Source organism: Bradyrhizobium ivorense (genome assembly GCF_900696085.1).
In the GTDB taxonomy this organism is placed as follows: domain Bacteria; phylum Pseudomonadota; class Alphaproteobacteria; order Rhizobiales; family Xanthobacteraceae; genus Bradyrhizobium; species Bradyrhizobium ivorense.
In genome coordinates this window covers 1,193,665-1,242,500 of the sequence record NZ_CAADFC020000004.1, presented here as the reverse complement: position 1 = coordinate 1,242,500, position 48,836 = coordinate 1,193,665, and the positions used below count along the sequence as shown (strand labels likewise).

The following is a 48,836-nucleotide window of genomic DNA, read 5'->3' as shown; positions in this document are numbered from 1 at the left end:
CTGAAGTCGCCGCCGCCCGCGGTCGAGAACAAGGGCAATATCGACCTCGTCACCAAGAGCTATGACAAGCTGATGGAAGAATTCGGCGGCAGCGACGAGAACTGATCGCTTCACCTCGCCCCGCGTGCGGGGAGAGGTCGCATCGCATCGAAGATGCGATGCGGGTGAGGGGGAGCCACCGCGAATCCAACTATCGCAATGTATGCGGAAGCGGCCCCTCACCCCAACCCTCTCCCCGTAAGAACGGGGAGAGGGAGCGCACCGAAACTGATGCGGCTATGTTCGCTCGAACAAATAGCCCCGGAGAAATTTCTCCGGGGCCTTTTTGCGTCTGATGTCGCGTTGCGGCTCAGGTCCGCGTCCGCATCCGCATCATGAAGGTGTCGAACGAGAGCTCGGCGACCTGCATCCAGGCCAGCGATTCGTTGCGATAGGCCGACAGGCTGGAATACATCTTGCCGAAATGCGGGTTGCTCTTGGAGAGATCGGCGTAGATCTCGTTGGCGGCGTTGTAGCAGGCCTCCAGCACTTCCTGCGGGAACGGCCGCAGCTGCGCGCCGGCGACGATCAATCGCTTCAGCGCCGGCGGATTGACCGCGTCGTATTTGCCGGTCACCCAGGTGAAGGTGTCCTCGGACGCCGCCTGGATCGCCGCCTGATAGTGTTTTGGCAGCGCGCTCCACTTGTCCATGTTCACCACATTGTGGCCCTGGCCGGTGCCTTCCCACCAGCCCGGGTAGTAGTAGAACTTGGCGACCTTCACGAAGCCGAGCTTCTCGTCGTCATACGGCCCGACCCACTCGGCGGCGTCGATGGTGCCTTTTTCCAGCGCCGGATAGATGTCGCCGCCCGCGATCTGCTGCGGCACGCCGCCGACCTTGGAGATGATGGTGCCGGCGAAGCCGCCGACGCGGAATTTCAGGCCCTGGAAATCCGCCATCGACTTGATCTCCTTCCGGAACCAGCCGCCCATCTGGGCGCCGGTCGAGCCGGTCGGAATGCCGATGCATTTGTATTCCTTGAGCAGATCGTTGAGCAGGTCGGTGCCGCCGCCCCATTGCAGCCAGGAAATATGCTGGCGCGTGTTGAGTCCGAACGGCAGCGACGTGCCGAAGGTGAATGCAGGGTTCTTGCCCCAGTAGTAGTAGAGCGCGGTGTTGCCGATCTCGACCGTGCCGTTGGAGACGGCGTCGAGCACCTGCAGGCCGGGGACGATCTCGCCGGCGGCGAAGGGCTGGATCTGGAACCGGTTGTCGGTGATCTCGGCGACGCGCTTGCAGAAAAACTCGCAGCCGCCATACAGCGTATCGAGCGCTTTCGGCCAGCTTGCCGCCAGCCGCCATCTCACTTCCGGCATCGACTGTGCGACTGCGGGCGCGGCCACTGCACTCGCGGCCAGGCCGACGCCGCCTACCTTCAAGAATTCACGACGCTTCATGCGATTCCCTCCAATGTTGCCGATGCTTCGACAAGGGAACGATCTTGATGTCGTCTTTCTTCGCCGATGAATCGACGTTGATATGTGAACGTCTCCGGTGGCCCTCGATGGGCTCTTGTTGGCGGAATTCCGAGTTGTCCGGTTCCGCGGGCAGGATGACGGTTTGCCGAAGGAAATCAAGCGCTGCGTTCGCCGTAGACGCGAATGAATGCCGGCACCGGTAGACTACGGCCCGCGCGGCAGCCAAGGTTACGACCAAGGCGGGCGGACCGCGACGATCTGCCAACAGGGCAGGCCAGCATGATGGGAGCTCAAGGACATGGCCAACAAGAAAGTCGTGGTTGCCGGGGCAACCGGCCTCGTCGGCAGTGCCGCTCTGCGACACTTCGGCCTAGACGAAAGTAGCGAACGGATCGCGCTGTCGCGGCGCAAGCCGCGCGATCTCTACGGCGCGCGCCACGTGCCGATCGACCTCACCAGCGCCGAGGATTGCCGCCGTGTGGTGGCCGAGCTCCGCGGCGCCACCCATCTGGTCTATGCGGCGCTCTATGAAGCGCCGAACCTGGTCGACGGCTGGCGCGACGCGCGGCAGATCGAAACCAACGATCTGATGCTGCGCAATCTGATGGGCGCGCTCGAGCCGGTCGCGCCGGAGCTGAAGCACGTCGCCTTGCTGCAGGGCACCAAGGCCTACGGGGTGCACGTCCGGCCGCTCACGGTGCCGGCGCGCGAGGGCCGCTCGGAAATGTACGAGCAGCCGAACTTTTACTGGGCGCAGGAGAATTTTCTGCGTGCCCTGCAGCAGGGCAAGTCCTGGCACTGGAGCATTCTGCGCCCGGTGCTGATCATCGGCGAAGCGATGGGCGGCGCGATGGACCTGATCCCGCCGCTCGGTGTCTATGCAGCAATGCTGCGCGAGCAGGGCCGGCCGCTCGATTATCCCGGCGGCGCCGCCCGCGTCGCGCAGGCGGTCGACGTCGACCTGTTGGCGCGCGCGATCGCCTGGTCCGGCGAGGCCGCGGCCGCGCGCAACGAAGTCTTCAACGTCACCAATGGCGACGTCTTCACCTGGGAAAACATCTGGCCGGCGATCGCGGACGCGCTGGAGATGAAGCCGGGGCAGCACGTGCCGCTGTCGCTGGCGCAGGAGTATCCAAAGTGGATCGCGCCGTGGGACGAGCTGCGCAAGAAGCACAATCTGATCGCGCCCGGCCTCGAAGAGTTCGTCGGCCTGTCGTTCCAGTACGCCGACTACAGCATGCGCTACGGCCAGACCGAGTCCGGGCCGCCCTCGATCGTCTCGACGGTCAAGATCAACCAGGCCGGCTTTACCGAGATGATGGATACCGAAGCGATGTTCCGCAAATGGTTCAAGCTGGCGAAGGCAAGGCGGCTGCTGCCGTAGCGATTGGAACGCTCGCTCTCTCGTCTCCCTCTCCCCGTTCTTCACGGGGAGAGGGCGGGGTGAGGGGCCTCCATCCGGCGAGCAGTTTGCCGATTGTCGAGCAGCGTGCCTCGCCCCTCACCCGGATCGCATCTGCGATGCGCTCCGACCTCTCCCCGCAAAGAGCGGGGAGAGGTGAAAAGGTCTTTCCTCCCCCTCTCCCCGTTCTTCACGGGGAGAGGGCGGGGTGAGGGGCCTCCATCCGGCGAGCATTTTGCCGATTGTCGAGCAGCGTGCCTCGCCCCTCACCCGGATCGCATCTGCGATGCGCTCCGACCTCTCCCCGCAAAGAGCGGGGAGAGGTGAAAAGGTCTTTCCTCTCCCTCTCCCCGTTCTTCACGGGGAGAGGGTTGGGGTGAGGGGCTTCCCTCCGGCGAGCAGTTTGCGATTTGTTGAGCAGTGCGCCTCGCCCCTCACCCGGATCGCTGACGCGATCCGACCTCTCCCCGCAAAGAGCGGGGAGAGGAGAAAAGCTCTCTCGTCTCCCTCTCCCCGTTCTTCACGGGGAGAGGGCGGGGTGAGGGGCTTCTATCCGGCGAGCATTTGCCGATTGTCGAGCAGCGTGCCTCGCCCCTCACCCGGATCGCTGACGCGATCCGACCTCTCCCCGCAAAGAGCGGGGAGAGGTGAAAAGGTCTTTCCTCTCCCTCTCCCCGCTCTTCGCGGGGAGAGGGTTGGGGTGAGGGGCTTCCCTCCGGCGAGCAGTTCGCGATTTGTTGAGCAGCGTGCCTCGCCCCTCACCCGGATCGCTGACGCGCTCCGACCTCTCCCCGCAAAGAGCGGGGAGAGGTGAAAAGCTCTCTCGTCTCCCTCTCCCCGTTCTTCACGGGGAGAGGGCGGGGTGAGGGGCTTCTATCCGGCGAGCATTTGCCGATTGTCGAGCAGCGTGCCTCGCCCCTCACCCGGATCGCTGACGCGATCTGACCTCTCCCCGCAAAGAGCGGGGAGAGGTGAAAGGTCTTTCTTCTCCCTCTCCCCGCTCTTCGCGGGGAGAGGGTTGGGGTGAGGGGCTTCCATCCGGCGAGTAGTTTTCGATTTGTTGGGCAGTGTGCCTTGCCCCTCACCCGGATCGCATCTTGCGATGCGATCCGACCTCTCCCCGCAAAGGGCGGGGAGAGGTGAAAAGAGCCGGCAACGCGAGAGCGTTACCGCGAAAACGCCGCCTCCATCGCCTTCCTTGTCTTGATCGTGTCGTTGCTCTCATCGACCTCGACGTCGCTCCAGCGCACCACCGCGCCGTGGGCGATGTCATTCTTCAGCTTGACGCGATGCGCGAGGCCGATCGGGAGTGCGCCGGCGGCGAGGCTGGCGGTGGCCGGCATCAACTTGCCCCACACCGTGTAGCCGCCTTCGCCGTCGAGCATCTCGCCGGCGCGCAGATTGCGTTTTGCCACCGCTGCGACGTCGCCGCGAAAGCCGCGCGGCTGGCCGGTTGGTTCGTTGCGCAGCGCCGCCGACAGGATCGAGATGTTCAGTTCGAGCCCGATCAGATGATAGGGCTTGTACATCGCCGCATAGCGGCCGGACGAATCGGTCTTGAGGCCGTATTGCCTGAAGCAGTCGGCGGCATAGTCGTTCGGCGCCTCCAGCACCACATAGACGCCCCAGCGCAGATCGCGAAACACCGGCCGGCCGTCGCGCTCCAGCGAGGACACCACCTCGACGATGCCGGATTTTTCCAGCACGCCGCCTTTTTCGCGCGGCCGCATCACATGCGGCAGGTCGTCGACGCCGCAGGGCGGAAACAACAGACCCTCCGAGGGCACATCGAGCGTGCAGGCGTTGGCAATCGCCGCCATCTCGATCGCGGATTTGGTGCCGTCGAGGAAGGAGTTGAACATCTGCGGATTCATGCCGGCGGACTGCGCTTCGCCGGCGGTGAGCCCGTAATGCTGCCAGACGCCCTCCGGCGTCACGTCGTGATAGGCCGGAAGATATTTCGTGCCCTTGCCGGCGGCGACGACGCGAAAGCCGGTCGCGCGCGCCCAGTCGACCATCTCCGCCGTCAACGCCGGCTGGTCGCCATAGGCGAGCGAATAGACCACGCCGGCCTTGCGCGCCTCTTCGGCGAGCAGCGGACCGGCCAGCACATCGGCCTCGACATTGACCATCACCACATGCTTGCCGGCCGCAATAGCCGCGCGCGCATGGCGGATGCCGACCGCGGGATTGCCGGTCGCTTCCACCACCACATCGAAGGCGCCGCCGGCAATGGCGCGCGCGCCGTCGTCGGTGAACGCGGTCGCCTTGATCCGTTCGTCGTCCCAGCCGACCGTGCGGCAGGCCTCGCGCGCGCGATCGCGGTCGAGGTCGACGATGACGCTCACCTCGAGGCCCGGCGTGTGCGGCACCTGCGACAGGAACATCGAGCCGAATTTTCCGGCGCCGATCAGCGCGACGTGGACCGGCTTGCCGGCGGCCGCGCGGGTTTGCAGGAGGTGATGCAGGTTCATGATGATTTCCAATCGGGAGTCGTTCCGGGCGGTCCGCAGGACCGAACCCGGAACCGCGAGATTCCGGGCTCGCGCTACGCGCGCCCCGGAATGACAGAAGTGACTACTCCGCCGCCTGGCGCGGCGCACGGGCGAGCCGCAGCAGCGCATCGTCGGCGACCGTCTGGATCGGCGTGAAGTCGCGGTGCGCGATGTAGTCCGGCCGGGTCGGGGTGCGGATGTAGTTCGAGACCGCGTTCAGGGTCAGATAGACGATCTTGCGCGGGTAGGGCGTGATGTTGCCGCTCGAGCCGTGCACCAGATTGCCGTGGAACATCAGCATGCCGCCGGGCTTGCCGGTCGGCGCGACGATGCCGCCCTGCTTGACGAGGCGCGTCACCGTCTCTTCGTCGAGTGTCCAGAGCGGGTAGGAGGTGGTTTCGAGGTCGTGCGAGGCCTTGAGGTCGCCGGCGGTCTGGCTCTGCGGCACCAGCATCAGCGGGCCGTTGATCGGCATCACCTCGTCGAGGAAGATCGCGATGTTCATCGCGCGCGGCTCCGGCATGCCGTCGTCGCGCTTCCAGGTGCCGTAATCCTGGTGCCACTGCCAGACGTCGCCGGTGAACGCCGCCTTCGCATTGATCTTGAACTGATGCATGTAGACCTTCTCGCCGAACAGCTGTTCGATCGGGTCGATCATGCGCGGATGGGCGCCGAGGACGCCGAACGCCTCGTTGTAGAGATGCGCGGCAAACGCCGTGCGCGGCGCGCCGCTCTTCTCGCGCCACACCTCGGGACGGTCCGCGTCGTAGATCGCGACCGCCTCGCGGGCGAGGAAATCGACCTCTTCCTGACTGAACAGCTCGGGCAGGAACAGCCAGCCTTCGCGATGGAAAAATTCAACCTGCTCCGGGGTCAGTTTCATGGTGCTTTCCTCCTGTTGTTTGTTGTTGTCTCCGTCATTCCGGGGCGCGCAGCGAACCCGGAATCTCGAGGTTCCGGGTCTGGTCCTTCGGACCATCCCGGAACGACGCAACTACGCCGCCACGTCGACGGCCCTCAATTTCTCCTCGGTCATCCGTCCCGCGGTCTGCGCATGCGCCAGTGCAGCGGCCTCCGCAGCCGATGCATTGCCCGCAAAAATATGCGCGGCGATGCTCTCGTGTTCGGTCCAGGCGCTGCCGCGATAGTCGAGCTCGGCGAGCACGGTCGCCATCGAGCGGCGCATGTGCGGCCATTGCGGCGCGATCATCTCCTCGATCGCGGAATTGCCGGCGAGGCGATAGATCGCGCTGTGGAAGTCGACGTCGAGTGCAATCAGGCGCGCCAGCGGCGTGCGGCCATCGATGCCACGGCCGGCGTCGAGCGCGGCCTCGAGCGCCGCGCGTCCCGCGGAGTCCTCCTGCACGCGCCCGGCCGCCAGCCGCGCCGCCAGCGCATCGATCGCGCCGCGCACCTCATAGAGCTCGCGGATGCGCCGCGGATCGAGCTGCGTCACCTCGAAGCCGCGTCGGCCGCTTTCGGCGACGAGGCCCTGCCGATGCAGCAAATGCAGCGCGTGCGACACCGGCTGCCGCGAGACGCCGAGTTTTTCCGCGAGTTCGTTCTGGGTGATGCGCTGGCCCGGCGGCAGCGTGCGGTCGATGATCGCCTCGAGCAGCCGCCCATAGACCTGGTCGATCAGGTTCGGAAGCGGGTCCAACGGGATCATGCCGGCGCCATCCAATTTGGAATACGGAATTCCGTGTTCGGATATGGAAGCTACTGCCCTCGCGACGAGCCGTCAAGGCCGGTTGGCGGGTGACTTAATTGTTTGAAAATACTGGATATTTTAGCTGCGGCACGCCCGACATGACCTCAGCCGCGGTCAAGACATCAATGCGAGCGGAGCAAGCGGCACCGCTCTCGCCAACCTGCAAGGGCGGAGGGAGCCTGAACGGCGTGCTCACCTCACGCGAGTCCCGAGCAAACCGTCCGAACAGTTTGAGCTCGTAAGGGACACTCATGCAGATGGGCTCCCTCCCCCCTTGCGGGGAGGGCTGGGGAGAGGGGTGGCCCCGGGTGCCGGTGCCAGACGTCGATCTCGGCAGCATCGGCGCCCGCACATTGAGAAGTACGCGCGGCTACTTCTGCTTGCCAAGATCCATCAGCATCCGCGTCATCAGATAGAGCCGCGGCACGATCGAGTTGGTGTCGATGTATTCGTCGCGGGCGTGATAGCCCCAGCCGGCGAGGCCAAAGCTTTCGACCACGATCGCCTTGCCGCTGCGGCCGGCATAGCCGGCGTCGGTGGCGCCGCCGGTCATCTCGGCGATGTCGAGGGTGCGATCGAGCTCGCGGTAGATCGCCTGCCCGTCCTTGGCGAGCGCGCGGCCGCGATCACTGGCCACGAAGGGCGGACGGCCCGCCACCACCTTCACCGTCACCTCGGTGTCCGGGATCAGTTTGTTCTTGATCTTCTCGTCGAGCGCGGCCTGCAGCTTCTGCACGCCGTCGGGAATGGTGAGACGGATGTCGGCGCCGGCGGTCGCCATGTCGGGGATCTGGTTGCGCACGGTGCCGGCCTTCGCAGTGGTCCAGTTCAGCTGCGTGCCCGGGATCGATTTCGCGACGTCCTGGGTCTGGAGCAATTGATGCGCGAGCTCGAGCAGCGCGTTGCGGCCGAGCTGCGGCGCGGCGCCGGCATGCGAGGCCTTGCCCTTCACGTCCATGGTGCCGGTCGCGGTGCCGCTCGCGCCGAGCAGCAGGCTCTCGTTCTTGGCGACCGGCGGCGCCACCGTCGGCTCGCAGGACAGCACCACATCGTGCTGATCGGCGAGCTCGGCGATGATCTCGCCGGAGCCGATCGAGCCGACCTCTTCATCCGGATTGAACGACACGGTCAGCTTGGCGTAGTCGCGCCAGCCGGCGTCGTTCAGGATCTTCAGCGCATGCAGGATCATCGCGATGCCGCCCTTGTCGTCGGCGATGCCGGGCCCGTAGATTCGGTTGCCGTCGACCTTGTAGGGCTGCGAGGCCAGAATGCCGTGCTCGTAGACGGTGTCCATATGCGCGATCAGCATCAGCTTCCTGGTGCCGGTGCCTTCGAAGGTGCCGATCACCATGTCGGCGCCGGCGCCGCGCGTGGTCTTGCGCCGCTCGGTCTTGGCGCCGAGCGCCTTCAGCCGTGCCTCGGTGTAGTCGGCCATCTTCTTCAGGCCCTCGATGTCGCTGGAGCCGGATTCGATCATCACCATGTCGCGCAGGCTCTCGATCACCGCCGGCTGGGCCTGCTCGGCGGCGGCGCGCAGCTTTTCATCCGCCGCGGCAAAGGCGGAGGACGAGGCGACGGCGAGCGAAAACAGGCTGACCGACGCGAGCCGTCTGACGGAATATTTCATGGTGTGTCCTCCCCGGAATATGCGCGGGAAAGACACTAGCATCGCGCCCTACGCGCCTCCAGCCGCATCGAGCACTTCGACATCGAGCGTCTCGATGTCAGAGGCATTGGCGATCGCGTCGATCGCAGCGATCCGGTCGCCTTCGGTGGTGACGCGCAGCACGATGCGCAACCGGCCGCCGAAGATGACGGCAACGCCCAGTTCGCCGTCGACCAGCGCGGGTTGCGCCGCCTGCGCGCGGCCCTTGAAGGCTTCCGCGATCGCCGCGGCGCCGCGAATTTCCGGCAGCGAGCCGAGCCGCTGCGCGGCTTCGTCCGCGCGCACCACCGCGTCCGGCGCGAGCACGGCGAGCAGCCCCTCGAAATCGCCGTTGCGCGATGCCGCCAGGAACGCCTCGACGATTCCGCGCCGGCGGTCGAAATCGGCATCCGGCGCCGGCGGCGCCCCTTGCACGCGGCGCCGCGCCCGGCTCGCAAGCTGCCGCGCAGCGGCCGGCGTGCGTCCGACGATCGGCGCGATCTCCTCGAACGGCACCGCGAACATGTCGTGCAGCACGAACGCCAGCCGCTCGGCCGGCGCCAATGTTTCCAGCACCACCAATAGCGCGGCACCGACCGAGTCTGCCATCTCGGTCTCGCGCTCGGACGGATTCTCGGCAACCGGCTCGGGCACATCAGGGCTCATCGGCTCCTCGCGGCGCGACTTGCGCGAGCGCAGCATGTCGAGGCAGATGCGGGCGATCACCGTGGTCAGCCAGCCGCCGAGATTGTCGACCGCGGCGGCTTCAGTGCGGCTCAGCCGCAGCCAGGTCTCCTGCACGGCGTCGTCGACCTCGGCGGTCGAGCCCAGCATGCGATAGGCCACCGCCCGCAGGCGCGGCCGGTTGGCCTCGAACTGCTCGGCCAGAAACTTTTTCTCGTCCATCGGTCACATTCCCTCGGGTCGCTCCGTCATGGCCATGACGAACGAAAGCCGGCCGATGTGACAACAGATCGGCGCGGTTGCGTCAAAGAGCAAGATCAGGAGATCGATGATGCAAGCCCGAATGAAACACCCGGTGATGGTTGTTCCCGACGCCATGACGGCGCTGCAGGCGCTCAGCGAAACCACCAAGCAGGCGTTGCCGGAAAAGCTGCTGGAACTGGTGCATCTGCGCGCCAGCCAGATCAACGGCTGCAGCGTCTGTGTCGACATGCACCCAAAGCTCGCCCGGCGCGCCGGCGAGACCGACGAGCGGCTGTTCGCCGTCGCCGCTTGGCGTGACGCGCCCTATTTCACCGCCGCCGAGCGTGCCGCGCTGGCGCTGACCGAAGCGGTGACCCGGCTCAGCGACCGCGAGGATCCGGTGACGGACGCGGTGTGGGACGAGGCCGCAAAGCATTACAACGAACCGCAGCTTGCCTCGCTGGTGCTGGGCATTGCGGCGATCAACGTCTGGAACCGGCTCAACGTCGCGGTGCGCCAGCCAGTCGGCGCGTGGAAGGTGTGAGGGTTCTCACCCGCACGCACGCTGCACCCTCTCCCCTTGTGGGAGAGGGTGGCGCGATCGAGCGCAGCGACATCGCGCCGGGTGAGGGGTTCTCACCGCGAGTGATGGACGTGGATGGTCCTGTACCCCTCACCCGGATCGCATCTGGCGATGCGATCCGACCTCTCCCACAAGGGGAGAGGTGCACCACCTACGCGGCGAGAAACTCCAGCACGATCTCGCAGTAGCGGCGCGGGGCCTGCTCGAACATCGGGTGCGTGGTGCCCGGGATCATCTCGACGCGCGCGCCCTTCACGTTGCTGGCGAGTGCGTGCAGCACCTTCGGCAGCACGCCCCTGGTGTTGGCGCCGCCGATGAACAGCGTCGGGGTTTTGATCGCTTCGGCATCCGCTTTGGAGAACGGCGGACGCTTGTCGCGGGTCTGGCCGACCAGCGTGATGGCGTTGTCGAGCAGGGCCTGCTTCGGCGCGGCCGGCAGGCGCTTCCAGGCACCGGGGCCCTCCAGCGCGTCGATGAACAGCTGCATGCCGCCGTCGATGTCGCCCTTGGCGATCAGATCGGCAGAGGCGGCAATGCGCGCCGCCAGCGGCGAGGGGCCGGGCTGGTAATCCGGATCGAGCGTCGCGTCGAGCTCGCCGCCGGGCTCGGCGAGGATCAGCTTGCGCAGCAGGTCCGGCCGGCGCTGGGCGACGCGGAACGCGATGTGGCCGCCACGCGAATGCCCCATCAGGTCGACCGGCCTGGTGTCGAATTGCTCGATGAAGGCGATCATGTCGTCGACATGCTGGGCGATCGAATAGGTGTCGCCGATGCCGTCCCAATGCGCCGGGAAGAAGTGCCGCAAGCTGACGGCGATCACGCGATGCTTTCGCGTCAGCGGGCCGAGCACAGCGGACCAGATCCGGAAGTCGCACACCGAGCCGTGGACGCAAACCAACGGCGGCCCCTGACCGATGTCGAGATAGGGCATGTCGAAACCGTTGACGTGGAGGCTATGCATTTCGGGGGCTCGCAGACGGGCGGGAGATGTTGTTGATTTGACCCAGGTTCCCACGGAATTCGGGTGGATAGCAACATTCTCCAAGCCTAGATTCCGGATCAACAGCAGGCTCTGGAGCATGATCCGGAAAAGTGTGAAGCGGTTTTCCCTCGCGACAAACGCGAAGCGTTTGCGCGGAGATCATGCTCAAACAAGGTGAGCCACGGAATTTTGGAGCGAGCCATGACCGGCCAGCATTATGCAATCTTCGACACCGCGATCGGCGCCTGCGGCGTCGTCTGGGGCGAGCACGGCATCACCGGCACCCAGTTGCCGATGGGCAATGGGGAGAAGACCCGCAAGCGGATCCTGCAGCGCAATGGCGAGGTCACCGAGGCGGTCCCGCCGGCCGAGGTGCGGCACGCGATTGACGGCATGATCGAGCTGCTCGCCGGCAAGCCGAACGACCTTAACGACATTGCGCTCGATCTCGACGGCGTGCCGGACTTCAACCGCAGCGTCTACGACATCGCCCGCAAGATCCCGCCGGGCAAGACCATCACCTATGGCGACATCGCCAAGCAGCTCGGCGGTGTCGAGCTGTCGCGCGACGTCGGCCAGGCGCTCGGCCGCAATCCGTGCCCGATCGTCGTGCCCTGCCACCGCGTGCTCGCGGCCGGCAACAAGCCCGGCGGCTTCTCCGCCAATGGCGGCGTGGTGACCAAGCTGAAGATGCTTGAGATCGAAGGTGCGGTGGTGAACCACACGCCGAGTTTGTTCGATTGACGCGGGCGCGGTCTCTCCACTCCCTCTCCCCGTTCTTCACGGGGAGGGTCGGGGTGAGGGGCTCTATCCGGCGAGCAATTCGCGATGTGTTGAGCAGCGTGCCTCGCCCCTCACCCGGATCGCATCTGGCGATGCGATCCGACCTCTCCCCGCAAAGAGCGGGGAGAGGTGAAGCAAGTAGCTACGCCATCTCGCACACGAAGCCATTGCCCTTGCGCTTGATCCTGCCCGCCGACGGCGAAGGGAAATGCGCGGTGCAGCACAGCGTGTCGGTGCCGCAATAACGCTCCAGGAAGCTGCGCCGCGTCTTCGCCGCCTGCGCCTGGTCGACGTCGAACTTCGGCGACAGCTCCGGAAAGAGCGTCTGGATCGGCGAATGCATCAGGTCGCCGGAAAACACCGCATCGTCCTTGCCGCGGCCGAAGGTGAAGGCGGCGTGGCCCGGCGTGTGGCCGGGCGTCGGCAGGATGCGCGCGTGATCGCCGATAGCAAAATCGTTGCGCACGATCTCGCTCTTGCCGGCCTCGACCACCGGCAGCACGCTGTCGCGGAACGGCGGCACTTCCGTCTTGCCGTTGGTCTCGGTCCAGTAGTCGAACTCGGTCTTGTCGAACACGTAGCGCGCATTCGGAAAGGTCGGCACCCAGCGGCCGTTCTCCAGCCGGGTGTTCCAGCCGACATGATCGACATGCAGATGCGTGCACATCACATAGTCGATGTCGCCGACCGAGAAGCCGGCCGCCGCAAGACCGCGCATGTAGGTGTCGTCGGTCTTCATGTTCCAGTTCGGCCGGTTCGGTCGCGGCTTGTCGTTACCGATGCAGCTGTCGATCAGGATGGTGTGGTGCGGCGTCTTCACGATGTAGGACTGGAACGCCAGGATCAGCGTATCGCTGTCGTCGAGCGCGCCCGCTTGCTTCATCCACGTCCGGTGCTCCGCGAGCGCGTCCGGCGCCAGGCCGGGGAACATGTCGAGCGCGGGCAGGAACGTGGTCTCCTGCTCGATGATGCGATGGATGGTGAGGTCGCCGACTGAAAATTTCAGGCTCATGGTTGGTCCTCGGAGAAATCAATGCGCGTCGCGCACGGCGGCAATGACGATGTTGGCAAGGATATCCATCGCTGCAAGGCCTTCCTTGGGTCGGCCGTACTGGGCTGCCGTCGTCATCATCACAAGGTCGAGATCGGGAACGATGATGATGCGCTGGCCGCCCCAGCCGAAGGCGCCGACCCAGCGCACTTCCTTGCCCTCGGACAGCGAGCGCCCGACCCACCATTGATAGCCGTAGAACAGCGTGCCGCCGAAATAGCCGACCGCCTGGAACCGCGGCGCGATCGATTGTGCGATCCAGTCCTCGGAGACGATCTGCCGCCCGTTCCACGTCCCGCGATTGAGCACGAGCTGGCCGAGCTTGGCGGCGTCGCGCGGGCGCAAGCGCAGACCGGCGGCCGCTGCGATCTTGCCGTTCTTGTAGCTCTTCCATTCGAGATCGGTGATCCCGAGCGGCTCGAACAGCACTTCGCGCGCGAATGCCTCGAGCGGCTTGCCGGAGACGCGTTCGACGATGTTGCCGAGCAGATCCGTGCCGCCGCCACTATAGGTCCACAGCGCGTCCGGCGGCGCTGCGATCGGCTTCGCGAGGACGTAGCCGATGGGGTCGGCATCGAACGCGAGATGCGGCTCGTCATTGTTCGGGTCGCTCCAGGGCAGCGTCTCATCCCATTTGAAGCCGGAGGACATCGTCAGCAGATGACGCAGCGTGATCGCATCCCATCCGGCTGATTTCACCGATTGATATTCAGGGAAGAATTTCACCACTGATGCATCGACGCCGGCGATCAGCTTGCGATCGATCGCGATCCCGACCAGGAGCGACGTCACGCTCTTTGACGCCGAGCGCATGTCGTGCTTGGTGGTCGCAGTGAAGTCGATGCGGCCTTCCGGCTGTCCCCAGGGCTGGTCGATGCCCGGGAAATATTGCTCGAACACCAGTCTGCCGTGGCGCACGACCACGATCGAATGGACCGCACTGCTGCGCAGCGCGAGCCGCTCGGCGATGCCACAGAGCCGCGCACCATCCATGCCGACGCTCTCGGGTGACGCGACCGCCCAGCCGTCGTCGAGCGAGGAGGGCGATCCGCAGGCGAGGTTTCGCTGTCCAAGCGTCATGCTGTCGCCCCGCACATCTGCAGCAGAGATGGTCAGCGCGAGCGCGAGGCTCGCGCCGAGAAGATGGAGGCGGGGGAAGCGATTGCGCATCGTCTTCTCCTCCGCCCGCCGTCGTTACGCCGCCGGCGGCGCCGAGATCTTCACCGACGGCCGCTCGAGCATCCTCCGATAGAAGGCGTCGAGCTTCGGATAGACCTTGCGCCAGCCGCAATCGGCGAAGCGGAAGTCGGCATAGCCGAGCACGCAAACGAGGCCGATCTGCGCGATGTCGAACGGTCCGTCGAGCACGTCCGGCCGGTCCTCGAACCGCGCCATGCCGGTCCATGCCCTGTTCCAGTGGTCGTCATGCCAGGCCTGCCACATCGAGCCCTGCGGCCGCACCATCTTCTCGTAGCGGCACAGCAGCATGGAATCGAGCATGCCGTTGATCAGCGAGTGGTCGGTCTTCACCTTCCAGCGCCGCGGGCCGTAGCCCGGGATCAACCGGCCGCCGCCGAGCTCGTTGAGATATTCGACGATGACGTAGGAATCGAGAATGACGTCGCCATGGTCGAGGAGTAGCACCGGCAGCTTCTTCAGCGGCGTGATCTTGGAATATTCGTCATTGGCCTGACCCGGCGCGACGGTTGCCGGCACCAGCTCGATCTTGTCGATCAGGCCAAGCTCGATCGCGGCGATGCGCACCTTGCGGGCGAAGGGAGAGGCGGGAGAGAAGGTGAGTTTCATTGGGGGGCCCTCAGCAATACGGTTGGAATAGTCCGTCATTGCGAGGAGCGAAGCGACGAAGCAATCCATTGCTTCCGCGTATGTGGAGTGATGGATTGCTTCGCTTCGCTCGCAATGACGTGGTTGGGCCGGAGCCTCACCTCACGCCGCGATGATTTCCTGGCGCTGCTCGCCGAGGCCCTCGATGCCGAGCGTCACGACGTCGCCGACGTTGAGGAACTGCGGCGGCTTCATGCCGAGCCCGACGCCGGGCGGAGTGCCTGTCGTGACGATGTCGCCGGGCAGCAAGGTCATGAACTGCGAAAGGTACGAGATGCACTGCGCCATCGAGAAGATCATGGTCTTGGTGTTGCCGGTCTGGCGGCGCTGGCCATTGACGTCGAGCCACATCGACAGGTTCTGCACGTCGGCGATCTCGTCCTTGGTGGCGAGCCAGGGGCCGACCGGGCCGAAGGTGTCGTGCGACTTGCCCTTGGTCCACTGCCCGAGGCGCTCGGCCTGGAAGTGACGCTCCGAGACGTCGTTGCAGACGCAATAGCCGGCAACGTAGTTCAGCGCGTCGGCTTCCGAGACGTATTTGGCGCGGGTGCCGATGATCGCGGCGATCTCGACCTCCCAGTCCAGCTTGGTCGAGCCGCGCGGCTTCTCAACCGCATCGTTCGGGCCGCACAGCGAGGTCGACGCCTTCATGAAGATGATCGGTTCGGTCGGGATCGCGGCGCCAGTCTCTTTCGCATGATCCGAATAGTTGAGGCCGATCGCGACGAATTTGGAGATGCCGGTGACGGGGGCGCCGAAGCGCGGCTTGCCGGAGACGGCGGGGAGGGAGGCAGCATCGAGGCCAGCGAGCTTCTTCAGCGATTCCGGCGCGTAGGCATCGCCGGTCAGGTCCTTGATGTGAGCCGAGAGGTCGCGGAGCTGGCCGGATTTGTCGATCAGACCGGGCTTTTCCGCACCCTTTTCGCCATAACGAACAAGCTTCATGTGATCACTCCCTACGATGTCCCTGAGGATTGTTTATCGGTCATACCTCGTCCCGCTTCATGGAACAGCGGGCGGGGAAATTCAACCGCCATAAGCGCGCTGCATTGCTGCCAGCCCATATTTCAAGGCTGTTTCGGCCCGATCCGGGCAGCGTGCAGGTGGCGTAGATCCTATGGGGTGACAGGTGGTCAGGAGGTAAGCTGAGTTTCCAACCACCAACTCACCCCGAGGATCAACGATGCAAGCTGATCACACTGACACACCTGTCGGAAGCGAGTATGCCACGGTTTACGTTGCTTTCGAACTGAGCAAATCGAGCTGGAAGCTGGGCGTGATGACGCCCGGCGCCGAGAAGATGAGCCGTTACCAGATCGAGGGCGGGGACCTGGCGGCGCTGTCGAGTATTCTGGCGAAGACGCGAGCGAAGGCGGAGCAGCTGGGCAAGCCGGTTTGCATCCTGTCCTGCTATGAGGCTGGGTTTGAAGGTCATTGGCTTGATCGCTGGCTGAGCAATAACGGGGTCGTCAATCACGAGATCGATCCCGCAAGCATCGCGGTAAACCGACGGGCGCGACGGGCCAAGACCGATCGGATCGATCTGGCGCAGCTGATGCGTTCATTTCTGGCTCATCTGCGCGGCGAGCCGGGCGTCTGCAGTATTGTTCGCGTTCCCACGCCTGAGGACGAGGATCGCAAGCGGCGCACGCGCGAACGCGATCGGCTGTGCAAGGAGCGCACCATGCACACCAACCGGATCAGCGGGTTGCTGCACGCTCAAGGCATCCGCGATGCCATGCCGTTGAAGCCGGGCTTCTTGTCGGATCTCGAGCAGATGCGCACCGGCGACGGCCGGACGCTGCCGCCACATTTGAAAGACGAGATTTGCCGCGAGCACGAGCGACTGCTCTTGGTGCAGAAGCAGATCAAGGCGCTCGAAGCGGCGAACTTGGCGGCGCATCGTGCGGCGGAGAAGGGCTCAGTCGAGGCGAAGGTCGTTCAGCTCGCCCAGCTCAAGGCGATCGGGGAGCACATCGCCCAAGGTCTGGCCAACGAGGTGTTCTATCGCAACTTCACGAACCGACGCCAGGTCGGCAGCTGCGTCGGACTGACCGACACCCCGTATGACAGTGGCGACAGCCGGCGCCAGCAGGGCATCAGCAAGGCTGGCAACTACCGTGCGCGAAGGCTCGCGATCGAGCTCGCCTGGCTGTGGCTGCGGCATCAGCCCGACAGCGAACTAAGCCGCTGGTTCCGCGAGCGGGTCGGCAAGATCAAGGGTCGCATCCGCAAGATTGCCATCGTGGCGCTGGCGCGCAAGCTGATGGTGGCGCTTTGGCGCTATCTGGAGACTGGCCTCGTGCCGAGTGGCGCCGTGATGCGCCCGAGCCTCTAACCAACGCCGGTGCGCCAATGACGGCCGACGCGATCCAGGACAGACGTGTGACCGAACGCGGGTATGGGTCTTCGGATTCCGCTTTTGTAGATGGGTCCCGTCGCTTCTGGGCCTCACCTTCACACGTGAATGAAAGATTAGGGTTGGGGTCATCACACCCGACCGGATACAAGTTGATGCGGTGGTTGCCGCATAAAGCTTCACGGCCCAGTTCTGGAAATCACGCCGGCACACTCACAACGCGCACCGACACGTCCCGAGCAGAAAGCCTCGCGCCGGGCTCGCCGCCGTCAAGGCCGCTTCGCGCCGCCTTCGGCGGTGGCCTTCGGCCAGCCTTGACCGCGGCTCCGACCCGGCGCAACCGCCAACCATCGGGACGGAAGAACCATCAGGAGCGCTTCGCGCCCAACACCAACGACTGAGGCAAAAGCATGCCCTGATCGATCACGCCTCTTGACAATCACACCCTCATACAAGCCCGCATGAGCGCAGCGATATGCGGGACCTCCGCCCCCGGATGTCGCTCCGCTCATCCGGGCTACATTTCTCGATCAGGGCAGCGCGACGAACCGGAATGCGTCGCCATCGCGCTTGATGTGGCCGGCGCCGAAATGTCCGCCGATCACCAGCGTCGGCGTGTCGGCGAAGCGCGAGAACAGCGCGCGCCGGGTGGCGGCCGATTGCTTCGGATCGCTGTCCACCGTCGCCGACCAGTCGAGATGGTACATCTGGCAGGGATGATGGGCGGCATCGCCGGTCAGCAGCGCTTGCTCGCCGCCCGACCTGATATGGACGCTCATGTGCCCCGGGCTGTGGCCGGGCGTCGGGATCAGCGTGATCTCCTCGGTCAGCCTGATGTCATCAGGCACCAGCTCGGCCTTACCGGCATCCGCGATCGGCTGCACCGAGTCGGCGAACACGGCGGCATGCGCGGGATCGTCAGAGTGATCGCGCCAGTAATCGAATTCGGTCTTGCCGAACACATAGCGCGCATTGGCGAAGGTCGGCAGCCATTTGCCCTCGACCAGCCTGGTGTTCCAGCCGACATGGTCGACATGCAGATGCGTGCACAGCACGGTGTCGATGCTGTCGGGGGCAAAGCCCGCCGCGGTCAACCGCTCCAGGAACGGCTCCTTGCGGTCGTTCCAGGTCGGCACGTTGCGGCCCTGCTTGTCGTTGCCGAGCCCGGTGTCGACGATGATGCGATGCTCCGGCGTTTCCACCAGCAGCGAATGGATCGACATCTTCAGCCGGCCCTCGTCAGTGGCGAAATGCGGGATCAGCCAGGGCAGCGCGAGGGTCTCTTCCCGCCCGGCGAGCGGCAGGATGAAGCGGGTGCTGCCGACCGTCTCGACCTCGACGATTTTGGTGATCCTGACCTTGCCCACGGTCCAGCGCATGCGGCGTGTCCTCGGTTTCTTGTTGCTCTGTTGCTGGACCATGCGGGTTTCTGCGCGCGAGCGCAATGGATCAAGTCGGCGCCTCCCGCGTTACCGCGTCGTTGGCAGAAGGAGTGTGCAATGCCGGAACTCACGATCTCCGCTGAAAAGGTCGGCTTCTTGATCGAGAAGGCGCGAGAATTCGACGTCAAGGAGGGGCTGGTCGATCCCGATTCCGGCTCGAACGGCGCCGATGACGACATGATCGACGTGCTGGAGGACGATGGCAGGGATCCGGTGGCGCGCGAGATCACCGGTTTCATTGACGCGCTCAGCGAGGACGAGCAGGTCGATCTCGTTGCGCTGATGAGGCTCGGCCGCGGCGACGGCACCATCGAGGAATGGGCTGATCTCCGCCGCGAGGCCGCGCGCGGCCGCACCGGCCGCGTCGCCAGCTATCTGTTGGGCGAGCCGATGCTCGGCGATCTCCTCGCCGAAGGGCTCGACGAATTCGGGCTGCAGCCGGGCGACGAGCGCACCACGCCGATCCAGTAGACGAGCGTGAGCCGCTGCCGCTTCACCTCTCCCCGTCCTTTACGGGGAGAGGTCGGATCGCATGCAGCGTAGCGGAATGCGATCCGGGTGAGGGGCAAGGCATGCTGCTCAACACATCGCGGAGTGCTCGCCGGATGGAAGCCCCTCACCCCAACCCTCTCCCCGCAAGGGCGGGGAGAGGGAGAGGAAAGACCTTTTGACCTCTCCCCGTCCTTTACGGCGAGAGGTCGGATCGCGTCAGCGATCCGGGTGAGGGGCAGGGCACGCTGTTCAACAATCGCGAATTGCTCGCCGGATGGAAGCCCCTCACCCCAACCCTCTCCCCGCATCCGCCTTCGCCCGAAGGCGGGCTTCGGCGGACAAGAGAACGGGGAGAGGGTTGAAGAAAGGAAGAGCGGGGAGAGGGCGAGCGATCACCGCGCGCAGTCGACGATCACCGTGCCCATCTTGTCACCCTTCTCGACGGCCAGATGGGCCTCGGCAGTCTCGGCCAGCGCGAACTGCCCGGCGATGTTGTGCACGCGGGTGCCCGCCGCCAGCCATTTGCTGATATCGGCCTGCGCCGCGGCGAGCAGCGGCGGCGGCAGCGCGAACAGCACCAGCGAACGCAGCGTGATGCACTTCTCCATCAATTCGCGCATCGGCACGACAGGCGCGCGGTTGCCGTTGGTGGCGTAGACCGCAATCGTCGAGTTCATCGCCATCAGCTTCAGTGTGGTCGCGATGTTGCCGCCGAAATCGACGTCGACCACGCGGTCGACGCCGCGGTTCCCGGTGAAGTCCATCACCTTGGCGACAACGTCCTCGGTCCGATAGTTGACCACCATGTCGGCGCCGGCCAGCCGCGCCTCGACGTCCTTGACCTGCGAGCTCACCGTCGCGATGGCGCGCGCGCCGCCCCATTTCGCCAGTTGCACCGCGTAGTGGCCGACAGCGCCGGCACCGCCGGTGACGAGCACGGTCTGTCCGGCGACTGGACCATCCGCGAACAGCGCGCACCACGCCGTCATGCAGGGAATGCCGAGCGTGGCGCCGGCGGCGAACGACACCTCGTCCGGCAGCGGCGTCACCAGATCATCGGCGAGCGCGATATATTCGGCCGCAGTGCCGAAGGCGCGGCCGTTGCGCTGGCCGTTGAACAGCCAGACCCGATCGCCGACGGCAAAGCGCGTCACGCCGTCGCCGAGCTGATCGATGATCCCGGCGCCGTCGCTGTTCGGAATCACGCGCGGAAATTCCATCGCGCGATAGTTGCCGCTGCGGCGGCCGATATCGGCTGGATTGACGCCGGACGCTTCGAGGCGGATGCGGACCTCGCCCGGCCCCGCCTCGGGCGTCGGCATCTCGCCGACGGTGAGCACCGTCGGCGCCGCGCCGGTTCGTTCGTACCAGACTGCCCTCACAGCGTTCCCGGGAACGCGCCGCCATCGAGCAGGATGTTCTGCCCGGTGATGAAGCCCGCCTTGGCGCCGCACAGGAATGCGCAGGCGTAGCCGAACTCGTCCGGATGGCCGAAGCGGCCGGCCGGGTTCAGCTTGGCGCGCTCCGCCATCACCTGCTCGACCGGAATGCCGCGCTTTTCCGCTTCCGCCTTGCCGGTGCCGAGCAGACGGTCAGTTTCGAACGGGCCCGGCAGCAGGCCGTTGATGGTGACGTTGTTGATCACGGTCTTGCGCGACAGGCCGGCGACGAAGCCGGTGAGGCCGGCGCGGGCGCCGTTGGACAGGCCCAAAATCTCGATCGGCGCCTTCACCGCGGCCGAGGTGATGTTGACGATGCGGCCGAACTTGCGCGCCATCATGCCGTCGACGGTGGCCTTGATCAGTTCGATCGGCGTCAGCATGTTGGCGTCGATCGCCTTGATCCAGTCGTCGCGGGTCCAGTTGCGGAAATCGCCGGGCGGCGGACCGCCGGCATTGTTGATCAGGATGTCCGGATCGGGGCAGGCCTTCAGCACCGCTTCGCGTCCGGCCGGCGTCGTGATGTCGCCGACGATCTCGGTGACGGTGACGGACGGATGCGCCTTGCGGATCTCGTCGGCGGTTTTCTTCAGCGCCTCGGCGCCGCGCGCGGTCAGCGTCACATGCACACCCGCATCGGCGAGCGCGATGGCGCAGGCGCGGCCCAGTCCCTTGCTCGATGCGCAGACGATGGCCCGGCGGCCTTTGATTCCAAGATCCACGGTTCACTCCCTGAGATGTCGGGTGGTTTCTGACGTTCGATTGTCGCATTGTAGCCAAGCGCGGCGCCGCCGATAAGGGACGTGCAATGCATAAGTGCATGCCGGGCAGGAACAGCCGGGGCAGGGGCCGCGATTTCGGAATTTTGGAAAATAACGCTGACTTGCCCGACGTGTCAAGGCGCCTCGCCGGGCCGGCAGCCGCCGGGCTACTTTGCATGGGGTTGTTTTTCGGCGTTTGACGACGCGCCCCTGCGAGGGGGAGTTCCGCCGCCCGCAATGATGCCGGCGAGGCTCTGCGCTAGATGTGCCGCTCGCGCCGCAGCCGCTCGATCGCCATGGTGGCCTCCGGCGGCAATGACCGGATGCCGCTTTGCCCGACCGCCGAGAACAGCGGCCGCAATTGCGATCCGTTGAGGAACTGCGGCTGATTGGCCAGCGGCACCAGCTGATCGAACACCAGCACGAGGGTGGTTACGACCAGCCCGACCCTGACAGCGCCGAGCAGCGCGCCGCCGAGCCGGTCGCCGATCCCGATCTCCGAGCCGATGGTGTCGTTGAGCATGGTCCGCGCCATTTTGCCGAGCACGACGCCGATCACCAGAAACAGGCCGAACAGCAACACGCCGTTTTGCGGAAACGGCGACGACGGCAGGCTCGCCACATGCGGCCCCGCCATCGACATCACGGCAACCGCCAGCGGCATTGCGACGAGATAGGCCAGGATCGTCACCGCGCTGCGCAACAGGCCGGTGTTGAAGCCGGTCGCGACCGCAAACAGCAATCCGAGGTAAACGACAGCGTCGAAGCTATTCATGGAGGGAATTCCGAGGAACCGTGTCCGGCCTAGTCGATGCCGGTAAAGAAATCATCCTCATTGAACAACCGATGCTCGTCATTGCGAGCCAACGGGTCGCGCGAACGCGCGCCCGATGACAGGCTCCGCGAAGCAATCCATGCCTCCGCTTGCGGCGCCATGGATTGCTTCGTCGCTTCGCTCCTCGCAATGACGACGTGGCGGGAGCGCTTACCCCGCCCGCGTCTCGGCCTTGATCATATCCGCGGCCTTCTCGCCGATCATGATGGTCGGCGCATTGGTGTTGCCGCCGATCAGGGTCGGCATGATCGAGGCGTCGACCACGCGCAGCGCCTCCAGCCCATGCACGCGCAGTTTCGGATCGACCACTGCGAGCGGATCGCTCACCCCCATCCTGCAGGTGCCGACCGGATGATAGACGGTGTCGACCCGCTCGCGCAGGATGTTGCGGATATCGTCGTCGGTGCGCACGTGTGACGTGAACACGTCCTTCTTCTGTAGCGCCCGCAGCGCGGGCGTCTCCATCAGCCGCCGCGTGATCTTGTAGCCCGCGACCATCGCCTCCAGATCGTCATCCTCGCCGAGGAAGTTTGGATCGATCAGCGGCGCCTGCATCGCATCATTGCTCGCGAGCGCGACGGTGCCGCGGCTCTTCGGCCGCAGCAGGCAGACATGGCAGGAGAAGCCGGTGCCGCCATGGCGCTTGCGGCCGTGGTCGTCGACCATCGCCATGCCGAAATGCAGCTGGATGTCGGGGATGTCGAGATCGGGCCGCGTCTTCAGGAAGCCGCCGCATTCGGCGAAGTTCGAGGTGAGGGGACCGCGGCGCTCGCGCCGATATTGCAGGATGGCGCGGACGAGCCGCGGCGTGCCCTTCAGCGAGATGCCGGCGAAGTTCGGGTTGTCGGACATGTAGCCGAAGATGAAGTCCGGATGATCCTGCAGATTCTGGCCGACGCCGGGCAGATGGTGCACGCCAGCGATGCCGTGCTTGCCGAGATCGGCCGCATTGCCGACGCCCGAGAGCATCAGCAGTTGCGGCGACTGGAAGGCGCCGGCGGCGAGGATCACCTCGCGCCGCGCGCGGATCTGCTTCAGCTCCTTGCCCTGGCGATATTCGACGCCGACGGCGCGCTTGCCTTCGAACAGGATCCGCGTCGCGTGCGCGGCGGTCTCGACGCAGAGATTGTCGCGCAGCTTCATATGCGGATGCACATAGGCGCGCGCCGCGCTCCAGCGCTCGCCGTTGCGCTGCGTCACCTGGTAGATGCCGAGGCCCTCATGGTCCTCGGCGTTGAAATCCTCGCGGATGCGGAACTGCGCTTCCTGCGCGGCCTGCAGAAAGGTCTGCTGGATCGGATTGCCGGAGCGCAGTTTGTTGACGGCGAGCGGACCGCCCTTGCCGTGATACTCGCTGTCGAAATCGGAATTGTCCTCGGCGCGTTTGAAATAGGGCAGCACGTCGGTGAACGCCCAGCCGGTGTTGCCGAGCGCGGCCCAGTGGTCGTAATCGGCGCGATGGCCGCGGATATAGACCATGGCGTTGATCGCCGAGGAGCCGCCGAGCCCCTTGCCGCGCGGCTGATAGCCGATGCGGCCATTGAGCCCCTTCTGCGGCACGGTGTTGAAGGCCCAGTTGTTGACGGTGCCGGCGACCATCAGCACCAGCGCGCCCGGCGTGGTGACGACCCAGTTGTCGTTCTTGCCGCCGGCGTCGAGCAGCGCCACCGAGGTCGCCGCATCCTCCGACAAGCGCCCCGCCACCGCGCAGCCGCCCGAGCCCGCGCCCACCACCACGAAATCGAATGTGTCAGTCACGTTTCCCCCTGCCGCCCCGGAACATCATCGAATGACGTTTCCTTGACGGATTTGTTGGGGCGGCAAGCTCCGCTTTTGCACAGCTTCTGGCAAGGGCCGGTTCCCGGGGCCGATTTTGTCAGGAAAATCGGTGGTTTCGGCGTCACAAAATCCTCAAAAACCCGCTCGCGGGGCTTTCCAAACCCCCCTCACGTTGATACATACGCCCCGCACCCGACGGCTTCGGCCCGGGTCGCCTTCTCAGGAAGCCCTCCGGACGGATCGATCGGCGCCGTTAGACGCGTTGGCCGACCGCCTCAGGCTCCCCTTCTGCAAGGCATGCAACGGTTTAACGCGGGGTGGAGCAGCCCGGTAGCTCGTCAGGCTCATAACCTGAAGGTCATAGGTTCAAATCCTATCCCCGCAACCAACTCAAATTGCGAAACCCCAGCCCCGGCCCCAGTGGCTGGGGTCAACGGCGACGGTACCGATCGCAACCGCGTCGGCGCCAGGCGCACGTGCCTTGGCGACGTCGGCGCCGGATTTCACCACCAGTGCTGTGCCGTAGTAAGGGCGGCTGGCGCCGACCTTTACGTAGATCGGGCTTTCGCCAGTTCGTAATCTCCCGGATTTCTTCGATCTTGATCTCCAGATCATCCGGCCCTGTCCAGTCCGGATGCCGTGAGGCGACGGGTTCGGATATCTTCTGGCCTAGCTACGTGCCGCCGCCTAGATCAAGGTCAAGCCTCATGTCTCGCGATTGAGGCGACGGTTGCGGCCGCAGTGCTGGTCTGACCTTCTCCCGAAGAGCTCGGCTCTACACCATCCCCTTTCCCGCGTCCGAGCCGTGACGTCTTTGCCGGGCCTGAAGCACAAGAATGACGATCAGCGCCAGGAAAATCACGAGAAAGGAAACCGCACTCGTCAGCGTTCCAAGCGCATAGATGTCCGGCTTTGTGACGGTGGTCGTCAGGCCCTGCAAATCAAGGGGCAGTGTGTTGACGGAGCCGATGGTCTGGCTCGAGCGTGCGAGCTCATCCCAGGACAAGGTAAATCCAAACAGGCCGATACCGACGACCGACGGCAATATGATCGGCAGCACGACGTGCCGAAATGTCTGCCACGGCGTTGCGCCGAGGTCGCGTGCAGCCTCTTCGAGACGGCTGTCGAACCGGTTGAAGATCGCAAACATGATCAGAAGGCCGAAAGGCAAGGTCCAGGTCAGATGCGCGCCCAGGCCGGACGTAAACAGCCCCATAGCCGTCGTCCAATCTCCAACCCCGCTCTTGATGATGAAATCGTCAAGCAGGCGGAATTCAAGCGCGATGCCGAGCGAGGTGATGATCGACGGCATGATCAGGCTTGCGATGGCAACATAGAACAGCAAGGTCGCGCCGCGGAACGATCTGCGGAAGGCCATGCCAGCTGCCACGGAGAGAACGACCGTAAGCGCCATGACGACGAGGCCGAGCTGGAGCGATCGCTTGAAGGATGCCCCGATGTCGACGATGCCCGAACCGGAGAACACCTTGCCGAACCACACGAGGGACACGCCATTCATGGGAAAGGTCAGGCCACCATCGGGGCCCTGAAACGACAAGATGTAGATCGCGAACATCGGTCCATAGAGGAACAGGACGTAGGCGGTGAAAAATGCTGCGAGCAGATAAAAGGATCGCGGTCGCTTCTCGCCCATTTCATAATTCCTTGCGAACGTCGACGATCCGGGTCAGCGCCGAAATGATTAGGATCGTGATGCCGAGCAGGATAACCGCATTGGCCGCGGCCGCCGGGAATTGCAGCGCGTTCAGGCGGGTCTCGATGATCTTGCCTGCAGACGCAATCTGCTGGCCGCCCATCACGCCTATCGTGACAAAATCACCCATCACGATCGTGATCACGAAGATCGAGCCGATCACGATTCCGGGTTTTGCCAGCGGAATAACGATGTTCACCAGGGTCTGCCACCCGGTCGCGCCGGCATCATAGGCGGCTTCGATCAACCGCTTGTCGATGCGGATCATCGAGTTGAAGATCGGCACCACCATGAAGAATGTGAAGAGGTGCACGAGGGCAAGCACGACGGAAAACTCCGAGAACAGCAGCCACTCCAGCGGCTGGTGGATCAATCCTGCGCCCTCGAGGCCCCTGTTGACCAAACCGTTCCGGCCGAGAAGCGGAATCCAGGCAATCATGCGGATGACGTTCGATGTCCAGAACGGGATGGTGCAAAGCAGGGTGAGGACAATCTGCCAGGTTTTCGACCGGACATGGAACGCAAGAAAATAGGCGACGGTAAACCCGATCAGAAGAGTCAGGACCCAGGTCAGCAGACATAGTTTCAGAGTCTTCAGGTAGGTCTTCAGGATGGTGCAGAGATTGGGCAGATCGGCAATGCATCCCTCGAACGTATCGCTGTAGCCACGCAGGCTGAACGCCGGAATCATCTCATATTCATTGTAGTCCCACGCGCTGACGACAATCACGAACAGCAACGGCAACAGAAAGAACAGCGCGAAAACGAGCATCATCGGTGTGGCCTGAAGCCACGGAACGAAGGTCTTGCGGTCTTGCATCATTGAACGGCCGATTGCAGTGATGGCGGGGGAGGACTTGCCGTGCGCTTCGGCCGGCAAGTCCTCTGGATTGCATCAAGCAGCAATGAATTCATTCCACTTGCGCACCATGTAGTCGTTCTCGTCCATCACAGCGTTCCAGCAGGCGACGGCGCCCATGCGGTCATCGTAGGATCCGCCGTCGCGCGTGGCGCCGGCCTTCTCGAGGATCGTGCCGTCGGGCGCTTTGATGTCGCCGACGGCGGCCTTGCCTTCCATCCAGTAGCCCCACTCGTCCGCCGTCATGTTGGCCTTGGCGGTGGACAGCACGGCGGAATAATAGCCCTGACGATTGAGATAGGCGCCTGCCCAGCCCGACAGGTACCAGTTCACGAATTCATAGGCCCAGTCGAGCTTTGGTCCCGAGACCGCCTTCGATACGCAGAACCCTGACGCCCAGGAGCGATAGCCCTCCTTGAGCGGCTGGAACGTGCAGGCGATTCCCATCGAGCGCACCTTGGTGACCGCGGGCGACCACATCGACTGGATGACGGTTTCGCCCGATGCCATCAGGTTGACGGATTCGTTGAAATCCTTCCAGAATGCGCGGAACTGGCCGGCCTTCTTGGCTTCCGTCATGATCTTCATGGTGAGATCAATCTCGGCCTTCGTCATGTTGCCCTTGTCGGCATATTTGTGCTGACCGCTGGCTTCGACCACCATCGCGGCATCCATGATTCCGATCGACGGAATGTTGAGAATCGAGGCCTTGCCCTTGAACTCGGGATTGAGCAGTTCGGTCCACGATGAAATCGGCCGCTTGATCAGATCGGGCCGGATGCCGAGCGTGTCGGCGTTGTAGACCGTCGGAATCAGCGTCACGAATTCGGTTGGCGTCTTTGAGAACGTCTTGGAGTTCGCTCCATCGAGATAGAGCACCTTCCATGGCGCAGTGCCCTGGTCACCGATCTTCTTGCCGTTCGGCAATTGACCCTTGGTGAACACCGGCGTGATGTTGTCGAATTCCTTGATCTTCTTGGCGTCGAGGGCAAAGATGTTGCCCGACGGCACAAGCTTCTTCAGCGAGAAATACTCCGTATCCAGTACATCGAACGAGTTCGGCTGGGTGATCACGCGTTTGGTCACGTCGTCGGTGGTTGCCGTGATGTACTCGATCTTGATCCCGGTATCTGCCAGACATTTTTTCGAGATCTCGTCACCTTCGTTCACGGCTGTTCCGAGATAGCGCAGCACTTTCGCATCGGCGGAACGGACATAGGGAAATCCGGTAATCGCGCCCGAGCCTGCCGCGAGGCCGACGGCTCCGGCCGCGCCCTTCAGCACGGCGCGACGGCTGACGCGACTATTCGATTTCGAAGATTTGCTCATGTTGATCTCCCTCTGATATCACGCCGCCTTTTCAGGCGAGCGCGCGGTTACTGAACTGGTGGTCGTGAGGAGGTGCGCATGCGTCGGGTCCCATGTGGCGAGAACGCGCTCTCCCACGGCGTAGTTGGCTGCATCGAACTGGGTTTCCGTGATCTGGGCCGAGATCTCGGATCCATCCTCGATGGCGACGACGACGCGGACATAGGTTCCCTGGTATTCGACCTCGCTGATGGTGCCTGCAATCGATGGACCGCCGATCGCTTCGTTCGGCCGTTTCAGCATCAGCCGGTCAACCCGAACGGCGAAGGTCTCGGGGCCCACGGCAATGACGTTGTGGCCGCCAATGAATCTCGCCGTGAACTCGGTCCGCGGGCGGTTGAAGATGTCTCGCGGCGAGCCCTGCTGCTCGATCCGGCCGCCATTCATCAGAACCACGATATCGGCGAGCGCCATCGCCTCGTCCTGGCCATGCGTCACATGGATGAAGGTCAGCCCGAGCTCGCGCTGCAGCTTCTTCAATTCCGCCCGCATCCGCAGCCGCAGGAACGGATCGAGCGCCGAGAGCGGCTCGTCCAGCAGCAGAATCTGGGGCGAGGTGATCAGCGCGCGCGCGAGCGCGACGCGCTGCTGCTGGCCTCCGGAAAGCTGGGCCGGCAGCCTCGCTGCATAGGGCTGCATATCGACGAGCTCCAGCAACTTGTTGGCTTCGGCATGGCGTGCAGCCTTGGCGACGCCTTTCATTTTCAAGGCGAACGCCACGTTATCGATGACGGAGAGATGCGGGAACAGCGCGTAAGACTGGAACATCATCGCCGTGCTTCGATCGGCGGGGGGCAGGTTAGTCACATTCTTCGGACCGACCAGGATGTCGCCCGAAGTCGCCGATTCATGGCCGGCCACCATGCGCAGCGTGGATGTCTTGCCGCAACCAGACGGCCCGAGCAGGCAACAATAGGAGCCGGCGGGAATCTTCAGGTTGATGGCGTCAACGGCGGTGACGCTGCCGTACATCTTCGTCAATTGCACCAGTTCGAGCGCCGCCGTCGTCGTCATCCCGTACCATTCCGCATCGTTGACCGAGGATCCCGGGCGACCTTGTGGCCCAGGACGTCATCCGCAATTGGATGCAACAGATGTGCCAAAAATTGCGACAGCTGAGACAAAAAGTGGGCAATCCCGCGGTTCGACGAGGTCGACTGCGCCGTTCCGGGCAAAATGGCAGTTCGGTTGTCCCCGTTGCCAGCTTGCTCAGCCTTACCGCTGAACGGAAGTAATCAGGCCGTGTTAGAAAGCCTCTCATCGCCAGGGCGATCTGATGCAATCAAAGTCTGTCCGCGCCCGGAGGGGAGAACATGCGCACAAAATCGGTCAATGTCGTTCGCATTTCCACCAAAGGGCCCGGTGATGTCTCCGGTCTGCTGAGCCTGATCCAGCAAGGCAAAATCGATCCAAGATCGATCGTCGCGATATTGGGCAAGACCGAGGGTAATGGTGGCGTCAACGATTTCACGCGAGAATATGCCGTTTCAGCGCTCAGTGCTGCCCTGGCTCCCTATCTCGATCTGCTACCACAGCGCGTTGAGCAACGGATCGCGTTCGTGATGTCGGGTGGTACCGAGGGTGTGCTCAGTCCGCATATCACCGTCTTCACGCGTGACGATGTCGCCAATCGCGGGTCCGAAGACATTTCCGGGAAGCGTCTTAGCATCGGGATGGCACACACCCGGGATTTTCTGCCCGAGGAGATCGGGCGCGGTGTGCAGATCACGGAGACGGCAAGGGCGGTGGCCGCCGCCACGGCCCAAGCTGCGATAGCCGATCCGCAGGACGTTCATTTTGTGCAGATCAAGTGTCCGCTTCTGACAAGCGATCGCATCGAGGCAGCGATGGCGCGGGGCAATGAGGCCGTGACCAACAGCGCATACGGCTCGATGGCGTAGTCGCGTGGCGCATCGGCATTGGGCGTAGCCGTCGCGCTTGGCGAGATTGAAGGCACGATCGAGGACAAAGACGTTCTTCGGCGGTTCGATCTGTTCTCGTCGGTTGCGTCCACGTCGGCAGGCATCGAGCTCATGCATAATGTGGTCATTGTGCTCGGCAACTCGGCGTCGTCAGCGGCGCCATTCACGATCGGACACGCCGTGATGCGCGACGCAATCGATGCCGCGGCTGTGATCGATGCCTTGAAGAGCGTGGGACTGCACGGCGAACGGGGCTCCAAGACGCCGACGGCAGCCCGCGAGTTCGTCAACATCTTCGCCAAGGCGGAAGCCTCACCAAGCGGGAGCATCCGCGGATTTCGTCACATCATGCTCGAAGACACCGACATCAGCTCGACCCGGCACGCCCGCGCTGCCGTCGGCGGATTGATCGGGGGCTTGTCGGGGACCGGCGCCGTCTATGTTTCCGGCGGAGCTGAACATCAGGGGCCGTCGGGCGGCGGGCCCGTCGCCGTGATCGCCCGGCTGCTGGACGATCGATCCGACTGAGGATTCTCTTGCCGCTACGGTGATCAACTTCGCCCTATCGTCGCTTCAGCACGAAAGCGATGCCCACGCTTACCTGGTGCCGAACATTCTGTCTCCGGCATCACCCAGGCCCGGCACGATATAGCCGTGATCATTCAGTCTCTCGTCGATAGCAGCAGTCCAGATCGGGACGTCGGGACACTCATCCTGAAATCGGGCAATCCCCTCGGGGGCCGCGAGCAGGCAAACGAACCTGATATCCCGGGCACCTCGCGATTTGAGCAGGCTGACCGCGGCGCAGGCTGAATTTCCTGTCGCCAGCATTGGGTCCAGCAGGATCACGATGCGTTCCAAGACATCCTGCGGCGCCTTGAAGAAGTACTCCACGGCTTGAAGCGTTTCCGGATCCCGGTAAAGCCCGATATGCGCAACGCGCGCCGACGGAACGAGTGCCAGCATTCCGTCGAGGAAGCCGACACCCGCCCGCAAGATCGGAGCGAGCGTCAGCTTCTTGCCGGCGATTTTCGGCGCCTTCATTGCCGCGACCGGCGTCTCGATGTCGACCATCTCCAGAGGCAGGTCGCGGGTGACCTCGTAGCAGAGCAGCATCCCGATCTCGTTCAGCAGCTCGCGAAACCCCTTGGTGGAGCGATCCTTGTCGCGCATCAGCGAGAGCTTGTGCTGGACCAGGGGATGGTTGACGAGGTTCACGCTTTGCTTGGTCATGAGATCGCCTCTTCCGGGGTAGCACGTGGGATGTTGCAAGGAGCGTGCCCCATGCTGCGACCGCCACTTCGTTCAGCGGCGAGCAAATAGGGGGCGGGCAGGGCTGCACGGGTCATGATCGCGTCGTAAACCCTACGGTTAATGCCCCATGACCGTTCGAAACGGCCGTTGTGTTCGGCCGCAATTCGGCCATACTGAAGAATCCTTCGATTGCCGGCAATCGGGCTGGTCCGCCCGGCCGTCCGTCGACATCTCGTGGTGCGTGATGACTCGTTCTAATCGAACTGATCATATTCGGATTACGTCGCATCCGGCGCCGGGTGCGAAGGTCGAATTCCCGATTCATTGGGGAGCGGCGACGGCACGTGAACGCGGGCCGGTGATCGGGACGGTTTCGCGCCCCCAGCAGCGCAATGTCATCGGCACCCATAGCGGCTCCTATTCGATCTATCGCGCGCTGGCGGTCTCGTCGGGCGCGCTCGATCCGATCCGGCGGCCGGACCTGACCAACACGCAACCTGCCGCCACGATCGGGCCATTCCCGGAATGGACGGATCCGAACCGGATCGTCTCGCTCGATCCGTGGGGACACCTGGCTGCAGAGGCGTTCTCGAAAGAGATCGCCGAGGGCGTCGATATCCGTCCGAGCATCGCGATCACCCGCGCCCGCCTCGATTTGCCCGAATTGCAGGCCGCGATATCGGCCGGACGGCTCAAGCGCGACGGCGTTGTCGTTCACGAGGGGGGAAGCGTCTCCGTCGTCAAGATCGCGATCGACCCGGTCTGGTATCTCCCGGGAATTGCGGCGCGCTTCGCCACGACGGAAAACAATCTGCGCCGACAGCTGTTCGAGCAGACGGCCGGCATGTTTCCGGAACTGGTGACACGGCCCGACCTCCATGTGTTTCTGCCGCCGATCGGCGGCACCACGGCCTATCTGTTCGGCGATGTCGCCAAACTGCCGGACCATCGCACCAGCATCACCTGCCGCGTGCATGACGAGTGCAACGGCTCCGACGTGTTCGGCTCGGACATCTGCACATGCCGCCCATACCTGCTGCACGGCATCGAGGAGTGCGTGCGCGCCGGGCAGACCGGCGGGCTCGGCATCATCATCTACAACCGCAAGGAAGGCCGCGCCCTCGGCGAGGTCACCAAATTCCTGGTTTACAACGCGCGCAAGCGGCAGGAGGGCGGCGATGCCGCCGCGCAGTATTTTGAGCGCACCGAATGCGTCGCAGGCGTACAGGATGCCCGATTCCAGCAGCTGATGCCGGATGTCGTGCACTGGCTCGGACTGAAACGCATCGACCGCTTCGTCTCCATGAGCGACATGAAGTATGACGCGCTGGTGAGTCAGGGCATCGACATCGTCGAACGCGTACCGCTCCCCGACGATCTGGTGCCGGCGGACGCCCAGGTCGAAATCGTTGCGAAGAAGGCTGCCGGCTACTACTCGCCGGAGGAACCCACCCAGCGCGACTTCGTCGGCCGGTCGCTCGATAAATATTGAGCGCGGCCATGTCCTCCGTGATGTCCGAGACGGCGGCGGCCTTGTCATTGCTCAATGCCGCGGCGGTGCGGGAGCGCGCGCACCGGCTGCTTGCCATCGGCCTTGAAGACCAACTGCCGAACTTCAGCGTCCACCTCGACCGCATGGATGCGACGGCCGAACTGGTGGTGCAGACCACGCGAGCGGCGTATCCCTCGCTGGCGGTGCCGTTTCATTCGCGCTGGCGGCATTTCTCCATCAATGGCGTCGATCGCTGGGCGGCCCTGGCCATCCAGGTCGAATGGCCGGATCGCGCGGCACGGGCTCGTGCCGAATTCGATCTGGCGATGGTCAGCGTGTTTCTGGACGCCGGTGCCGGGCCGTCATGGCGGTACTGCGACCCGGTGACCGGATCGGCCATTGGCCGTTCGGAGGGATTGGGACTGGCCAGCCTTGCGATGTTCGCCGCGGGCGCGTTCTCGTCGGATCCGCGACAGCCGCTTCGAGCCGATGCCGACGCGGTGGCGAATTTATCCGTGACAGACCTCGCGAGCGGCATGCAGGTGTCCGATGCCAATCCGCTGGTCGGCATCGACGGCCGGGTGAATTTATTGCGCAGCCTCGGCCGGCTGGTGGCCTCCAATCCGGCAGTCTTCGGACGCTTCGATACGCCGCGGCCCGGCGGGCTGTTCGACCACCTGGCATCGCTGGCCGACGATCGCAAGCTTCCGGCCGCCACGATATTGTCGGAACTGCTCAGGGAGCTCGGGCCGATCTGGCCGTCGCGGCTGACGCTCGGCGGTATCGCACTCGGCGATTGCTGGAAGCATCCGATGCTGACGACCGGGGATGCGACCAGCCACCTGATGCCGTTGCACAAGCTCTCGCAATGGCTGGCCTACTCGCTGATCGAGCCGCTGCAGAATGCCGGCATTGCCGTGACCGACATCGACGGGCTGACCGGCCTTGCCGAGTATCGCAACGGCGGTCTCTTTGTCGACAATGGCGTGCTGACATTCCGCGACGAGGCTGCTGCGCTCCGGGAGCATGACGTCGCTTCACCGCTTGTCGTGGAGTGGCGGGGGCTGACGGTGGCGTTGCTCGACTGCACCGCGGACAATGTGCGCCGGCGCCTTGGGCTCGACGCAGCCGCTCTGCCGTTGGCGAAAATTCTCGAAGGAGGAACTTGGGCCGCGGGCCGACGGCTGGCGCGCGAACGCCGCGCCGACGCGTCGCCTCCGGTCAAGATCATTAGCGACGGCACGGTATTTTAGGGCGGAGAATCGGCATGGAAGGCGTCACGATCGTTAGCCATCCGCTGGTGCAGCACAAGCTGACACTGTTGCGCAAGAAGGACACCTCGACCAAGTCGTTTCGCGAACTCCTGAAGGAGATCGGGATGCTGCTATGTTACGAGGTGACCCGCGATCTGCCGCTGGCCGATGTCGATATCGAGACACCGCTGGCCCAAATGAAATCGCCGGAGATCTCGGGCAAAAAGCTCGTGTTTGCGCCGGTGCTGCGTGCCGGCGTGACTTTTGCGGAAGGCATGCTCGACCTCGTCCCGACTGCGCGTGTCGCCCATATCGGCCTTTATCGCGAACCCGAAACGTTCGTGGCCGTGGAGTATTTCTTCAAAGCCCCGAGCGATCTGCACGAGAGATTGGTGATCGTGATTTCCCCGGTGCTGGCGACGGCCAATTTGTCTGTCGCGGCGGTGGATCGGCTCAAGGAGCGCGGTGCCAACGACGTCCGGCTCGTCAGTCTGATCGCCGCTCCCGAAGGGGTCGAGCGCATGCGCGGCATCCACCCGGATGTTCCGATCTGGCTCGCGGCGATCGACGAAGGGTTGGACGAAAACGCCTTCATCCTGCCGGGTCTTGGCGATGCCGGTGACCGTGCCTACGGTACGCGATAGTCGAGTCTGGCGGCGCGATCGGAAGGCTGTGCGATCAATCGTCTTCTTCGGATACATCCGGAAGCTCTGCGAGCCTTGGTATGAACCGTACCACGACGTTTGCTTCCTTCAGCATCGTGGCGGCGATCGCAAAATCCTGAGCCCAATTCGAATTGGGTTGGTCAGGTTCATAACCAACCACCTCCGATATGCCCGATTGAATAATCGCCTTCGTGCATTCCACGCAGGGAAACCAGGGCACGTAGATCGTGCAGCCCTTGAGCGCTATCCCAATGCGTGCCGCATTGAAAATAGCATTCTGCTCGGCATGGCAGCTCCAGATGTATTTTGCGCCCGTGATGCGGGAGTGTCGCTCGTCCACCGCATCGTTGACCCCGCGAGGCAAGCCGTTATACCCAGTCGAGCGTATTTCGTTGTCGGGTCCGACCACGACGGCGCCCACGCGGCGTCCCTTTTCAATGCTCCAACACGCCAGATGATGCGCCAGAAGCATGAACCGCTCATCCCATTTTCTATCTCGCAATTCGTCCAACCTCGTTATCGTGTACCCAGCATCAAATAGGTGCGAAAAGCAGTCAATAGCCGGATTTCCAGGGCGCCTTCAAGCGAAGTGGCGGCCGCTTCGCTTGAAGAAAATGCGTCAAACAAAGCGCAGGAGCCTCCGGCATCATGCCGAACTTGCGTACGGGCTGGTCGGACCGAGAACACGGCTTGCCTTTCGCACTTCGTCCAGGAACGCCTTGGCCAGGCGCGACAGAGGTTCTGCCTCCGACCAAAGCATGTGGGCTACGGCCGGTGTTCTGGGCGTGAAGGGCCTGACAACGAGGTCGTGGCTGCCGCCCTGGCGCGGCGAGAATGGATCGACGACGGCAGCGCCGACGCCGGCGGCCGCGAGCACACAGGCCGTGTTGCAGTATCGCACCTCCACCGTCGGCTGAAACGGCGCACCGGCCCGGGCAAAGCTCTCGCGTACCGCTTCGCCCAGTCGCGTTCCGCGCTCCAGCCCGATGAAGGGCAGGCCGACAAGGTCGGGGGCGGATATGACGGGATGTTCAGCCAGTGGATGCTTCGGCGGCAGGACACAGACCATTTCGCCGGTGTGGACCACCTCATGCGCGATGCCGGGATGATGCGACAGGCCGAGCACGAAGCCCAGTTCGGCGACCCGGCTCGTCACGCCTTCGATGATTCCTTCATAGCGACGTACGTCAAAGAAGACCCGCGTCTGCCGCCGCTGTTGCAGGAAATCCGAAAGCGCGGGAGGAATGATGCTATAGGCCAAGGGGGGCGTCGCCACGATCGACAACAGCCCCGAACGACTTTCCCGCAAATCGCGCACGCGGTTTTCAAGCTTGGCGTGAAGCGCAAAGATCGCTTCGCTTTCCTTGTAAAGCGCCATCGCCTCTGATGTCGGGAATAGCCGGTTGTTGACACGTTCGAACAGGGCAAAGCCGGCCTGTGCTTCCATTGCCTTGAGCGCATTGCTGATCGCCGGTTGAGACAGCGCCAGTTCGTCCGCCGCCGCGACCGTGGTCCGGTGCCGGATGACCGCTCGCAAAATCTCCAACTGGCGAAGGTTCATATAACTGCCGGTTATTGTCTTGCCCGAAATATCATAGCACGGGTGATTGCAATTAGCAGGCCGTTTTCACGTAATGGGCGGCGCGGCGGAATGCTGATGGAGCGGAGCATCGCCTCGTGCATTGGCAATCCGCACAGTTTGGAGGCAATATTGGTCCGCATACTTCGCGCCGCTGCCGCCCAGATGGGGCCGACGCAAAAGGCGGATTCGCGAGAGCATACGCTTGGCCGGATGCTGGAGCTTCTGGAGACGGCCGCCGCGCGCGGCGCCAGCCTGGTCGTGTTTCCTGAACTCGCCTTCACGACGTTTTTCCCGCGATGGTACCTCGAAGGCGATGCGCTGGATCAGTATTTCGAGCGAAGCATGCCCAATCCGGCCGTGCAGCGCCTGTTCGACCGCGCCCGCGCGCTCCGCGTCGGATTTTATATCGGCTACGCCGAACAGGCTGCCGACCGCCAACGCTACAACTGCTCGATACTGGTCGATCGCGACGGCGCGATCCTCGGCCGCTATCGCAAGGTGCACCTCCCGGGTTCGGTCGAGCCGCGTGCCGGCGCACGCTTCCAGCAGCTCGAAAAGCGCTATTTCTCGTATGGCGACCTGGGATTTCCCGCCTTTCGCGCAGGACCGGATTGGTGTCACGCGATCATGGGCATGATGATCTGCAACGATCGCCGCTGGCCCGAATCCTGGCGCGTCCTTGGCTTGCAGGGGGTTGAACTGGTTTGCGTCGGCTACAATTCGGCAGCCTATGACCCCAATGGCGGCGTCACGGAAGATGCCGCGCTGCGCACCTTCCATTCAATGCTGGTGACGCAGGCCAACGCCTACATGAACGCGACCTGGGCGATCGCCGTCGCCAAGGCGGGCGACGAGGACGGCTCCGGACTGATCGGCGGCTCCTGCATCGTCGATCCGAACGGCCGCATCGTCGCCGAAGCGGCGACGTTGGGAGATGAGGTCGTCGTCGCCGACCTTGATCTCGACCTCTGCCGGCAGGGCAAGGACAAGATGTTCAACTTTGCCGCCCATCGGCGGCCCGAGCAGTACGCCCTCATCACCGAGCGTGCCGGTGTTGTCGAGCCGGCCGGGCTCGATGCGGTGGCGACGAATCTTCGGAACCAGGAGGCCGAGCGCCGATCCCGATGAGTAGCTCCGTCAGTGCCGACGTGGCGAATGCGCCCGTCTGATCGAAGTGGTGACCGCAACCGCCGCTGCGCTGATCAGGCGGCCGAACCTCGGAGCGATCGCGCCGGGGGCAACCGCCGACCTCACCGTGGTCGACCTGACGCATCCGCATCTGCAGCCGCTGTTCGATCCGCGTCGCGGCCTGATCGCGTTGGCGAACCGCGCCAATATCGACCAGGTCGTCGTTGATGGGCGCGTACTGATCGATGCGGGCCGCTATGTTGCCGGCGACGAGGTGACAATCATTTCGGCCGGAACCGCGGCGGTCGGCAAGATCCGGGATCTGCCGGAAGCGCAGGCGGCCTTCGATGGATGACGGTTCGACGATGCTCCAACGCAACACCAGGTAAGGTAATCAGGAAAAACTCATGCGTGTCATCAATGTTGCCGCTGCCCAGATGGGACCGATCCAGAAGGCAGACAGCCGCGAGGCGGTCGTCGGGCGCATGATCGCGCTGATGGATCAAGCCAAGGCTCGGGGCGCCGATCTGATCGTCTATCCGGAGCTGGCGCTCACCACGTTCTTTCCGCGCTGGTACATGACGGACCAATCCGAGGTCGACCGCTGGTTTGAGCGCGAGATGCCCAATGCGGCGACCAGGCTGCTGTTCGAGCGCGCGGCAAAGCACCAGATCGCGATGAACTTCGGCTACGCCGAGTTGACGCCGGACGGCCACCATTTCAACACCAGCATCCTGACCGACAAATCCGCCCGCATCGTCGGCAAGTACCGCAAGGTTCATCTGCCCGGTCATTCGGAATTCGAGACCGAACGCGCATTCCAGCATCTTGAGAAACGCTACTTCGAACCGGGGGATCTTGGCTTCAATGTCTGGCGTGCGCTTGGCGGCATCCTTGGCATGGCGATCTGCAACGACCGGCGCTGGCCGGAGACCTATCGCGTGATGGGCCTGCAAGGCGTCGAGATGGTGATGATTGGCTACAACACGCCCTCGGTGAACGCCGAGAAGAGCGAGGAGGGGCCGGCGAAGCGGTTGTTCCACAACCGGCTCTCGGTGCAGGCCGGTGCCTACCAGAACTCGACATGGGTCGTGTGCGTCGCCAAGGCCGGCGTCGAGGATGGTCATCCCTTGATCGGCGGCACCCTGATCGTCAATCCCGACGGCGAGATTGTGGCCGAAGCCGGCACCGAAGAGGACGAATTGCTGGTTCACCCCTGCGATCTGGACGCCACCGCTTTCGGCAAGGACACGATCTTCAACTTCGCGCAGCATCGTCGCATCGAGCATTACGGCCTGATCACCAGCCGTACTGGCGCACAACCGCCTTCGGAAAACTGATGTCCGAAACCCGGACGCCGTGGCTCGCACGTGTCAAGAACGATCGGAATCAGTGATGGGCGAACTGCACCGTGCCCAACGCCATCGTCACGGCGGCCTGTGTCGGATCGATCACGGGAATCCCGAGGGCCTGTTCCAGCGCTTGGCGGTGGCGCGCCATGCCGGCGCAGCCCATCACGATGGCGCCGGCGCCATCTTCGTCCTTCAGAGCGCGACCGACCTCGATCATCCTCGCCAGCGTTCCTTCACCCGATGCGGTCTCCGCCACGCTCATGTTGAGCGGTCGTTCCCCGGAGAGGCGATCCATCAGGCCCATCTGCCGGAGATAGCGCATGTGACGGCGGATCGAGCGCTGCGCGATCGCGATGACGCCGAACGAATCGGCGCGCGCCAGCGCCGTCAGCACGCCGCACTCGGCGATGCCGAAGACGGGCCGGTCGGTTGCTTCACGGCAGACATGCAGACCAGGATCGCTGTAGCAGGCAATGACGAAGGCCGCCGAGCTGTTGTCGCTCTCCACCAGCCGGCGCAGCGGCATCGTGACACTGTCGGCATCGGCCTGGCTCTCGATTCCGTAAGGACCTTCCGCCAGCGTCGTGCAGATGATTTCGGGTCCGCCCTCAAAGCCAAGCGGCCTCAAGGCGTCCTCGAGGCCCTGGGTGACGCGTTGGTTGGAATTGGGATTGATCACGAGGATGCGTGGCCGGGACATCGTGGTTTCCTGCGGGATGATGCTTCGCGCGGCAATGTGAGGCAGCGCTCTGGCGAGATTACAGCAGAGGCAATCAACGTGCCATCAGCGATGCGCGGCCAGCGCGATCTGTGCGTTCTTCCAAGGGCGTAAGAGCCAGGACCCGGGAGTTTGTGATGACTGAATTCACGTATGATCTCGTCATTCGCGGCGGACGCGTCGCGACTGCGAGCGATGTGTTCGAGGCCGATGTCGCGATTTTCGGTGAAACGATTGCTGCGATCGGTCACCGGCTGGCGGGCGGGCGGCGCGAGATCGACGCGCGCGGCAAGCTGGTTCTGCCCGGCGGTGTCGATAGCCACGCCCACATCGAGCAGCTTTCGGCCGCGGGCATCGTCAACGCCGACACGTTCGAGAGCGCGACCGTCTCGGCGGCCTTCGGCGGCACCACCACCGTGATTCCGTTCGCGGCCCAGCACGTTGGCATGAAGCTGCCCCAGGTGCTCGAGGAGTATCACGCGCTCGCCAGAAAGGGCGCCGTCATCGATTATGCCTTTCACATGATCATTGCTGATCCGACCAGGGAGACGCTGGAAACGGATTTGCCTCGTCTGATCAAGCAGGGGCATGGTTCGATCAAGATCTTCATGACCTACGACCGGCTGAAGATCGAGGATGAACCGCTGCTGGATATCCTGCTGGCGGCGCGTGAGGGCGGCGCGATGTTGTGCGCTCATGCCGAGAATCACGGGATTATCTCCTGGATGGTGAAACGGCTGCTCGCGCGCGGCTACACTGATCCGAAATACCACGCCATCAGCCATGCGCGCGTTTCTGAAGCGGAGGCGTTCAATCGCCTGATCGGCATGGCGGCCCTGATCGACCAGCCGATCATGATCTTTCACGTGTCGACGGCGGAAGGCGCCAGGGTGATCCGCGATGCGCGCGGCCGAGGGCTGAAAGTATTCGCGGAAACCTGCCCGCAATATCTCTTTCTTACCGCCGACGATCTCGACAGGCCAGGCGTGGAAGGCGCGAAGTGGATGTGCAGCCCTCCACCGCGTCGCGCGGCTGATCAAGAGGCGTTGTGGCAGGCGCTCGCGCTTGGAGATTTGCAGACGGTTTCGTCCGACCACGCGCCGTATCGGTTCGACGAAACCGGCAAGCTGCGCGCCGGCCCCAATCCCAACTTCAAGCAGATCGCGAACGGCTTGCCGGGACTGGAAGTGCGTTTGCCATTGCTGTTCGACGCGATGGTCTCCCAAGGCCGCCTGGGGCTTGAAAAATTCGTCGAATTGACCGCGACTGCACCGGCCAAGATCTACAATCTGCATCCGCGGAAGGGCTCGATTGCATTCGGGGCCGATGCGGATATCGGGATCTGGGATCCGCAGCTTGAGGTCACGCTGAGCGACGCCATGATGCATGATCTCGCCGGCTACACCCCCTTCGCCGGCCGCAAGCTGCGCGGCTGGCCGGTCACCGTGCTTTCGCGCGGGCGCGTGATCGTGTCCGACGGCAAGCGTTCGGTCGAAGCGGGCTCCGGCCGTTTCCTTGCGCGTAGCGGCGGCGATGCAGCGAAGCCAACCGGACGGCTGGTGCCGGACATGGATCCGGAGCTGAATTTCGGTGCAAGGCTTCTGTAAAGGCTTCTGTAAGCCACTTGCGGCGACGTGTCCGGGGTGAGCGTCAGCCTGTCCGGACAACGTCATGATCGACAACACGACGATATCGAGGTTGTCGGTAAACACCTGATCGGAGATCGCAAATCCGCGTGATCGCATTGAAAATGCGCCCGCCCGAAAGTTGCCGCTGTGCCGGCGCCGCCGGACCATGCTGGCATACCATTTGCACGCAAATTGATCAGCATCACCGGTTCGACCTCCGGGATCACCTCACCTTGTGCCAAATCTCCGCCGATGAAACCGGCGGAGTGGCCACGACAACCCGATGTTTGGGAGAGTTTCATGGATCGCAGGACTCTGTTGAAAGGATTGGCCGGGGCAGGCGGCCTCGCGGCGACAGGCGGCCTTTCGATGCCGGCCCTTTCCCAAGGCGCAGCGGCGCGCACCCTGCGCTTCGTGCCGCAGGCCAATCTCGCGAATTTCGATCCGATCTGGGGGACCCAGTATGTGGTGCGCAACGCCGCCGCGCTGGTGTGGGACACCCTCTATGGCGTCGACGCGACGTTGCAGCCGCAGCGTCAGATGGTCGAGTCCGAGGAAGTCACCGATGATGGCTTGACCTGGACCTTTCGTCTGCGGTCGGGGCTCAAGTTCCACGACGGCGAGCCTGTGCGCAGCAAGGACGTGATCGCAAGCCTCACGCGGTGGTCGGCCCGCGATCCGATGGGACTGATGATCAAGGCGCTTCAGCAGGAGTTGACTGCCGTCGACGACAAGACTTTCAAATTGGTGCTGAAGCAGCCCTATCCGAAGCTGCTCTACGCGCTGGGCAAGAACAATACGCCGATTGCCTTCATCATGCCTGAGCGCATTGCGCAAACCGATCCGTTCAAGCAGATCACCGACTATGTCGGTTCGGGGCCGATGAAGTTCGCGAAGGCCGAGTGGGTCCCCGGCGCCAAGGCGGTGTTCGAGAAATTCACCGACTATGTGCCGCGGCAGGAGAAATCGTCCTGGCTCGCCGGCGGCAAGCAGATTCTGATCGACCGCCTGGAATGGGTGGTGATCCCGGATCCCGCCACGGCAGCAGCCGCATTGCAGAACGGCGAGGTCGATTGGTGGGAAAGCCCGATCACCGATCTCGTGCCGGTGCTCAAGAGCAACCGCAACATCAACGTCGACATCGCTGATCCGCTCGGCAACGTCGGTTCTTTCAGGATGAACCACCTTTACCCGCCGTTCAACGACGTCAGGGCGCGGCGTGCGGTACTGATGGCGATGAGCCAGGAAGACTACATGCGGGCGCTGGTTGGAGATGACACCTCGCTCTGGAAGCCGCTGCCCGGCTTCTTCACGCCGGGCACGCCGCTTTATTCGGAGGCGGGCGGTGAGATCCTCAAAGGCAAGCGCGATTTCGACGCGGCCAAGAAGCTGCTGGCGGAGAGCGGCTATTCGGGCCAGCCGGTCACCTGCCTCGTGGCACAGGACCAACCGATCACCAAGGCGCAGGGCGACGTCACCGCGGATTTGCTGAAGAAGCTCGGCATGAATGTCGATTTCGTCGCGACCGACTGGGGCACGGTCGGATCGCGCCGAGCCCAGAAGACGCCTCCGGGGCAGGGTGGCTGGCAGATGTTCCACACCTGGCACGCCGGTGCCGACTGCATCAATCCCGCGCCCTACAACGCCATTCGCGCCAATGGCGACAAGGCGTGGTTCGGCTGGCCTTCGAGCGATGCCGTGGAGAAGGATGTCGTGGCGTGGTTCGAGGCCAAGAATCTCGATGAAGAGAAGGCGGCGATCAATCACCTCAACAAGGCGGCACTCGAGGACGTGGTCTATGCGCCGACTGGCTTCTTCCTGGGTTACACGGCATGGCGCAAGACCATCTCCGGCATCGCGAAGGGGCCGCTGCCGTTCTTCTGGGGCGTGTCGAAGACCGCATGACGACGGCACGGTGAACCGACATGGTCTCGTATATCCTGCGGCGCATTGTCGCGACGTTGCCGGTGATGGCAATCGTCGCGCTGTTCGTCTTCAGTCTGCTCTACATTGCGCCGGGCGATCCGGCAGTCGTGATCGCCGGCGATCAGGCCAGCCCCGCCGACGTTGAACGGATACGCCAGACCCTCGGCCTCGACCGGCCGTTTCTGGTGCAGTTCGGGTCATGGCTCTGGCACATCCTGCACGGCGATCTCGGCACCTCGATCTTCACCAGCCTGCCGGTCTCGACGCTGATCGCGCAGCGTATCGAGCCGACACTCTCTCTGATGGCGATTGCCCTCTCCCTGACAGTTCTGATCGCCGTGCCACTCGGCGTCGTGGCGGCGTGGAAGGCGGGAAGCTGGATCGACCGCAGCATCATGGCATTCGCCGTGTTCGCCTTTTCGCTTCCTGTTTTCGTGATCGGATACGTCCTGGCTTACGTGTTCGCGCTCAAGCTCGAATGGCTCCCGGTGCAGGGCTATACGCCGATCGCCGAAGGCGTCTGGCCGTGGCTGCAGAACCTGATCCTGCCGGCGGTTGCGCTCGGCGACGTCTACATCGCGCTGATCGCACGCATCACGCGCGCTTCCATGCTCGAAGTGTTGCAGCAGGATTATATCCGCACGGCTCGCGCCAAGGGCCTTGGGATGCGCGACATCCTGTTCGTTCATGCACTGAAGAACGCCGCGGTTCCGATCGTGACGGTGATTGGTATTGGGATCGCCCTGCTGATCGGCGGCGCCGTGGTGACCGAAAGCGTGTTCGCGATCCCGGGCCTTGGCCGACTGACGATCGACGCGATCCTGCGCCGCGACTACCCGGTCATCCAGGGCATCGTGTTGGTGTTCAGCTTCCTCTATGTGCTGATCAACCTAATGGTCGACGTCATCTACACCCTGGTCGACCCGAGGATCCGCTATTGACCGTATCCACCACCCGCACTGTAACCCTGCCTCCGGGCCTCGTCATCGCACCGCAACTGCCTGACCTGCTGCGGCCGGTGAAAATCCGGCGCGGCGTGCTCGGCTTCCTTCGCGGTCATCCGACGGTTGCGATCGGCAGCGCATTGCTGCTCTGCCTGGTCCTGGTTGCGATCTTCGCGCCTTATCTCGGGACCGTCGACCCGACCGCGCTCGCACCCGCCAAGCGTACACGCGCGCCATCGGCCGACTTCTGGTTCGGCACCGATATGCTGGGCCGCGATATCTATTCACGCGTGCTCTACGGGACGCGGGTCTCGCTCACCGTCGGACTTTCGGTGGCGGTGCTGGCCTCGCTTGCCGGTCTTGCGGTCGGCCTCGTCTCGGGCTTCGTGCGTTGGGCAGATGGGATCTTGATGCGGTTCATCGACGGGTTGATGTCGATACCGCCGATCCTGCTCGCGGTTGCGTTGATGGCGTTGACACGTGGCAGCGTCGGCAACGTCATCCTGGCGATCACGGTCGCCGAGATCCCGCGCGTGACGCGGCTCGTGCGCGGCGTCGTGCTGTCGTTGCGCGAGCAGCCTTACGTGGACGCTGCCACGGCCTCCGGCACGCGAACGCCGATGATCATCATGCGTCACATCCTGCCCAACACGCTGGCGCCGATGTTGGTCCAGGCCACCTATATCTGCGCCAGCGCCATGATCGTGGAGTCGATCCTCTCCTTCATCGGCGCAGGTACGCCGCCGACCATTCCGTCCTGGGGCAATATCATGGCCGAGGGCAGGGCGCTGTGGCAGGTCAAGCCTTTCATCGTGTTCTTTCCTGCCGCGTTCCTGTCCGTCACCGTGCTCGCCGTCAACCTGCTCGGCGACGGCCTGCGTGACGCGCTCGATCCGCGCATGGCGAAAAGCCTGTAGGAAGTCGAGGTTTGATCCGATGGCATTGCTCGAAGTCGAGAATCTGCAGACCCATTTCCGGACGCCCGACGGGATCAACCGGGCGGTCGACGGTGTGTCCTTCCAGGTCGACGAAGGCGAGACACTGGCGATCGTCGGCGAATCCGGCTGCGGCAAGTCGGTCACCTCGATGTCGCTGATGCGGCTGATCCCCGAGCCGCCGGGCAGGATCGCGGGCGCGGTCCGTTTCCAGGGCAGGGACTTGCTGCAACTCTCCGAACGCGAGATGCGCGCCGTCCGCGGCAACGACGTCTCGATGATCTTCCAGGAACCGATGTCGAGCCTCAATCCGGTGCTGACCGTCGGTCGCCAGATCGGCGAGACATTGCGGATGCATCAGGGCCTGGACAAGCAGGCTGCAGAGCTGCGCGCCGTCGAGATGTTGAATCTGGTCGGCATCCCGGAGCCGGCGCGGCGTGTGCGCGAATATCCGCATCAACTGTCCGGGGGCATGCGCCAGCGCGTGATGATCGCGATGGCACTGGCCTGTAATCCAAAGCTCCTGATCGCCGATGAGCCGACCACAGCGCTGGACGTCACGATCCAGGCGCAGATCCTGCAGTTGATGCTGGACCTCAAGCGCCGGGTCGGGGCGGCGATCGTCCTGATCACTCATGATCTCGGCGTGGTTGCCGAGATCGCCGAACGCGTCATGGTGATGTATGCCGGCCGCAAGGTCGAGGAAGCGCCGGTGGCCAGGCTGTTCCGCTCCCCCCGCCATCCGTATACGCAGGGCCTGCTCGGCGCGGTACCCAAGCTCGGCTCTTCCCTGACCGGCGCGGCGCGACGGCTCACCGAGATTCCCGGGCAAGTCCCCAGCCTCAAGAAGGCCATCGAGGGCTGCGCCTTTGCCGGGCGGTGTGCACTCGCGACCGATCTTTGCCGGCAGGTCGCGCCGGGTCTCGAAGTAAAAGGCCCCGGCCATATCGCCGCGTGCCATTACGCTGCCAAGGAAGCTGCTGCGGCATGAGCGCCCCGCTGCTCCAGGTCAACGACCTCAAGAAGCACTTCCCGGTTCGTAGCGGCCTGTTCGGCCGCAGGTCCGGCTCGGTCTATGCCGTCGATGGCGTGTCCTTCGAGGTCGACCGTGGCGAGACCCTGTCGCTCGTCGGCGAATCCGGCTGCGGAAAATCGACGGTCGGCCGCGCGATCCTGCGACTGTTCGACATCACCTCGGGCCAGGTGGTGCTCGATGGCCAGCGCATCGACGATCTTTCACCCGGCGGGCTGCGCGCCATGCGCCGCCGTGTTCAGGTGGTGTTCCAGGATCCGTTCTCCAGCCTCAATCCGCGGATGCGCGTGCGCGATATCCTGGCCGAGCCGATCCGCAATTTCAGTCTCGCCAAGTCTTCCGCCGACCTCGAGATGCGCGTTGCGGCGCTGATGGACACCGTGCGCCTGCCGCGCGACGCGCTGAACCGGCGGCCCCACGAATTCTCGGGCGGTCAGCGCCAGCGTATCGGGATCGCCCGCGCGCTTGCGGCGGAGCCCGACCTGATCGTCTGCGACGAGGCGGTGTCGGCGCTCGACGTCTCCGTCAAGGCCCAGATCGTCAATCTGCTGCAGGACCTGCAACAGCAATTCGGTCTCGCGCTGCTCTTCATCAGCCACGATCTGGCGATCGTCGAGCACATGACGCACCGTGTCGCTGTGATGTATCTCGGCAGGATCGTCGAGATGGCGCCAAGGCAGAAGATCTTTACCGCACCGGGGCATCCCTACACCAAGGCCTTGCTCTCGGCGGTGCCGGAGCCTGGCGCCGCGCGAAACCCGATCATCCTGAAGGGCGACGTGCCGAGTCCGATCAATCCGCCGAAGGGTTGTCGCTTCAACACCAGGTGCCCGTTCGTCTTCGACCGCTGCAAGGCAGAGGAGCCGCAGCTTCGGTCGGCCGGAGACGGTCAGTGGGTGGCATGCCATCTCGAAGCGCTTCCGGAGGCGCCAGGCTCCGCCGGATGAACGATGTGGGCGCCGCGATGCAACGGTCGGCCTGGCGGACAATGCATGCGCATGCCACTATCAGCGAGCATCGGAGGAGATGTTTGGCGCCTCCCCGATTCAACCCCGCGAGGCCCCAGGGCGAACGAAGCCCGGTATTGGTCTAATGTCCGGCCGGCGCCGAATACCCGCCGGTGTAGTAGGACGGAGCGGGACTGATCACCCTGGAGGGCTGCCATGCTGCATAGGCGTCGGTGGGGCGTGCCTGCGATTGATGTGTCGGTGCAGCCTGGGGCTTGCGGTGACGCTCTGCGGCCGTAGCGCTCTGCACGGTCAGTGCAAGCAATAGACCTGTCGCGACAGCGTAAACGTTCTTGCTCATTGGGCATCTCCCTCGCGCTTTCTAGCCGGCGTTATCGCCGGCTCGTTCCTCAGCAAATAGTGCTTGCAAGGGCGTTCCTTAGGGTGGCTACAATCACGAAGCAGTGCGCAAAATAATTGGGCGCGACTAAATTTTTGGCAGGGTTTATCGTCTGCCGGCACCAGTCAGTACCGGCTTGGACGCACCATCTGAAGGTACCCGATGAGAACGAAAATCCTTCTGGTCATGCTGCTGGCCGTTTCGCCGGCATCGGCAGAGACGCGGCCGACGCCCAAGGCCCTTCCAAGAGCCGCGGCCGGGCCGGCCGACGTTTGTGCTCCGATCGGCAAGACCGCAAAAGGCGAACTGGTCTACTCGATGAAATGCGAGGACGTGCCGCAGCCACCACCGGCCGCCGCGCCGGCGGCCGAGGCCAAGCCAGCCGCGCCGCCGCCCGAGCCGGAAACGCAGCGGACCGGATTGTTCGGCTGGTCCTACGACCGGCGGTAGCAGGGGGCACGCTACAGCGGTGCGCATTACCCCGGACGACGATCCGGCGCATTCCAGGTCGAAGTGTCATCCATCGAATGGACAATCGGACGGCCCATGACGACATTGCCTGATCTCAACAACGCCAGCCGAGATGATTTTGTCGCGGCTCTCGCCAATGTCTTCGAACACTCGCCCTGGGTTGCCGAGCAAGTTTCGATGCAGCGGCCGTATGCCGGCATCACGCAATTGTTCATGGCGATGAAGGCCGCCGTCGAGCGGGCGCCGGCAGAACTGCGGCTGGCATTGATCAAGGCGCATCCCGATCTTGCCGACAAGACGCAGCGTGCGGCGGGCCTCACCAGCGAGTCCAATGCCGAGCAAAACAGCGTGGGGCTCGATCGGCTGTCCGATGCGGAGTACGACGCGTTTCAACGCGTCAATAGCGCCTATCGCGCCAAGTTCGGCTTCCCCTACATTGTCTGCGTGCGCCGCCACACCAAGGATTCCATTCTGCGTGACTTCGCGCGCCGATTGCCGAACGACGCCGCTGCCGAGATGAAGAACTCCGTGGAGGAGATCTGCCGCATCGCAGCGCTAAGGCTCGACCAGACCGTGACGGCCGACGACAGGCTTGCCGTGCATGGGCGTCTTTCAACCCATGTGCTGGATACTCACAGCGGCAAGCCCGCGGCAGGGATTACGGTTGAACTGATCGAACTTGCAGAACTGGGCGCGAGCCGTACGGTGACGCGGACCTCGACGAACGCCGACGGACGCACCGATCGCCCCTTGATCGGTGGACGTCCCGTTCCCGCGGGACAATACGAGCTGCTGTTCGAGGTCGGCGACTACTTCGCCAAGCGTGGCGTGCCCTTGTCCAGTCCGCCGTTCCTGGACAAGATACCGTTGCGCTTCTCGGTCAGCGAACCCGAAGGCCATTTGCATGTCCCGCTGCTCGTGACGCCATGGAGTTACGCGACCTATCGCGGAAGCTAGCTACGGAATCGCAGGCGGCAGATGACTGCTGAAAGGCGCGGCAGGGATGGTGAAGATCCCGGCAGGGCGGCCATGCCGTGGGGCCACGATCCAGTGATCGAGCCTGGTCTATCCATGGCGCGGTGGGTGGCGCGAGCTTGCCGATGGCACAAACGTTGCTCAATATCGGCCACGACGGGCGGCGGGCGATGCCGGCCGCGGGGCCATAGATGGAGGCTTTGACGTGCCGCTGATCAAGAACCGATATGGAAAGGGCCGCGTTCGCGTGATGCGGATTCATCGCGACGGGGAGCGGCAG

At 63.9% G+C, this 48,836-nt stretch carries 46 protein-coding genes, 1 tRNA gene and 2 pseudogenes (2 of these 49 only partly in view); 23 read left to right on the top strand and 26 right to left on the bottom strand.

All coding sequences use genetic code 11. The features are described 5' to 3' along the window. Positions 1 to 105 carry the final stretch of a hypothetical protein gene (locus CI41S_RS06590; RefSeq protein WP_172627932.1) on the top strand. It extends 513 nt beyond the left edge of the window, so 105 of the gene's 618 nt are visible here — the last part of the coding sequence; its start codon lies off the left edge, out of view; it ends in the stop codon at positions 103 to 105. A 244-nt stretch (positions 106 to 349) separates the two neighbouring features. Here the strand turns inward: CI41S_RS06590 and CI41S_RS06585 are convergent, their stop codons facing one another. Further along, the gene (locus tag CI41S_RS06585; RefSeq protein ID WP_139486717.1) at positions 350 to 1,438 is read right to left on the bottom strand and encodes a TRAP transporter substrate-binding protein; all 1,089 of its coding nucleotides are present in this window, start codon (positions 1,436 to 1,438) and stop codon (positions 350 to 352) included. Between the two features lie 319 nt (positions 1,439 to 1,757). Here CI41S_RS06585 and CI41S_RS06580 point away from each other — a divergent pair, with 319 nt between their 5' ends. Further along, entirely contained in the window at positions 1,758 to 2,843 is a 1,086-nt protein-coding gene (locus CI41S_RS06580) for an SDR family oxidoreductase (protein WP_139857900.1), read from the top strand. Positions 2,844 to 4,027: 1,184 nt separating this feature from the next. On the opposite strand, the gene CI41S_RS06575 is transcribed toward CI41S_RS06580, so the two are convergent. The 5 genes from CI41S_RS06575 to CI41S_RS06555 all read right to left on the bottom strand — a co-directional run bounded on the left by CI41S_RS06575 (position 4,028) and on the right by CI41S_RS06555 (position 9,618). After that, on the bottom strand, positions 4,028 to 5,335 hold the full coding sequence (locus tag CI41S_RS06575) for an NAD(P)H-dependent oxidoreductase (RefSeq protein WP_139857899.1): 1,308 nt from the start codon (positions 5,333 to 5,335) through the stop codon (positions 4,028 to 4,030). Between the two features lie 103 nt (positions 5,336 to 5,438). Further along, on the bottom strand, positions 5,439 to 6,239 hold the full coding sequence (locus tag CI41S_RS06570; protein ID WP_139486714.1) for a phytanoyl-CoA dioxygenase family protein: 801 nt from the start codon (positions 6,237 to 6,239) through the stop codon (positions 5,439 to 5,441). Positions 6,240 to 6,350: 111 nt separating this feature from the next. Further along, positions 6,351 to 7,025, bottom strand: coding sequence for a GntR family transcriptional regulator (locus tag CI41S_RS06565; RefSeq protein WP_139486713.1), 675 nt, complete (start codon positions 7,023 to 7,025; stop codon positions 6,351 to 6,353). Between the two features lie 412 nt (positions 7,026 to 7,437). Then, a complete protein-coding gene (locus CI41S_RS06560; protein WP_139857898.1) occupies positions 7,438 to 8,694 on the bottom strand; it encodes a M20/M25/M40 family metallo-hydrolase in 1,257 nt (418 codons plus the stop codon). A gap of 48 nt (positions 8,695 to 8,742) precedes the next feature. After that, entirely contained in the window at positions 8,743 to 9,618 is an 876-nt protein-coding gene (locus CI41S_RS06555; protein ID WP_139857897.1) for a sigma-70 family RNA polymerase sigma factor, read from the bottom strand. Between the two features lie 109 nt (positions 9,619 to 9,727). Here CI41S_RS06555 and CI41S_RS06550 point away from each other — a divergent pair, with 109 nt between their 5' ends. Further along, a complete protein-coding gene (locus CI41S_RS06550; protein WP_139857896.1) occupies positions 9,728 to 10,183 on the top strand; it encodes a carboxymuconolactone decarboxylase family protein in 456 nt (151 codons plus the stop codon). A 190-nt stretch (positions 10,184 to 10,373) separates the two neighbouring features. On the opposite strand, the gene CI41S_RS06545 is transcribed toward CI41S_RS06550, so the two are convergent. Beyond that, positions 10,374 to 11,183 (bottom strand): alpha/beta fold hydrolase, encoded by an 810-nt coding sequence (locus tag CI41S_RS06545; protein ID WP_139857895.1) that lies wholly within the window; start codon positions 11,181 to 11,183, stop codon positions 10,374 to 10,376. Between the two features lie 222 nt (positions 11,184 to 11,405). Here CI41S_RS06545 and CI41S_RS06540 point away from each other — a divergent pair, with 222 nt between their 5' ends. Next, the gene (locus CI41S_RS06540; protein ID WP_139857894.1) at positions 11,406 to 11,948 is read left to right on the top strand and encodes a methylated-DNA--[protein]-cysteine S-methyltransferase; all 543 of its coding nucleotides are present in this window, start codon (positions 11,406 to 11,408) and stop codon (positions 11,946 to 11,948) included. A gap of 181 nt (positions 11,949 to 12,129) precedes the next feature. On the opposite strand, the gene CI41S_RS06535 is transcribed toward CI41S_RS06540, so the two are convergent. From CI41S_RS06535 to CI41S_RS06520, 4 genes are all read right to left on the bottom strand, one after another. After that, complete coding sequence (locus tag CI41S_RS06535) at positions 12,130 to 12,999, bottom strand: MBL fold metallo-hydrolase (RefSeq protein ID WP_139857893.1); 870 nt, start codon at positions 12,997 to 12,999, stop codon at positions 12,130 to 12,132. 18 nt (positions 13,000 to 13,017) lie between these two features. Continuing rightward, complete coding sequence (locus CI41S_RS06530) at positions 13,018 to 14,208, bottom strand: serine hydrolase domain-containing protein (protein ID WP_139857892.1); 1,191 nt, start codon at positions 14,206 to 14,208, stop codon at positions 13,018 to 13,020. 24 nt (positions 14,209 to 14,232) lie between these two features. Beyond that, a complete protein-coding gene (locus CI41S_RS06525; protein ID WP_139486706.1) occupies positions 14,233 to 14,844 on the bottom strand; it encodes a glutathione S-transferase family protein in 612 nt (203 codons plus the stop codon). Between the two features lie 141 nt (positions 14,845 to 14,985). After that, on the bottom strand, positions 14,986 to 15,828 hold the full coding sequence (locus CI41S_RS06520; RefSeq protein WP_139486705.1) for a fumarylacetoacetate hydrolase family protein: 843 nt from the start codon (positions 15,826 to 15,828) through the stop codon (positions 14,986 to 14,988). A 238-nt stretch (positions 15,829 to 16,066) separates the two neighbouring features. On the opposite strand from CI41S_RS06520, the gene CI41S_RS06515 reads away from it, so the two are divergent. After that, positions 16,067 to 17,221: an IS110 family RNA-guided transposase gene (locus CI41S_RS06515; RefSeq protein ID WP_139480831.1), complete on the top strand. Its 1,155-nt coding sequence runs from the start codon at positions 16,067 to 16,069 to the stop codon at positions 17,219 to 17,221. A 551-nt stretch (positions 17,222 to 17,772) separates the two neighbouring features. Here the strand turns inward: CI41S_RS06515 and CI41S_RS06510 are convergent. Beyond that, positions 17,773 to 18,621, bottom strand: coding sequence for an MBL fold metallo-hydrolase (locus CI41S_RS06510; protein ID WP_139857891.1), 849 nt, complete (start codon positions 18,619 to 18,621; stop codon positions 17,773 to 17,775). Positions 18,622 to 18,741: 120 nt separating this feature from the next. Between CI41S_RS06510 and CI41S_RS06505 the strand changes: the two genes are divergently transcribed. After that, a complete protein-coding gene (locus CI41S_RS06505) occupies positions 18,742 to 19,155 on the top strand; it encodes a DUF3775 domain-containing protein (RefSeq protein ID WP_139857890.1) in 414 nt (137 codons plus the stop codon). Positions 19,156 to 19,568: 413 nt separating this feature from the next. On the opposite strand, the gene CI41S_RS06500 is transcribed toward CI41S_RS06505, so the two are convergent. From CI41S_RS06500 to CI41S_RS06485, 5 genes are all read right to left on the bottom strand, one after another. Continuing rightward, positions 19,569 to 20,558, bottom strand: a complete 990-nt coding sequence (locus CI41S_RS06500; RefSeq protein ID WP_139857889.1) for an NADPH:quinone reductase — start codon at positions 20,556 to 20,558, stop codon at positions 19,569 to 19,571. Then, a complete protein-coding gene (locus CI41S_RS06495; RefSeq protein ID WP_139857888.1) occupies positions 20,555 to 21,337 on the bottom strand; it encodes an SDR family oxidoreductase in 783 nt (260 codons plus the stop codon). Before CI41S_RS06495 ends, CI41S_RS06500 begins: the two co-directional genes overlap by 4 nt. A 298-nt stretch (positions 21,338 to 21,635) precedes the next feature. After that, positions 21,636 to 22,151: a CvpA family protein gene (locus CI41S_RS06490; RefSeq protein WP_139857887.1), complete on the bottom strand. Its 516-nt coding sequence runs from the start codon at positions 22,149 to 22,151 to the stop codon at positions 21,636 to 21,638. 29 nt (positions 22,152 to 22,180) lie between these two features. Further along, entirely contained in the window at positions 22,181 to 22,312 is a 132-nt protein-coding gene (locus CI41S_RS44930; protein ID WP_283813063.1) for a hypothetical protein, read from the bottom strand. Positions 22,313 to 22,361: 49 nt separating this feature from the next. Further along, entirely contained in the window at positions 22,362 to 23,969 is a 1,608-nt protein-coding gene (locus tag CI41S_RS06485) for a GMC family oxidoreductase (protein WP_139857886.1), read from the bottom strand. Between the two features lie 332 nt (positions 23,970 to 24,301). On the opposite strand from CI41S_RS06485, the gene CI41S_RS06480 reads away from it, so the two are divergent. Then, a tRNA-Met gene (locus CI41S_RS06480) sits at positions 24,302 to 24,378 on the top strand. 98 nt (positions 24,379 to 24,476) lie between these two features. Here CI41S_RS06480 and CI41S_RS06475 read toward each other — a convergent pair. The 5 genes and pseudogenes from CI41S_RS06475 to CI41S_RS06455 all read right to left on the bottom strand — a co-directional run. Continuing rightward, positions 24,477 to 24,663 (bottom strand): annotated as a pseudogene (locus tag CI41S_RS06475) (glutamate synthase-related protein); the annotation flags it as partial. Positions 24,664 to 24,765: 102 nt separating this feature from the next. Further along, positions 24,766 to 25,644 (bottom strand): ABC transporter permease, encoded by an 879-nt coding sequence (locus CI41S_RS06470; RefSeq protein ID WP_139857885.1) that lies wholly within the window; start codon positions 25,642 to 25,644, stop codon positions 24,766 to 24,768. 1 nt (position 25,645) lies between these two features. Continuing rightward, the gene (locus CI41S_RS06465; protein WP_244626418.1) at positions 25,646 to 26,527 is read right to left on the bottom strand and encodes an ABC transporter permease; all 882 of its coding nucleotides are present in this window, start codon (positions 26,525 to 26,527) and stop codon (positions 25,646 to 25,648) included. A 72-nt stretch (positions 26,528 to 26,599) separates the two neighbouring features. Further along, positions 26,600 to 27,892, bottom strand: coding sequence for an ABC transporter substrate-binding protein (locus tag CI41S_RS06460; protein WP_139486697.1), 1,293 nt, complete (start codon positions 27,890 to 27,892; stop codon positions 26,600 to 26,602). Positions 27,893 to 27,910: 18 nt separating this feature from the next. Next, on the bottom strand, positions 27,911 to 28,945 hold the full coding sequence (locus CI41S_RS06455) for an ABC transporter ATP-binding protein (RefSeq protein WP_139857883.1): 1,035 nt from the start codon (positions 28,943 to 28,945) through the stop codon (positions 27,911 to 27,913). A gap of 299 nt (positions 28,946 to 29,244) precedes the next feature. Between CI41S_RS06455 and atzD the strand changes: the two are divergent. Next, a pseudogene (gene atzD, locus CI41S_RS06450) lies at positions 29,245 to 30,381 on the top strand (cyanuric acid amidohydrolase). 69 nt (positions 30,382 to 30,450) lie between these two features. On the opposite strand, the gene upp (CI41S_RS06445) reads toward atzD, so the two are convergent. Beyond that, on the bottom strand, positions 30,451 to 31,086 hold the full coding sequence (gene upp / locus CI41S_RS06445; protein ID WP_139486695.1) for a uracil phosphoribosyltransferase: 636 nt from the start codon (positions 31,084 to 31,086) through the stop codon (positions 30,451 to 30,453). 265 nt (positions 31,087 to 31,351) lie between these two features. On the opposite strand from upp (CI41S_RS06445), the gene CI41S_RS06440 reads away from it, so the two are divergent. From CI41S_RS06440 to upp (CI41S_RS06430), 3 genes are read left to right on the top strand one after another with little or no spacing between them, the layout of a single operon-like run. Further along, positions 31,352 to 32,599: a GTP cyclohydrolase II gene (locus CI41S_RS06440; protein ID WP_139857882.1), complete on the top strand. Its 1,248-nt coding sequence runs from the start codon at positions 31,352 to 31,354 to the stop codon at positions 32,597 to 32,599. 8 nt (positions 32,600 to 32,607) lie between these two features. Beyond that, a complete protein-coding gene (locus CI41S_RS06435) occupies positions 32,608 to 33,852 on the top strand; it encodes a URC4/urg3 family protein (protein ID WP_430650000.1) in 1,245 nt (414 codons plus the stop codon). A gap of 14 nt (positions 33,853 to 33,866) precedes the next feature. Beyond that, positions 33,867 to 34,496, top strand: a complete 630-nt coding sequence (gene upp / locus CI41S_RS06430; protein WP_139857881.1) for a uracil phosphoribosyltransferase — start codon at positions 33,867 to 33,869, stop codon at positions 34,494 to 34,496. Between the two features lie 34 nt (positions 34,497 to 34,530). Here upp (CI41S_RS06430) and CI41S_RS06425 read toward each other — a convergent pair whose 3' ends face one another. Both CI41S_RS06425 and CI41S_RS06420 read right to left on the bottom strand, forming a co-directional pair. Beyond that, positions 34,531 to 35,028 carry a deoxycytidylate deaminase gene (locus CI41S_RS06425; RefSeq protein WP_229173885.1) on the bottom strand — a complete coding sequence of 166 codons (498 nt, stop codon included), beginning with the start codon at positions 35,026 to 35,028 and terminating at the stop codon, positions 34,531 to 34,533. Positions 35,029 to 35,163: 135 nt separating this feature from the next. Beyond that, positions 35,164 to 36,078, bottom strand: a complete 915-nt coding sequence (locus CI41S_RS06420; protein ID WP_139857880.1) for a LysR family transcriptional regulator — start codon at positions 36,076 to 36,078, stop codon at positions 35,164 to 35,166. Positions 36,079 to 36,228: 150 nt separating this feature from the next. Between CI41S_RS06420 and CI41S_RS06415 the strand changes: the two genes are divergently transcribed. From CI41S_RS06415 to CI41S_RS06405, 3 genes are read left to right on the top strand one after another with little or no spacing between them, the layout of a single operon-like run. Next, positions 36,229 to 37,227, top strand: coding sequence for an N-carbamoyl-D-amino-acid hydrolase (locus CI41S_RS06415; protein ID WP_283813066.1), 999 nt, complete (start codon positions 36,229 to 36,231; stop codon positions 37,225 to 37,227). A 49-nt stretch (positions 37,228 to 37,276) separates the two neighbouring features. Next, positions 37,277 to 37,582 (top strand): amidohydrolase family protein, encoded by a 306-nt coding sequence (locus tag CI41S_RS06410; RefSeq protein ID WP_244626417.1) that lies wholly within the window; start codon positions 37,277 to 37,279, stop codon positions 37,580 to 37,582. Positions 37,583 to 37,634: 52 nt separating this feature from the next. Continuing rightward, a complete protein-coding gene (locus CI41S_RS06405) occupies positions 37,635 to 38,567 on the top strand; it encodes an N-carbamoyl-D-amino-acid hydrolase (RefSeq protein WP_139857878.1) in 933 nt (310 codons plus the stop codon). A 49-nt stretch (positions 38,568 to 38,616) separates the two neighbouring features. Here the strand turns inward: CI41S_RS06405 and CI41S_RS06400 are convergent, their stop codons facing one another. After that, positions 38,617 to 39,279 (bottom strand): aspartate/glutamate racemase family protein, encoded by a 663-nt coding sequence (locus CI41S_RS06400; protein ID WP_172627931.1) that lies wholly within the window; start codon positions 39,277 to 39,279, stop codon positions 38,617 to 38,619. 155 nt (positions 39,280 to 39,434) lie between these two features. Between CI41S_RS06400 and hydA the strand changes: the two genes are divergently transcribed. From hydA to pucL, 9 genes are all read left to right on the top strand, one after another. Continuing rightward, a complete protein-coding gene (gene hydA, locus CI41S_RS06395; protein WP_139858584.1) occupies positions 39,435 to 40,904 on the top strand; it encodes a dihydropyrimidinase in 1,470 nt (489 codons plus the stop codon). A 321-nt stretch (positions 40,905 to 41,225) separates the two neighbouring features. Beyond that, positions 41,226 to 42,830: an ABC transporter substrate-binding protein gene (locus CI41S_RS06390; protein WP_139857877.1), complete on the top strand. Its 1,605-nt coding sequence runs from the start codon at positions 41,226 to 41,228 to the stop codon at positions 42,828 to 42,830. 20 nt (positions 42,831 to 42,850) lie between these two features. After that, positions 42,851 to 43,792, top strand: coding sequence for an ABC transporter permease (locus CI41S_RS06385; RefSeq protein ID WP_139857876.1), 942 nt, complete (start codon positions 42,851 to 42,853; stop codon positions 43,790 to 43,792). Beyond that, positions 43,789 to 44,712 carry an ABC transporter permease gene (locus CI41S_RS06380; protein WP_139857875.1) on the top strand — a complete coding sequence of 308 codons (924 nt, stop codon included), beginning with the start codon at positions 43,789 to 43,791 and terminating at the stop codon, positions 44,710 to 44,712. Before CI41S_RS06385 ends, CI41S_RS06380 begins: the two co-directional genes overlap by 4 nt. 19 nt (positions 44,713 to 44,731) lie before the next feature. Beyond that, positions 44,732 to 45,721, top strand: coding sequence for an ABC transporter ATP-binding protein (locus tag CI41S_RS06375; protein ID WP_139486816.1), 990 nt, complete (start codon positions 44,732 to 44,734; stop codon positions 45,719 to 45,721). Further along, positions 45,718 to 46,710, top strand: a complete 993-nt coding sequence (locus CI41S_RS06370) for an ABC transporter ATP-binding protein (protein WP_139857874.1) — start codon at positions 45,718 to 45,720, stop codon at positions 46,708 to 46,710. The genes CI41S_RS06375 and CI41S_RS06370 overlap by 4 nt, the downstream gene beginning before the upstream one ends. Positions 46,711 to 47,272: 562 nt before the next feature. Then, complete coding sequence (locus CI41S_RS06365; protein ID WP_139857873.1) at positions 47,273 to 47,560, top strand: hypothetical protein; 288 nt, start codon at positions 47,273 to 47,275, stop codon at positions 47,558 to 47,560. A gap of 96 nt (positions 47,561 to 47,656) precedes the next feature. Continuing rightward, positions 47,657 to 48,538, top strand: coding sequence for a 2-oxo-4-hydroxy-4-carboxy-5-ureidoimidazoline decarboxylase (gene uraD, locus CI41S_RS06360; RefSeq protein ID WP_139857872.1), 882 nt, complete (start codon positions 47,657 to 47,659; stop codon positions 48,536 to 48,538). Positions 48,539 to 48,761: 223 nt separating this feature from the next. Further along, on the top strand, positions 48,762 to 48,836 hold the 5' end (the start) of the coding sequence (gene pucL, locus CI41S_RS06355) for a factor-independent urate hydroxylase (RefSeq protein WP_139857871.1). Its footprint extends 768 nt past the window's final position; the window shows 75 of its 843 coding nt (coding positions 1-75); the start codon lies at positions 48,762 to 48,764; its stop codon lies beyond the right edge, outside the window.

Excerpts from the sequence above, each read along its gene's own strand:
- CI41S_RS06585 (WP_139486717.1), bottom strand. The coding sequence starts at position 1,438 with ATGAAGCGTCGTGAATTCTTGAAGGTAGGCGGCGTCGGCCTGGCCGCG.
- CI41S_RS06580 (WP_139857900.1), top strand. The coding sequence starts at position 1,758 with ATGGCCAACAAGAAAGTCGTGGTTGCCGGGGCAACCGGCCTCGTCGGC.
- CI41S_RS06575 (WP_139857899.1), bottom strand. The coding sequence starts at position 5,335 with ATGAACCTGCATCACCTCCTGCAAACCCGCGCGGCCGCCGGCAAGCCG.
- CI41S_RS06570 (WP_139486714.1), bottom strand. The coding sequence starts at position 6,239 with ATGAAACTGACCCCGGAGCAGGTTGAATTTTTCCATCGCGAAGGCTGG.
- CI41S_RS06565 (WP_139486713.1), bottom strand. The coding sequence starts at position 7,025 with ATGATCCCGTTGGACCCGCTTCCGAACCTGATCGACCAGGTCTATGGG.
- CI41S_RS06560 (WP_139857898.1), bottom strand. The coding sequence starts at position 8,694 with ATGAAATATTCCGTCAGACGGCTCGCGTCGGTCAGCCTGTTTTCGCTC.
- CI41S_RS06555 (WP_139857897.1), bottom strand. The coding sequence starts at position 9,618 with ATGGACGAGAAAAAGTTTCTGGCCGAGCAGTTCGAGGCCAACCGGCCG.
- CI41S_RS06550 (WP_139857896.1), top strand. The coding sequence starts at position 9,728 with ATGCAAGCCCGAATGAAACACCCGGTGATGGTTGTTCCCGACGCCATG.
- CI41S_RS06545 (WP_139857895.1), bottom strand. The coding sequence starts at position 11,183 with ATGCATAGCCTCCACGTCAACGGTTTCGACATGCCCTATCTCGACATC.
- CI41S_RS06540 (WP_139857894.1), top strand. The coding sequence starts at position 11,406 with ATGACCGGCCAGCATTATGCAATCTTCGACACCGCGATCGGCGCCTGC.
- CI41S_RS06535 (WP_139857893.1), bottom strand. The coding sequence starts at position 12,999 with ATGAGCCTGAAATTTTCAGTCGGCGACCTCACCATCCATCGCATCATC.
- CI41S_RS06530 (WP_139857892.1), bottom strand. The coding sequence starts at position 14,208 with ATGCGCAATCGCTTCCCCCGCCTCCATCTTCTCGGCGCGAGCCTCGCG.
- CI41S_RS06525 (WP_139486706.1), bottom strand. The coding sequence starts at position 14,844 with ATGAAACTCACCTTCTCTCCCGCCTCTCCCTTCGCCCGCAAGGTGCGC.
- CI41S_RS06520 (WP_139486705.1), bottom strand. The coding sequence starts at position 15,828 with ATGAAGCTTGTTCGTTATGGCGAAAAGGGTGCGGAAAAGCCCGGTCTG.
- CI41S_RS06515 (WP_139480831.1), top strand. The coding sequence starts at position 16,067 with ATGCAAGCTGATCACACTGACACACCTGTCGGAAGCGAGTATGCCACG.
- CI41S_RS06510 (WP_139857891.1), bottom strand. The coding sequence starts at position 18,621 with ATGCGCTGGACCGTGGGCAAGGTCAGGATCACCAAAATCGTCGAGGTC.
- CI41S_RS06505 (WP_139857890.1), top strand. The coding sequence starts at position 18,742 with ATGCCGGAACTCACGATCTCCGCTGAAAAGGTCGGCTTCTTGATCGAG.
- CI41S_RS06490 (WP_139857887.1), bottom strand. The coding sequence starts at position 22,151 with ATGAATAGCTTCGACGCTGTCGTTTACCTCGGATTGCTGTTTGCGGTC.
- CI41S_RS44930 (WP_283813063.1), bottom strand. The coding sequence starts at position 22,312 with ATGGCGCCGCAAGCGGAGGCATGGATTGCTTCGCGGAGCCTGTCATCG.
- CI41S_RS06470 (WP_139857885.1), bottom strand. The coding sequence starts at position 25,644 with ATGGGCGAGAAGCGACCGCGATCCTTTTATCTGCTCGCAGCATTTTTC.
- CI41S_RS06465 (WP_244626418.1), bottom strand. The coding sequence starts at position 26,527 with ATGATGCAAGACCGCAAGACCTTCGTTCCGTGGCTTCAGGCCACACCG.
- CI41S_RS06460 (WP_139486697.1), bottom strand. The coding sequence starts at position 27,892 with ATGAGCAAATCTTCGAAATCGAATAGTCGCGTCAGCCGTCGCGCCGTG.
- CI41S_RS06455 (WP_139857883.1), bottom strand. The coding sequence starts at position 28,945 with ATGACGACGACGGCGGCGCTCGAACTGGTGCAATTGACGAAGATGTAC.
- upp (WP_139486695.1), bottom strand. The coding sequence starts at position 31,086 with ATGACCAAGCAAAGCGTGAACCTCGTCAACCATCCCCTGGTCCAGCAC.
- CI41S_RS06440 (WP_139857882.1), top strand. The coding sequence starts at position 31,352 with ATGACTCGTTCTAATCGAACTGATCATATTCGGATTACGTCGCATCCG.
- CI41S_RS06435 (WP_430650000.1), top strand. The coding sequence starts at position 32,608 with ATGTCCTCCGTGATGTCCGAGACGGCGGCGGCCTTGTCATTGCTCAAT.
- upp (WP_139857881.1), top strand. The coding sequence starts at position 33,867 with ATGGAAGGCGTCACGATCGTTAGCCATCCGCTGGTGCAGCACAAGCTG.
- CI41S_RS06420 (WP_139857880.1), bottom strand. The coding sequence starts at position 36,078 with ATGAACCTTCGCCAGTTGGAGATTTTGCGAGCGGTCATCCGGCACCGG.
- CI41S_RS06405 (WP_139857878.1), top strand. The coding sequence starts at position 37,635 with ATGCGTGTCATCAATGTTGCCGCTGCCCAGATGGGACCGATCCAGAAG.
- CI41S_RS06400 (WP_172627931.1), bottom strand. The coding sequence starts at position 39,279 with ATGTCCCGGCCACGCATCCTCGTGATCAATCCCAATTCCAACCAACGC.
- hydA (WP_139858584.1), top strand. The coding sequence starts at position 39,435 with ATGACTGAATTCACGTATGATCTCGTCATTCGCGGCGGACGCGTCGCG.
- CI41S_RS06390 (WP_139857877.1), top strand. The coding sequence starts at position 41,226 with ATGGATCGCAGGACTCTGTTGAAAGGATTGGCCGGGGCAGGCGGCCTC.
- CI41S_RS06385 (WP_139857876.1), top strand. The coding sequence starts at position 42,851 with ATGGTCTCGTATATCCTGCGGCGCATTGTCGCGACGTTGCCGGTGATG.
- CI41S_RS06375 (WP_139486816.1), top strand. The coding sequence starts at position 44,732 with ATGGCATTGCTCGAAGTCGAGAATCTGCAGACCCATTTCCGGACGCCC.
- CI41S_RS06370 (WP_139857874.1), top strand. The coding sequence starts at position 45,718 with ATGAGCGCCCCGCTGCTCCAGGTCAACGACCTCAAGAAGCACTTCCCG.
- CI41S_RS06365 (WP_139857873.1), top strand. The coding sequence starts at position 47,273 with ATGAGAACGAAAATCCTTCTGGTCATGCTGCTGGCCGTTTCGCCGGCA.
- uraD (WP_139857872.1), top strand. The coding sequence starts at position 47,657 with ATGACGACATTGCCTGATCTCAACAACGCCAGCCGAGATGATTTTGTC.